Origin of the sequence: Marinimicrobium sp. ARAG 43.8 (assembly GCF_050113635.1) — a bacterium.
In the GTDB taxonomy this organism is placed as follows: domain Bacteria; phylum Pseudomonadota; class Gammaproteobacteria; order Pseudomonadales; family Cellvibrionaceae; genus Marinimicrobium.
In genome coordinates, this window is record NZ_JBNJLT010000003.1 from 1 (window position 1) to 57,671 (window position 57,671).

Annotated in this window: 47 protein-coding genes (1 of these 47 running past the window's edge); 27 read left to right on the forward strand and 20 right to left on the reverse strand. The window is 55.5% G+C overall.

Features of this window, described 5'->3' with window-relative positions; translation table 11 throughout:
* Positions 1 to 350 (forward strand): RHS repeat-associated core domain-containing protein (locus ACQCLF_RS07340; protein ID WP_426985786.1); only part of this gene is annotated, 350 nt, incomplete at its 5' end.
* Here ACQCLF_RS07340 and ACQCLF_RS07345 read toward each other — a convergent pair.
* From ACQCLF_RS07345 to ACQCLF_RS07360, 4 genes are all read right to left on the reverse strand, one after another.
* A complete protein-coding gene (locus ACQCLF_RS07345; RefSeq protein ID WP_426985788.1) occupies positions 261 to 1,052 on the reverse strand; it encodes a gluconate 5-dehydrogenase in 792 nt (263 codons plus the stop codon). The two genes, ACQCLF_RS07340 and ACQCLF_RS07345, sit on opposite strands and share 90 nt — an antisense overlap.
* 12 nt (positions 1,053 to 1,064) lie before the next feature.
* Positions 1,065 to 1,904 (reverse strand): 5-dehydro-4-deoxy-D-glucuronate isomerase, encoded by an 840-nt coding sequence (gene kduI / locus ACQCLF_RS07350; RefSeq protein WP_426985790.1) that lies wholly within the window; start codon positions 1,902 to 1,904, stop codon positions 1,065 to 1,067.
* A 31-nt stretch (positions 1,905 to 1,935) separates the two neighbouring features.
* Positions 1,936 to 4,467, reverse strand: coding sequence for a DUF4861 family protein (locus tag ACQCLF_RS07355; RefSeq protein WP_426985792.1), 2,532 nt, complete (start codon positions 4,465 to 4,467; stop codon positions 1,936 to 1,938).
* A 114-nt stretch (positions 4,468 to 4,581) separates the two neighbouring features.
* Positions 4,582 to 7,296, reverse strand: coding sequence for a TonB-dependent receptor (locus tag ACQCLF_RS07360; protein ID WP_426985794.1), 2,715 nt, complete (start codon positions 7,294 to 7,296; stop codon positions 4,582 to 4,584).
* 1,259 nt (positions 7,297 to 8,555) lie between these two features.
* Between ACQCLF_RS07360 and ACQCLF_RS07365 the strand changes: the two genes are divergently transcribed.
* The 7 genes from ACQCLF_RS07365 (at position 8,556) to ACQCLF_RS07395 (ending at position 16,212) form a co-directional block, all read left to right on the forward strand.
* Positions 8,556 to 10,076 (forward strand): UxaA family hydrolase, encoded by a 1,521-nt coding sequence (locus ACQCLF_RS07365; protein ID WP_426985796.1) that lies wholly within the window; start codon positions 8,556 to 8,558, stop codon positions 10,074 to 10,076.
* 299 nt (positions 10,077 to 10,375) lie between these two features.
* Entirely contained in the window at positions 10,376 to 11,530 is a 1,155-nt protein-coding gene (locus ACQCLF_RS07370) for a Re/Si-specific NAD(P)(+) transhydrogenase subunit alpha (RefSeq protein WP_426985798.1), read from the forward strand.
* Between the two features lie 11 nt (positions 11,531 to 11,541).
* Complete coding sequence (locus tag ACQCLF_RS07375; RefSeq protein WP_426985800.1) at positions 11,542 to 11,826, forward strand: proton-translocating transhydrogenase family protein; 285 nt, start codon at positions 11,542 to 11,544, stop codon at positions 11,824 to 11,826.
* Positions 11,827 to 11,838: 12 nt separating this feature from the next.
* Complete coding sequence (locus ACQCLF_RS07380; RefSeq protein WP_426985801.1) at positions 11,839 to 13,245, forward strand: NAD(P)(+) transhydrogenase (Re/Si-specific) subunit beta; 1,407 nt, start codon at positions 11,839 to 11,841, stop codon at positions 13,243 to 13,245.
* A 230-nt stretch (positions 13,246 to 13,475) separates the two neighbouring features.
* Positions 13,476 to 14,384: a TRAP transporter substrate-binding protein gene (locus ACQCLF_RS07385; RefSeq protein ID WP_426986471.1), complete on the forward strand. Its 909-nt coding sequence runs from the start codon at positions 13,476 to 13,478 to the stop codon at positions 14,382 to 14,384.
* Positions 14,381 to 14,878, forward strand: a complete 498-nt coding sequence (locus tag ACQCLF_RS07390; protein ID WP_426985803.1) for a TRAP transporter small permease — start codon at positions 14,381 to 14,383, stop codon at positions 14,876 to 14,878. Before ACQCLF_RS07385 ends, ACQCLF_RS07390 begins: the two co-directional genes overlap by 4 nt.
* Before the next feature lie 32 nt (positions 14,879 to 14,910).
* Positions 14,911 to 16,212: a TRAP transporter large permease gene (locus tag ACQCLF_RS07395; RefSeq protein ID WP_426985805.1), complete on the forward strand. Its 1,302-nt coding sequence runs from the start codon at positions 14,911 to 14,913 to the stop codon at positions 16,210 to 16,212.
* Between the two features lie 47 nt (positions 16,213 to 16,259).
* Here ACQCLF_RS07395 and ACQCLF_RS07400 read toward each other — a convergent pair whose 3' ends face one another.
* On the reverse strand, positions 16,260 to 17,195 hold the full coding sequence (locus ACQCLF_RS07400) for a sugar kinase (RefSeq protein WP_426985807.1): 936 nt from the start codon (positions 17,193 to 17,195) through the stop codon (positions 16,260 to 16,262).
* A 222-nt stretch (positions 17,196 to 17,417) separates the two neighbouring features.
* Here ACQCLF_RS07400 and ACQCLF_RS07405 point away from each other — a divergent pair, with 222 nt between their 5' ends.
* Positions 17,418 to 18,896 carry a mannitol dehydrogenase family protein gene (locus ACQCLF_RS07405; protein WP_426985809.1) on the forward strand — a complete coding sequence of 493 codons (1,479 nt, stop codon included), beginning with the start codon at positions 17,418 to 17,420 and terminating at the stop codon, positions 18,894 to 18,896.
* A 72-nt stretch (positions 18,897 to 18,968) separates the two neighbouring features.
* Here the strand turns inward: ACQCLF_RS07405 and ACQCLF_RS07410 are convergent, their stop codons facing one another.
* The 6 genes from ACQCLF_RS07410 to glnA form a co-directional block, all read right to left on the reverse strand.
* Positions 18,969 to 20,021: a class I fructose-bisphosphate aldolase gene (locus ACQCLF_RS07410; protein WP_426985811.1), complete on the reverse strand. Its 1,053-nt coding sequence runs from the start codon at positions 20,019 to 20,021 to the stop codon at positions 18,969 to 18,971.
* Between the two features lie 200 nt (positions 20,022 to 20,221).
* Positions 20,222 to 21,481 carry a 6-phosphofructokinase gene (locus tag ACQCLF_RS07415; RefSeq protein ID WP_426985813.1) on the reverse strand — a complete coding sequence of 420 codons (1,260 nt, stop codon included), beginning with the start codon at positions 21,479 to 21,481 and terminating at the stop codon, positions 20,222 to 20,224.
* A gap of 287 nt (positions 21,482 to 21,768) precedes the next feature.
* On the reverse strand, positions 21,769 to 23,199 hold the full coding sequence (gene glnG / locus ACQCLF_RS07420) for a nitrogen regulation protein NR(I) (RefSeq protein ID WP_426985815.1): 1,431 nt from the start codon (positions 23,197 to 23,199) through the stop codon (positions 21,769 to 21,771).
* Entirely contained in the window at positions 23,186 to 24,259 is a 1,074-nt protein-coding gene (gene glnL / locus ACQCLF_RS07425) for a nitrogen regulation protein NR(II) (protein ID WP_426985817.1), read from the reverse strand. Before glnL ends, glnG begins: the two co-directional genes overlap by 14 nt.
* Positions 24,260 to 24,469: 210 nt before the next feature.
* Positions 24,470 to 24,997 carry a DUF4124 domain-containing protein gene (locus ACQCLF_RS07430; protein ID WP_426985819.1) on the reverse strand — a complete coding sequence of 176 codons (528 nt, stop codon included), beginning with the start codon at positions 24,995 to 24,997 and terminating at the stop codon, positions 24,470 to 24,472.
* Between the two features lie 154 nt (positions 24,998 to 25,151).
* Positions 25,152 to 26,558, reverse strand: a complete 1,407-nt coding sequence (gene glnA, locus ACQCLF_RS07435; protein WP_426985821.1) for a glutamate--ammonia ligase — start codon at positions 26,556 to 26,558, stop codon at positions 25,152 to 25,154.
* 334 nt (positions 26,559 to 26,892) lie between these two features.
* Between glnA and thiI the strand changes: the two genes are divergently transcribed.
* The 12 genes from thiI (at position 26,893) to ACQCLF_RS07495 (ending at position 40,329) form a co-directional block, all read left to right on the forward strand.
* Positions 26,893 to 28,350 carry a tRNA uracil 4-sulfurtransferase ThiI gene (gene thiI, locus ACQCLF_RS07440; protein ID WP_426985822.1) on the forward strand — a complete coding sequence of 486 codons (1,458 nt, stop codon included), beginning with the start codon at positions 26,893 to 26,895 and terminating at the stop codon, positions 28,348 to 28,350.
* Between the two features lie 27 nt (positions 28,351 to 28,377).
* On the forward strand, positions 28,378 to 28,836 hold the full coding sequence (locus ACQCLF_RS07445; protein ID WP_426985824.1) for a hypothetical protein: 459 nt from the start codon (positions 28,378 to 28,380) through the stop codon (positions 28,834 to 28,836).
* Between the two features lie 110 nt (positions 28,837 to 28,946).
* Entirely contained in the window at positions 28,947 to 30,770 is a 1,824-nt protein-coding gene (gene typA, locus ACQCLF_RS07450) for a translational GTPase TypA (RefSeq protein WP_426985826.1), read from the forward strand.
* 469 nt (positions 30,771 to 31,239) lie between these two features.
* Positions 31,240 to 32,256 carry a sulfate ABC transporter substrate-binding protein gene (locus tag ACQCLF_RS07455; protein WP_426985828.1) on the forward strand — a complete coding sequence of 339 codons (1,017 nt, stop codon included), beginning with the start codon at positions 31,240 to 31,242 and terminating at the stop codon, positions 32,254 to 32,256.
* 190 nt (positions 32,257 to 32,446) lie between these two features.
* Positions 32,447 to 33,109 (forward strand): RBBP9/YdeN family alpha/beta hydrolase, encoded by a 663-nt coding sequence (locus tag ACQCLF_RS07460; protein ID WP_426985830.1) that lies wholly within the window; start codon positions 32,447 to 32,449, stop codon positions 33,107 to 33,109.
* Between the two features lie 278 nt (positions 33,110 to 33,387).
* The gene (locus ACQCLF_RS07465) at positions 33,388 to 34,449 is read left to right on the forward strand and encodes a porin (protein ID WP_426985832.1); all 1,062 of its coding nucleotides are present in this window, start codon (positions 33,388 to 33,390) and stop codon (positions 34,447 to 34,449) included.
* 207 nt (positions 34,450 to 34,656) lie between these two features.
* On the forward strand, positions 34,657 to 35,667 hold the full coding sequence (locus tag ACQCLF_RS07470) for a sulfate ABC transporter substrate-binding protein (protein ID WP_426985834.1): 1,011 nt from the start codon (positions 34,657 to 34,659) through the stop codon (positions 35,665 to 35,667).
* Positions 35,667 to 36,512 carry a sulfate ABC transporter permease subunit CysT gene (gene cysT / locus ACQCLF_RS07475; protein ID WP_426985836.1) on the forward strand — a complete coding sequence of 282 codons (846 nt, stop codon included), beginning with the start codon at positions 35,667 to 35,669 and terminating at the stop codon, positions 36,510 to 36,512. Before ACQCLF_RS07470 ends, cysT begins: the two co-directional genes overlap by 1 nt.
* Positions 36,512 to 37,399: a sulfate ABC transporter permease subunit CysW gene (gene cysW, locus ACQCLF_RS07480; protein WP_426985838.1), complete on the forward strand. Its 888-nt coding sequence runs from the start codon at positions 36,512 to 36,514 to the stop codon at positions 37,397 to 37,399. The genes cysT and cysW overlap by 1 nt, the downstream gene beginning before the upstream one ends.
* A 19-nt stretch (positions 37,400 to 37,418) precedes the next feature.
* Complete coding sequence (locus tag ACQCLF_RS07485; protein WP_426985839.1) at positions 37,419 to 38,513, forward strand: sulfate/molybdate ABC transporter ATP-binding protein; 1,095 nt, start codon at positions 37,419 to 37,421, stop codon at positions 38,511 to 38,513.
* Positions 38,510 to 39,439: a CysB family HTH-type transcriptional regulator gene (locus tag ACQCLF_RS07490; RefSeq protein ID WP_426985841.1), complete on the forward strand. Its 930-nt coding sequence runs from the start codon at positions 38,510 to 38,512 to the stop codon at positions 39,437 to 39,439. Before ACQCLF_RS07485 ends, ACQCLF_RS07490 begins: the two co-directional genes overlap by 4 nt.
* A gap of 107 nt (positions 39,440 to 39,546) precedes the next feature.
* Positions 39,547 to 40,329 carry a sulfite exporter TauE/SafE family protein gene (locus ACQCLF_RS07495; protein WP_426985843.1) on the forward strand — a complete coding sequence of 261 codons (783 nt, stop codon included), beginning with the start codon at positions 39,547 to 39,549 and terminating at the stop codon, positions 40,327 to 40,329.
* 28 nt (positions 40,330 to 40,357) lie between these two features.
* Here ACQCLF_RS07495 and ACQCLF_RS07500 read toward each other — a convergent pair whose 3' ends face one another.
* Positions 40,358 to 41,038, reverse strand: coding sequence for a TrmH family RNA methyltransferase (locus ACQCLF_RS07500; RefSeq protein ID WP_426985845.1), 681 nt, complete (start codon positions 41,036 to 41,038; stop codon positions 40,358 to 40,360).
* 204 nt (positions 41,039 to 41,242) lie between these two features.
* Here ACQCLF_RS07500 and ACQCLF_RS07505 point away from each other — a divergent pair, with 204 nt between their 5' ends.
* A complete protein-coding gene (locus ACQCLF_RS07505; RefSeq protein WP_426985847.1) occupies positions 41,243 to 42,109 on the forward strand; it encodes an AraC family transcriptional regulator in 867 nt (288 codons plus the stop codon).
* 155 nt (positions 42,110 to 42,264) lie between these two features.
* Positions 42,265 to 43,518, forward strand: a complete 1,254-nt coding sequence (locus ACQCLF_RS07510) for a glycoside hydrolase family 5 protein (RefSeq protein ID WP_426985849.1) — start codon at positions 42,265 to 42,267, stop codon at positions 43,516 to 43,518.
* A 60-nt stretch (positions 43,519 to 43,578) separates the two neighbouring features.
* Here ACQCLF_RS07510 and hemH read toward each other — a convergent pair whose 3' ends face one another.
* Complete coding sequence (hemH, locus tag ACQCLF_RS07515) at positions 43,579 to 44,628, reverse strand: ferrochelatase (protein WP_426985851.1); 1,050 nt, start codon at positions 44,626 to 44,628, stop codon at positions 43,579 to 43,581.
* A 136-nt stretch (positions 44,629 to 44,764) separates the two neighbouring features.
* On the opposite strand from hemH, the gene ACQCLF_RS07520 reads away from it, so the two are divergent.
* Entirely contained in the window at positions 44,765 to 45,214 is a 450-nt protein-coding gene (locus ACQCLF_RS07520) for a thiol-disulfide oxidoreductase DCC family protein (RefSeq protein ID WP_426985853.1), read from the forward strand.
* Positions 45,215 to 45,286: 72 nt separating this feature from the next.
* Here the strand turns inward: ACQCLF_RS07520 and ACQCLF_RS07525 are convergent, their stop codons facing one another.
* Together ACQCLF_RS07525 and ACQCLF_RS07530 are read right to left on the reverse strand one after the other, a co-directional pair.
* Positions 45,287 to 46,447, reverse strand: coding sequence for a PQQ-dependent sugar dehydrogenase (locus ACQCLF_RS07525; protein ID WP_426985855.1), 1,161 nt, complete (start codon positions 46,445 to 46,447; stop codon positions 45,287 to 45,289).
* 233 nt (positions 46,448 to 46,680) lie between these two features.
* On the reverse strand, positions 46,681 to 47,823 hold the full coding sequence (locus ACQCLF_RS07530; protein ID WP_426985857.1) for an endo-1,4-beta-xylanase: 1,143 nt from the start codon (positions 47,821 to 47,823) through the stop codon (positions 46,681 to 46,683).
* 121 nt (positions 47,824 to 47,944) lie between these two features.
* Here ACQCLF_RS07530 and ACQCLF_RS07535 point away from each other — a divergent pair, with 121 nt between their 5' ends.
* Positions 47,945 to 48,817 carry a copper resistance protein NlpE N-terminal domain-containing protein gene (locus tag ACQCLF_RS07535; protein WP_426985859.1) on the forward strand — a complete coding sequence of 291 codons (873 nt, stop codon included), beginning with the start codon at positions 47,945 to 47,947 and terminating at the stop codon, positions 48,815 to 48,817.
* Here the strand turns inward: ACQCLF_RS07535 and ACQCLF_RS07540 are convergent.
* On the reverse strand, positions 48,795 to 49,394 hold the full coding sequence (locus ACQCLF_RS07540) for a DNA-3-methyladenine glycosylase I (RefSeq protein WP_426985861.1): 600 nt from the start codon (positions 49,392 to 49,394) through the stop codon (positions 48,795 to 48,797). The two genes, ACQCLF_RS07535 and ACQCLF_RS07540, sit on opposite strands and share 23 nt — an antisense overlap.
* A gap of 121 nt (positions 49,395 to 49,515) precedes the next feature.
* On the opposite strand from ACQCLF_RS07540, the gene pip reads away from it, so the two are divergent.
* Both pip and dtd read left to right on the forward strand, forming a co-directional pair.
* On the forward strand, positions 49,516 to 50,487 hold the full coding sequence (gene pip / locus ACQCLF_RS07545; RefSeq protein WP_426985863.1) for a prolyl aminopeptidase: 972 nt from the start codon (positions 49,516 to 49,518) through the stop codon (positions 50,485 to 50,487).
* Between the two features lie 33 nt (positions 50,488 to 50,520).
* The gene (gene dtd, locus ACQCLF_RS07550; protein ID WP_426985865.1) at positions 50,521 to 50,961 is read left to right on the forward strand and encodes a D-aminoacyl-tRNA deacylase; all 441 of its coding nucleotides are present in this window, start codon (positions 50,521 to 50,523) and stop codon (positions 50,959 to 50,961) included.
* A gap of 45 nt (positions 50,962 to 51,006) precedes the next feature.
* On the opposite strand, the gene ACQCLF_RS07555 is transcribed toward dtd, so the two are convergent.
* The 4 genes in view from ACQCLF_RS07555 to ACQCLF_RS07570 are tightly spaced (at most 36 nt apart) and all read right to left on the reverse strand, a layout consistent with a single transcriptional unit that may run on beyond the window.
* Entirely contained in the window at positions 51,007 to 53,997 is a 2,991-nt protein-coding gene (locus tag ACQCLF_RS07555) for a DEAD/DEAH box helicase family protein (RefSeq protein WP_426985867.1), read from the reverse strand.
* A gap of 12 nt (positions 53,998 to 54,009) precedes the next feature.
* A complete protein-coding gene (locus ACQCLF_RS07560; RefSeq protein ID WP_426985869.1) occupies positions 54,010 to 55,953 on the reverse strand; it encodes a site-specific DNA-methyltransferase in 1,944 nt (647 codons plus the stop codon).
* 36 nt (positions 55,954 to 55,989) lie between these two features.
* Positions 55,990 to 57,240, reverse strand: coding sequence for an ATP-binding protein (locus ACQCLF_RS07565; protein WP_426985871.1), 1,251 nt, complete (start codon positions 57,238 to 57,240; stop codon positions 55,990 to 55,992).
* A 15-nt stretch (positions 57,241 to 57,255) separates the two neighbouring features.
* Positions 57,256 to 57,671, reverse strand: partial view of an SNF2-related protein gene (locus ACQCLF_RS07570; RefSeq protein WP_426985873.1) — the 3' end only. It continues 2,422 nt past the right edge of the window; the window shows 416 of its 2,838 coding nt (coding positions 2,423-2,838); its start codon lies off the right edge, out of view; it ends in the stop codon at positions 57,256 to 57,258.

The following is a 57,671-nucleotide window of genomic DNA, read 5'->3' on the forward strand; positions in this document are numbered from 1 at the left end:
CCTTCGCCACCACCCAGGGCTACACCGGACACCAGCAACTGGACGACCACGACTTGATCCACATGGGCGGTCGTGTATACGATCCTACTCTGGGCCGGTTCCTGAGTGCGGACCTGTACGTTCAGTCACCGTACAACAGCCAAAGCTTCAACCGTTACTCGTACCGGCCGTTCCGCATCGGGTGGTTAGACGTTTACATTCAGGGAATAAAAAAGCAGCGCCGAAGCGCTGCCAACAAAACCGCCGAAAGGGGATGGCGATTACTCGCCGGCGGGTTTTCCGATGGTGGCGAGAATGCCGCCGTCGACATACACGATTTGTCCGGTCACAAAATCGCTGGCTTTGGATGACAGGAAAATAGCCGCGCCCTGGAGGTCGTCGGGGTCGCCCCATTTCCCGGCGGGTGTGCGGCTGATGATAAAGTCATTCAACGGGTTCCCCGCTACGCGAATCGGCGCGGTTTGGCTGGTGGCAAAATAGCCCGGGCCAATACCATTTACCTGGACGTTATGGCGCGCCCATTCGGTGGCCATATTGCGGGTCAGCATTTTCAGGCCGCCTTTGGCCGCCGCGTAAGCCCCCACGGAGTCGCGCCCGAGTTCGCTCATCATGGAACAGATGTTAATAATCTTCCCTTGCTGGCGCTCGACCATTTTCCGGGCAACCGGCCGGGTCATGGTAAACACGCCGACCAAATCGGTATCGATCACCTGCTGAAAGTCCGCTACGTCCATATCCAGCATGGGAACGCGTTTGATAATGCCGGCGTTATTCACCAGGATATCGATGGGACCCACGTCTTTTTCAATGGCGTCCACCGATTCCGTTACTTGCTGTTCATCGGTTACGTCAAACTTGTAGCCGAACGCGTTATAGCCTTCGGCCTTGTATTCGGCCACGGCCTTGTCAATTTTTTCCTGCGACGAATGGCCATTGACCACAATGGTGGCACCGGCGCTGCCCAGGCCCTTGGCCATGGCCATACCGATGCCGTGAGTGGCGCCGGTGACCAGCGCCACTTTTCCCTCGAGATTGAACAGGGGATGTGTCATAGCGTCAGCTCCTTACTTCAGTTCGTTTGGCTGATGGAAATCCATATCGGTATAGTCGAGGTTTTCCCCGGCCATTCCCCAGATAAACGTGTAGTTGGCGGTCCCGACTCCTGAGTGCATGGACCAGGGCGGGGAAACCACCGCTTGCTCGTTGTGAATCCACAGGTGACGGGTTTCCTCTTTGGGGCCCATGAAATGGCAAACGGCCTGCTCTTCCGGTACGTTGAAATAAAAATAGGCTTCCATGCGGCGGCTGTGGGTGTGTACCGGCATGGTGTTCCAGATACTACCGGGTTGCAGTTCGGTCATGCCCATTTGCAACTGGCAGGTCTCGACCACACCGTTGATCAACAGCTGGTTAATCCGGCGTTCATTGCAGGTTTCCGAGGAACCCAGTTCCAGTACCTTGGCGTCTTCCATGCCCACTTTTTTGGTGGGGTAGGCGTGATGCGCGGGCGCGGAATTCATATAGAACTTGGCCGGATTTTCTGGATCGGCACTGCGGAAGGTGACTTCTTTGGCGCCGCGCCCGATGTACAGGGCATTTTTGAATGCCAGCTCGTACTCGGTACCATCGACGGTGATAAACCCTTTGCCGCCGACATTGATAGCGCCGAGTTCGCGGCGGTCGAGAAAGTAATCCGCTTTTTGTTGATAGACCGGTTCGAGAGCAATGGTTTGCTTCACGGGTTTGGCACCACCCACCATGATGCGCTCATAGTGGGTGTAAACAAACAGTACCTCGTCGTCAGCAAAAATTTTCTCGATCAAAAAGTGCTTACGCAACTTTTCGGTGTCGTAGTGTTTGAAATCGTCCTGATGAACGGCAAAGCGCTCTTCAATAATATTCATGGTTACCTCAATGTCGTTGCAGTCGCACCGCTTATTCGCTCAGCAGTCGGTGCATTTCGATACCGGCCAGAATGAAAGGGCCAGTACCTTTGGGATCATTTTCCCATACCGGCTCGCTCATGTAGTAGTGGTAGCTTCCGTCCCGACCAAAGCCAAGCCCGGCGACCAGGCAGATATTGGTCAGGCTGACGCTGCCGTCCGCGTGAACCAGCATGAACTCGTCGATCAGGCCGTCGTAGGCTTTCTGGGCAACGCTGCGATAGCGGTCATCCAGATAACCATTGCGGATGGCTTTGGCATAAAAGTAGGTGAACATGGACGAAGCACTGGACTCGCGATAATTGCCCGCCGCACCGGGACGGTCCATGATCTGCCACCAGGTACCGGTTTCCGGGTCTTGCCAGCGCTTCAGGTCGGCGGCGATCTCCTGAATCATATCCAGTAATGGCTGACGCAGTTCGGTTTCTTCTTCGGGGATGAAATCCAGTACGTCCACAATGGCCATCGTCAGCCAGCCAAAGCCGCGCCCCCAAAAGTGCTCGGACAGCCCGGTGTCGGGGTCGGCCCAGTCCTGCTGATGCTTTTCATCCCAGGCGTGGTAATACAGACCGGTTTCCGAATCGCGCAATTGCTCGCGGGTAATCTGGAACTCTTTGACCACCTCGCGCCAGCTTTCGTGCTGCTGTTCGCCTTCTTCAAACAGGGCGGCATACTGGGCCAGGAAAGGCATGCCCATGTAAACGCCATCCAGCCACAGCTGCCAGGGGTAACGCTGCTTGTGCCAGAAGGCGCCGCCGCTGGTGCGGGGGTGTTCTTCCAGATGGTGACGCAAGCGCTCAGCCGCCAGTTTGTAACGCTCCTCGCCCGTATTTTCCCACAATCGCAAGACACCCACGCCCGGGGCAATATTGTCGATATTGAAATTGCTCATTTTGTAGCGGGCGATTTCGCCATCTTCGGCGATAAAGCTGCCGGTAACATGGGGTAACACGTCGGCATAGCGCGAGGCCGGTGCGGCTTTGTTCAGTTCATCGTACGACACCGGCAGCAGGCCGATAATGTCGTACTCAAACTTGGGATCGCGTTCGCGATTGGTGTCCCAGCCGTCCACATGGTACAGCAGGGTTTTGCGATCCAGCTCGGAATCCGCCAGGCGCTTGCTCCAGTTCAGTGCTGCCCGTGCGTCAGCCGCAGGATGCTTTTCAGACTGGCTATGTGCGGTTTTGATTCGTTCGCGCGGTGCCAGCGTCAGGCGCTCGGCTTGTTGCTCCAGGTATTCGACAAATTCCTCGCGGTTGCTGATGCCATCCAGCTCGCGCTCCCAGGCGGCCAGGAAGTAGTAGTCTACATCCTCCCCGGAAACATCGAGTACGCTGACGTAATTCTGGTCGTCTTCGGTTTGTTGCGAGCGGTCGGATTTGCGGAACAGTAAGGCCATACCCAATGTGTCATCGCCGTTGAGTGTCTGTTCGCCCCAACTGGCCACATAGGTGTAAGCCTTCCCGGTGATATCCACTTCACCTTCGATCAATTCGGTGCCCGGGTGCTTGACGATCCCGGCGGCGATATTGTCCAGAGGTTCGCTCAGCTCCAGGTTCACATGCACAAGGCGACTGCCGCCGGTCATGGACAAAATAGCGTTGACGTCGACGTCGGTATCGGCCACCTGCCACCCGGTATAATCGATGCGGAAAGCAGAGTACAAATCGCCATTGTCGAGAATGCGCGCATCCAGACGTTCGGTATCGGAGATGCGAACGACTTTGTCGCCATCCCAGTAGCCGTAGCCACCCATGCCGAGCGATTCGTTGACTTTCAGAATATCCATGCCCCAGTCGGACAGTTCATGGTAGGAATCGTACCCATCCTGGCCCACATGCTGCAGCACCATGTCGTGGGTGGACTTGCCGAAAATGTCGAAGCCATTGCGCCAGTCCAGATAGACCCGGTAGCCGACCTGATCGGATTCGATCCCCGGTCCTTCGTAGCGAATATAAAAAGAGTGGTCCGTGTGTTGCTCCGGCGGTGAAACATGCTCCACGTTTTCGAACTGGCCACCGCGATATTCTGACTTGCCGTAATAGTGAGAACTTGCATCGCCTTTATCACGCGAGTGCGGCTGCCACTCTCCGCCTGCGCGTCGGGATATTTCCGCCTGGGTGCGCTTGACGGCTTCTGGCGCCTTGGCCGCCAGGCCGTGGTCAATCACCAGCTCCGCGCTGGCTTCTGAGGGAAGGTTGAGCAATGCGAACACACCGTCCTGTTCGCCGTCACCGTTGCGATCAATCAGTTGGATGGCGATGGGGCTACCGTCCAGTGTCGCGCCGAGTTGAGCATCGAGGGCGGCGTCCCGGTCCAGCCCAAGATCGCTGAAGCTGATGTAGTAAGGCTCGTCGATCAGCGGCCGATCAATGGCATTGGACAGCTGAATGCGTGCCACCGGCATTTCACCGGCGTGGGACTGCTGGGTCGGCTCGGGTCCCGGGGCTCGTTCCTGCACACACGCGGTCAGGCTGGCGGCGATGAGGAGCGCGGCTCCGGGATACCATCGGTTGTTTCGCATAGTTCACACCTTTCATAAAGTTCTTGTGCACAAAAGGGGCACCGGCGAACCGGCACCCCTCCGTGTATTGCCTGCTACCCAGGCCCGCTCCGGTAAACCCCGGAGCGGTGAACATCAGTATTTATACTGAACGCCCAAGTAGAACTGGCGACCGGTTGAGTGGTAATAAGACAGGCGGTTGCCATTGGCATCAACCCACTTGTCGTCCACCTCGTCGGTCAGGTTCAGGCCTTCAAGGCTGATTTCCACGTTATCGTTGATTTGATAAGCGATGGAAGCATCAACATTGACGGTGCCATTGGTGCCTTCACGGTCGTTATTGTTACGCCCCACCGCGTTATCCAGATAGCCGGACCGATCCACCATGGAGACTCGAGCACTCAGCTTGTCGTCCTCATAGTACAAGGTGGTGCTGGTGGTATCTTCAGACAAACCGAGCAAATCCCTAGTGGCCTGAATTTCGCCATCAGCGTTCAAGTAGTCCATTTGTGCCTTCACGTAGGTGAAGTTACCAATAAAGCCGAAATTGCTCCAAAAACCAGGCAAGAAAGTGAACGGCTGTTGATAGCTGACTTCGAAACCGTACAGCGGGCCGCCGGGACCATTCAGAGGAGAGGTAATATCCCACTCAACATTTTCGTTACAACCGGAAGCATCGCCGTAACCGGGCCCGGCTTCACAGGCGGCAACGGCAGCATCAACAGGATAGTCAGTCTCGGTGAAGACACGGGTTTCGCGCAGCGTTTGTACATGGCTATCGATATCCTTGCGGAACACAGCAAAGCTCAGCATGGATTCATCATCGAAATACATTTCAACGCCGAGGTCATAGTTCTTCGCACGAGTTGGTTCCAACTGCGGGTTGCCGGAGCTGATGGTTCTGTTACCACCTGAGGCCGAGATGGAAACGTTAGGGCGAATGCTGCCCAGGCCGGCACGTGCCATGACCTCGGCGTAACTTGCGCGAATCAATACGTCTTCAATCGGTTCGAAAACCAAATTGATCGCTGGCAGAGTTTCACTGTAGTCGTGATCAACTGTACGCAGTACCGGATCGCCTTCGAGCGTGAACCAAGCTGAGGACGACTGATCTGTTTTCACATGACGCACACCGAGATCACCACGTACCGGCATGTCGCCCCACTGAGTGTCAAAAATCATTTGGGCGAATATGCCAGTGCTTTCCTCTTCCGCAGAGTAGTTATCGGCGAGGCGGTTTTCGAAACTGACTGCGAAGTCACCGGAGTTACTGTAGATATCGTATTCTTCGTTGATACGGTCTTGATTCGGAATCGCCCAGGGGTTGTTGCTGCCGAGGCCGGAATCGTAGGCCATCATGGTGTCGGAGTTGAGAACTACGTTAGCACCGTCTTCAGAGGATCGACGGGCTTCAAACGTTTCAAACTCATATTTTTTGAAATTCACGCCACCTTTCAGGGTGATGCTGTCGGTCAGGTCGAATTCCAGATCCAGGTTGACGTTATCGAACGTATTGTCCGCACCCAGGGGGCGCAGGCGAACACTGTTGGTACTCCACCCTTCCAGTTCAGATACCGCCGGATCGAAAACCAGTGAGGGATTCTCGCGGTTGCCACCGCTGTAGTCATAGGCGAAGTTAAGCCCGGTCTTCTCGGCCACAATTGTCGTCTGAACCGGGTTGTCGAACTCGGATTCAGCATGACCAATCATACCGTTCAACCGCAGGCGGTCGGTAAACTCGTGAGTACCGCTCAGGGTGATCTGTGTGAACTCGGTAGTGAGTTCATCGTGACGGTATTCAGAACGTACCACGGCATCTTCAAAAGAGGCGGCGGTCACGGTGTTGGTATTATCCAGCGTGTAATCCAGAACATTCATGCCTTCGGCAATGGACGTGTTGTTCAAGATGCCCTGCATAAACCGCTCGTCGCGCTTGGCGTCGAGCTTGGCATATAACATATCGATGTTGATTTCGGTCCGGTCAGAGGGCATGAACTGCAAGGCCCCGGCGATGCCAGTGCGCTCCAGCGTGTGGTCATAGGCATCGTAACGCGGCAGCCGAGGACGGAAGCCGTCGTTCAGCGCATCCAGTTCGGGAGCACCCTCCACGCCCTGGTAACGAATAAAGTCGTTGCTGTTGTCCCAGCGTACGGTGCTGGCCCCTTCATCGCGAATGCTCCGCTCGGAATAGGAAACGGACAACAGTGCACCGATGGTGCCATCGGCAAAGGTGTTGGCGATCAAGGCCGAGATTTTCGGATCGGTTTCTTCGGAGAGATCGTTATAACCCATCTGGCCGGAAGCCGCGAAGGTGAACTCATCGTAGTCAAAGGGTCGAGCGGTTTGCATATCTACCGTGGCGCCCAGTGAACCCTCTTCTACATCGGCGGACGCCGTTTTGCGAACGGTCAGGTTATTGAACAACTCGGAAGCAAAGGTGTTGAAGTCGAAACCGCGACCGCGGTTGGCACCGCCGATGGCATCAGTGCCGCCGCCGGTGGCCATGGCTTCCATCCCGTTAATGCGTACCCGGGTGAATTCCGGGCCGAGGCCGCGCACGGAAATGTTACGTCCTTCACCCGCCGCGCGGGTAATGGCGACACCGGGAATGCGCTGTAGTGATTCCGCGAGGTTCAGGTCGGGAAAGCTGGCGATGTCGTCAGCAACAATAGAATCTACGCTGCCGATGGCGTTGCGTTTTTGGTCCAGCGCGGTCGCCAGGCTGTCACGGAAGCTGCCGGTAACGACAATTTCTTCCAACTGGTCCTGACCGGCGGCTTGCGCCTGAACGCCCATAGGAGCGGCCATAGCCATGGCCATAATCAATGGCTTGTACTTAAAGTGGATCATTGGTGAGCTCTCCAGCAATCAGTTGTTATATCGTTGGGTTGATTGAAGGCCGTAGCCTTGTTTTGTACCGGACCCGTCACGACGCCGGGTCCTCTCATGGCACAAACCTTGGTGAATGCCGTTGTAAACGTCATTCCATATCTCGTTAGCAATGTCTTTTGTTTTTGTGGCGACTTATATACAGCAACGACGAATCGAAATTACCGGTCAGTATTCCGATGGAGGCCAAACGCCTTGGCCGGTTCCCACAGTTGTGTTGTGGGTTGCTTGGGAGAGGGGCTCGACAGAAACGCCTTCTGCCTTCCTTTTGGTAAGTCCGTACTGGCCGGCGACACACGCCGCCGGCCAAAGCACGGTTACAGTGGTTGATGGTGACGCAATCTTTTAATCGGATGGGTTTGCGGCGTTAATGATTGATCGCCGCTCGTTGTTGTACCCGCCCAAGGACTGCGTTCTCTCTCACCTGTTTCTCCCTCTTGCCTTCGCAATTCCGATCAGGGGTGGGCCGGTATTTAGTCGTTGGTATGGCCCGGGGTCTTCTCCCGTTGTCTGCACGGTGTTGTCAAGACCCGAAGTTATTGTGGTCCGCCATTCTCAGAAAATCAACCTTTTTTAGGTAAGAATTTTCCAAAAAAACCATGATTATTAGTTTCATTCTTTCGAATTATGTTATGTAAACGGTTACATATAATTATATAAAAGATTGTAACCGTTTACAGTTTGCGCCATAAATCGCTTTTGCCGCTGCTGTAGCAAAAAAAGTGCGGTAGAAAGCCTTTTTTTTAGGATGACTGTTCTCCTAAGCCCGTATATTTGACAGCGATGTCAATGCAGGGGATTTTTCCAAACACGCAAATGACAACGCTGTCAGTTGTGGGTTTTTGTAATTTCTCTCATGGAGAGGTGGCATTTGTGTGTTGACGCAGGTGTTGCGAGCACGGTGATGAGGGTGCTAAATTTGTTCGCGGTATTGACCGAATACCATTGCCGATTTTTCAGGCGCCGCAAGGCGCCTGTTTTTTTCTCTGAAAGAAAAGGTTTCCTTTTCGTAAAAGCCATAGCGTTTTGCCCGACGGTAATATTTTACAAAAGCTTATTTACAAGAGCTTAAAGGCGAGAGCTGCAAACATGGCGATCGAAAAAGGGAGCGTCGGCAGCCCACCCCGGCAACGCGGGTGGGGTATGTTGTTCCACCAAAGCGGTTTTCGAGGGACAGGTGAGAGTGGCCCCGGAGACTCCAACCTTGGGTGATCTTTATTTTGACAACGATTATTCATTTGCACGAACGCGATAACGTTGGTGTGTGTAAGGCCGCCCTGCCTGCGGGAACCTCCTTGTTGCAGCCGGAATTGACGCTGGTTGATAACATTCCGGCGATGCACAAAGTGGCGCTGGTTTCGATTGAGCAGGATCAACCGATTCTTAAATATGGCCAGGTCATTGGCTTTGCCTCCAAGCCGATCAGCGCCGGTGAGCATGTGCACAGTCACAATTGCAAAATGGGTGAAGCGGAGAAAGATTACGGCTTTTGCCGCAATGCCCGCCCCACGGAGTACGTGGCGGAAAATGAGCGCGCGACGTTCGAGGGGTATCGGCGAGCCAATGGCAAAGTGGGTACGCGCAACTACATTGGTATCCTGACTACCGTTAATTGCTCGGCGACCGTAGCCAAGGCTATCGCGCAGCACTTCACCTTTTCCGGAGAGCTGGAGGCTTATCCAAACATTGACGGTGTGGTGGCGTTTACCCACGAAACCGGCTGTGGAATGCGCTCCGACGGCGAAGGGTATGAGACCCTGCGGCGCACGTTCGATGGCTACGCCCGCCACCCCAATTTTGGCGGCGTTCTGATGGTGGGCCTCGGCTGCGAGACAATGCAGGTGCGTCGCGTTATGGAAGAAAGCGGGCTGGCGGATAGCAATACGTTTCAGGCCTACACCATTCAGGATGTGGGCGGCACGCGCAAAGCGGTGGCGCGAGGTATCGAGGTGTTGCGGGGCATGTTGGCTGACGTCAACCGGCACGCACGGGAAACAGTACCCGCCAGCGAGCTGACGCTGGCCGTGCAATGCGGCGGTTCCGATGCCTTCTCCGGCATTACTGCCAATCCGGCGCTGGGCGCGGCCGGCGATATCCTGATTCGCCATGGAGGCACGGTCATTTACTCGGAAACCCCTGAAATTTTTGGGGCGGAACACTTGCTGACTCAGCGGTCAAAAACGCCGGAAGTTGCCCGGAAGTTGCTCGATCGCATTGAGTGGTGGCAGGATTACACCGCCCGCAACGATTTTGAGCTGGACAATAACCCCTCGCCGGGCAACAAAGCGGGCGGCCTGACCACTATTATGGAAAAGTCGCTCGGCGCCCAGGCCAAAAGTGGTTCCACCGAAATGGTGGGTGTGTACCTCTACGGTGAAGAAGTTCAGGAGAAAGGGCTGGTGTTTGTGGACAGCCCAGGATTCGATCCGGTGTCGGTCACTGGGCAGGTTGCCTCCGGTGCCAACGTGGTATGCTTTACCACCGGTCGGGGATCGGCCTTCGGTTTTAAACCGGTGCCCAGCCTGAAGCTGGCCAGCAATTCGGAGTTGTACGCTCGAATGCAGGAAGATATCGACATTAATTGTGGCGGTATTCTGGATGGTGAACTGACCATGCAGGAGTGCGCCGAGCTGATTTTTCGCCAGATCCTGGCCACCGCCTCGGGAGAGGCGACCCAGAGCGAGCAGCTTGGCTATGGTGACAATGAGTTCAATCCCTGGAAAATCGGGGCGGTGGTGTAAACAGCGCTGCTGGCCCAGGCACAAAAAGGTCGTGACATGAAGTAACGGGGCCTAAAAAGCCCAGCGTAAGACGGACAAGCCAGTGGCGCGTCCGCGGGAGGTGAGAGACCCGTGGATGCCCGCGCCGAATCAGAGCGGTTATCGCCGGTCGGCAACTGAGTGGACTCCGAACAACAAAAAGTGGGGTCCCGGTATCACCGGGCGCCCCGCCCTGTAGGACACTACTCCGCAAAATGCCGACGATAAACGGAAAAAGCGGCTATGTTTAAGTGGTGTCCACCAATTGAGGGAGACATTTCATGAAAATTGCCATACCCAAAGAGCGCCGCGAACATGAGCGGCGCGTGGCGGCAACGCCCGAGACGGTAAAAAAACTGATCGCCCTGGGCGCGACGGTGGCCGTTGAGTGCGGAGCTGGCCTTTCCAGCCGTATCACCGATGAGGCCTATGCAGCCGCTGGCGCCACATTGGTCGATGACTTGAACACACTGCTCGGCGATGCCGATGTCGTGTTCAAAGTCCAGCGTCCCCTGCTGGGCGACAACGGCCAGCCCGATGAACTGGCGCCGATGAAAAAGGGCGCCTTGTTGATTGCTGGCCTTTCCCCCTACGCGGACTCCGAAGCCGTAAAGCGCTATGCGGAAGCGGGTATTACCGCGATCGCCATGGAGTTTGTTCCTCGTATTACCCGTGCCCAGAGCATGGATATCCTCAGCTCCCAGAGTAATCTGGCCGGCTATCGCTCGGTGCTGGAAGCGGCGTATCTGTACGATCGAGCCATGCCCATGATGATGACGGCGGCCGGCACCGTGGCTCCGGCTCGCGTCATGGTTCTGGGCGCTGGCGTCGCGGGCCTGCAGGCCATTGCGACGGCCAAGCGGCTCGGCGCCATTGTCTCGGCCACCGATGTCCGGCCAGTGGCCAAAGAGCAGGTCGAGAGTCTGGGCGGAAAATTTGTGATGGTGGAGAGTGAGGAAACCGCCCAGGCGGAAACCTCAGGCGGCTACGCCAGGGAAATGAGTGATGACTACAAGAGACGCCAGGCCGAGTTGGTGGCGGAAACGCTGAAGAAGCAGGATATCGCGATCTGCACGGCACTGATTCCCGGCCGCAAGGCGCCGACCCTGATCAACGATGAGATGGTGCACAGCATGCGTCCCGGTTCGGTGATTGTGGATCTCGCGGCGGAGCAGGGCGGCAACTGTACGCTGTCCAGGCCCGGTGAGGTGGTCGATGTTAACGGCGTCACGATCATTGGGCACTTCAATATTCCCAGCCGGTTATCCGCTGATGCCAGCGCCCTGTTCGCCAAGAACCTGCTGAATTACCTGACGCCTCTGGTCGATACCGACAGCAAGGCGCTTCATGTGAACTGGGACGATGAAATCGTCGCCGCTTCGGTGCTGACGCGCGATGGTCAGGTCGTGCATTCCGCTTTCCAGGCAGAACAATAAAGGGGGTCATCATGGAAGCCAATTTTATTCAACAACTGTCGATCTTTGTGCTCGCGATTTTCGTCGGTTACTACGTCGTATGGAGTGTCACCCCGGCACTTCACACACCGTTGATGGCGGTTACCAACGCCATTTCCAGTGTGATCATTGTCGGTGCGCTGATTGCCGCCGGACCGGACAGCATGAGCCTCTCAAAAATGCTGGGATTTGTGGCCATGATGTTGGCAGCAATCAACATTTTTGGTGGCTTTACCGTCACGCAGCGCATGCTGGCCATGTACAAAAAGAAAAAATAACCGGGGGACGTTATGAGTGAATTACAGGCAAACCTCACCGCACTGGCTTATCTGGTCGCCGCGGTGCTATTCATCATGGCCCTGCGGGGTCTTTCTTCACCGGAGACGTCACGCTCCGGGAACGTATTCGGCATGATCGGCATGCTGATCGCCGTGGTGACCACGGTATTCAGCCCGGAGGTACAGTCCTACGAATGGATTGTGGCAGCGCTGGTCATCGGGGCGGTCATCGGTATCACCATCGCCAAACGCATTGCCATGACGGCCATGCCGCAACTGGTGGCGGCGTTTCACAGCTTGGTCGGCCTGGCGGCGGTACTGGTTGCCGGCGCCGCATTCACCAATCCGGGCGCCTTCGGCCTGCTCGGTGGCGATGGCACCATTCATGTGGGCAGCCGCATTGAAATGGGACTGGGTGTGGTCATTGGTGCAATTACGTTTTCCGGCTCCGTCATTGCCTTTACCAAGCTGCAAGGCTTGGTATCCGGCAAACCGGTATCGTTCGGTGGCCAGCATTGGTTAAATGCGTTGATTGGACTCGTTATTTTCGGTTTGATCGCCTATTTCTGTTTTGACCAGCAGCCCTGGATCTTCTGGACCATGACCGCTCTGGCATTCCTGATCGGGGTGTTGCTGATTATCCCCATTGGCGGTGCCGATATGCCGGTGGTGGTCTCCATGCTCAACTCCTACTCCGGCTGGGCGGCTGCGGGTATTGGTTTTACCCTGAAAAACGACGCACTGATTGTGACCGGCGCTCTGGTGGGGTCATCCGGCGCGATCCTGTCATACATTATGTGTAAAGGCATGAACCGCTCGTTCTTCAATGTAATCCTGGGTGGTTTCGGGGGTGACAGCGAAGCGGGCGCATCAGCCGCTGGTGCGGATGATCGTCCGGTGAAGCAGGGCAGTGCGGAAGATGCGGGCTTTATTATGAAGAACGCCGGTTCGGTTATTATCGTTCCCGGTTATGGTATGGCCGTGGCGCAGGCGCAACATGCGCTGCGCGAAATGGGTGATGCGCTGAAAGACGCCGGTGTTACCGTCAAGTACGCCATTCATCCGGTGGCTGGCCGCATGCCCGGCCATATGAACGTACTGTTGGCCGAAGCCAATGTGCCTTACGATGAAGTGTTTGAACTGGAAGATATCAACAGCGAATTCCAGACCACGGATGTGGCTTTTGTTATCGGCGCCAATGACGTAACCAACCCGGCGGCGAAAAGCGATCCGGCCAGCCCGATTTTTGGCATGCCCATTCTGGACGTGGAAAAAGCCAAAACGGTGCTGTTTGTGAAACGCAGTATGGCGTCTGGCTACGCGGGTGTGCAAAATGAACTGTTCTATAAGGACAACACCATGATGTTGTTTGGTGATGCCAAGAAAATGGTGGAGACCATACTGCGCAACCTGGAATGATACGCAACCGGGGTGTGTTGCGTTGAGGGAGCGCAGCACACCCTGTATCATTGTCAGGTCGACAATAAGCGCCAACAAGAAGTGCCAAAATAAGTGAGAGAGTCATTATGCGATGTACAGAACAACAAGACCGTTGTCTCCCCCGCCTATTCGATCTTCGATGGTTGAGTGGTGTGTTGCTCGCGCTGGTGCTCGCGGGCTGTGATGCGGTGGAGAGCGATACCGTCCACATGAAAATGGGGCATGACCTGGACCGGACTACGCCGGTGCACAAAGCCATGGTCTATATGGCCGAGCGTCTGGACGAGCTGTCCGGCGGCAGTATGGAACTAGAGGTTTACTCTAACGGTCAGCTCGGCTCCGAGCGTGAGTTGATCGAGCTGCTGCAAATCGGCAGCCTGGCCATGACCAAAGTGTCCGCCAGCCCCATGGAAAGCTTCGTGCCGGACATGAAAGTGTTCAGTCTTCCCTACGTGTTTCGCAGCCACGAGCATTTCTGGCGGTTTCTCAACAGTGCGGATGGCCGGGCCATGTTGCAGGCCGGTGCCAGTGTCGGCTTGCGCGGTTTGGGGTATTACGACGCGGGCAGCCGCAGCTTCTATACGGTCGATCAGCCGGTTCGTACACCCGACGATCTCAGTGGGCTGAAAATTCGCGTCCAGGAAAGTCAGACCTCGATGTCGATGGTTCGCTCTCTGGGCGGCTCCCCCACGCCGGTTTCCTGGGGCGAGCTGTACACCGCGCTTTCCCAGGGCGTTGTGGACGGAGCGGAAAATAACCCGCCGAGCTTCTTTATCTCCAAGCACTATGAAGTCAGCAACTATTACACCTTGAATGAGCACACTTACGTGCCGGATGTCGTGCTGATCAGTAACTACGTTTGGAATACGCTGGACGACCAACAACAGGCCTGGTTGCAGCAGGCGATGGATGAGTCCGTAGAGTATCAGAAAGAACTCTGGGCTGAAGCGACACAGCATGCCCTGGAGGAGGTTGAAAAGGCGGGTGTGGAAATTATTCACCCGGACAAGGCGCCTTTCATGGAACGGGTGGAACCCATGCATGAGTCCTTTCGCGGTCAGCCGGTCTACGAACTGATTGAGCACATTAAGGCAATGCCCGAGGGAGGCCAGTCATGAACAGCCTGATGAAAATCATTGATCGAGTACTGGGCTGGGTGTTGATGGTGCTAATGGCCGTTATGGTACTTGATGTGACCTGGCAGGTGATTACCCGCTTTGTGCTGTCCGAGCCCAGCTCCATTACGGAAGAGCTGGCACGTTTTCTCCTGGTCTGGATCGGTCTGCTTGGCGCGGCCTATGCCTTCCGGGTTCGGGCTCACCTGGGGCTGGACATTGTCACGGCTAACCTTGAACCCAAGGCACAGTTGCGGGTGGAGATTCTGGTGAATGTTCTCTGTTTCCTTTTTGCGGCCGTGGTGATGGTTATCGGTGGTGCCAAGCTGATGCTGCTGACGCTGGAACTCAATCAGCTGTCCCCCGCGCTGCAAGTGCCTATGGGTTATATCTATAGCGTGGTGCCGTTGAGCGGCATCCTGATTTGTTTATTTGCCATCGACCATATTCGGTTGCGTGAGCTGCCCCTCGTTGATGACGACCTGCCGGTCGACTGATACGACGATAAAACGATAAGAGGCGAGAATTTATGGAACTTTCAATTATTGTTTTGGTGGTCAGCTTCGCAATCCTGCTGTTCCTGAATGTGCCAATTGCCATCAGTATCGGCATTTCCACGTTGTTAACGATGCTGTTTACCATTGATTTCACCCCGGCGGTGATGACCTTGGCGCAACGGATGGCCGGCGGTATCAATAGCTTTGCGTTGCTGGCTATTCCGTTTTTCATACTGTCGGGTATCTTGATGGGACAGGGGGGGATTGCGCACCGCCTGATTGAATTTGCCAAGGTATTCTTCGGGATGCTGCCCGGCGGGCTGGCGTTTGTGAACGTCATCAGTTGCACCTTGTTTGGCGCGATCTCAGGCTCAGCCGTGGCAGCGACGTCGGCGGTGGGTGGCTTTATGGTGCCGGCGATGACCAAAGAAGGGTACGACCGCGGCTTCAGTGGCGCCGTTACGGTCACCGCGTCAACAACCGGGTTGCTGATTCCTCCGAGTAACGTACTGATTGTCTACTCGCTGGCCAGCGGTGGGGTTTCTATCGCTGCGCTGTTTATTGCCGGTTATGTGCCAGGGCTTTTGATGATGGCCGGACTGATGGTGGTTTGTGGCATCTGGGCCAAAGTGAAAGGCTACCCGGTAGGAGAGCGGATTCCGCTTCGCGATGCGCTGAAGAAAACAGTGGATGCGCTGCCGAGCCTCTTGCTGATTCTGATTGTGATCGGCGGCATTGTGGCCGGGTTTTTTACGGCGACGGAGGCCAGCGTTATCGCTGTGTTATACGCCCTGGCGTTATCGGTACTCTTCTACCGTGAGGTCAAGCTTAATCAGCTGCCGGGTATTCTGATTAAATCGGTGGAAACCACGGCGATTGTGATGTTGTTGATCGGCACTTCCACGGCCATGTCCTGGGTAATGTCTTACGAGAATATCCCGCAGGCCATTAGCAATGGTTTGGTGGCACTCAGCGATAATCCTTATGTGATCCTGCTGACCATCAACCTGATTTTGTTGGTCGTGGGTATTTTTATGGATATGACGCCTGCGGTGCTGATCTTTACGCCCATATTTCTGCCAGTGGTCACAGAGCTTGGTATGTCGCCGCTGCACTTCGGCATCATGATTGTATTGAATCTATGTATTGGTCTGTGTACGCCTCCGGTGGGCAGCGTGCTGTTCGTGGGGTGTGGCATTGCCAAAACCAGCATTGCCAAAATGATCAGGCCGTTGTTGCCGCTGTATGCAGCGATGTTCGTGGTATTGATGCTGGTGACCTATATTCCGGCATTCAGTGAGGCGTTACCGCGGCTTTTTGGACTGTATGAGTAACCGTAACGGCGACCACCAGGGACGGTGGTCGCGCGTCGGTTTTACGTTCAGGCGTTGATCTCCGCCTCGAACAGGGATTTCTCAATAACGCCACCGCGGTGCTGAATAACGACTCGCGCGCAACGCGTGCCGTTTACAGCGGCCTCTTCCGGAGTATGCCCTTGAAGGCGGGCGGCCAGATAACCGGCATTGAACGTATCGCCCGCCCCGGTGGTATCGACAACGGTCTTCACTTTGGGAACCGGAACACGGGACTCTTTACCGTCGACGATCAGAATGGTTTCCTCGGCACCGCGTTTGAGGACCAGCTCGGGCACTGAGTCGTAACGACTTTTACAGCCCTCAACTGTGTCATCGCCCCACAGGAGGTGCTCGTCGTCCAGCGTCAGTAGGGCAATGTCGGTGTGCTCCATAATCGTCTGCATGGCGCGCTGGGCACTCTGGGCGTTGTTCCAGAGGCGGGGCCGGTAATTGCTGTCGAAAATCACTTTTATGTCTTTTTCACGCAATTTGCGTAAGGCATCAATCAGGCTGTTCCGGGCCGGTTCGGTCATAATAGCCAGGGTGATACCGCTGAGGTATACCGCATCAAAGGCTTGCAGTTGCTGATAGAGGCGAACGCTGTCGTTGGGGTCGGAGAACAGTTCGCGGGCGGGCGCCTCTCCGCGCCAGTAGCAAAATTCTCGTTCACCGTCGGGTGTGTTACGGATCATATACAAACCGGGGTTGCGTCCCGGCACACGGGCGATCATCGTGGTGCCGATGTTCTCGGAGTGCATTCGCTCAATGATCTGTTCACTATAAGGGTCATCACCCAGGCGAGTCACGTAATCGGTTTCCAGACCGAGGCGAGCCATGTACACGGATGTGTTGTAGGTATCACCCGCGTAGGAAAGCGCCATAATCTCGCGCGTTTCCTCCTGAGCGGTGGGGTAAGGTGACAGTTCGACCATGACTTCGCCGATCGCTGCTATACGTGCCATAAAAGAGGTGCCTGCTGGTTGATGAAGGGGGGTTGCACCGCCCTGTATTGAGCCGCACGTTATGAATCGATTATCGAGCGGACTTTGTGGGACAATGAAAAGAAAATGGTACACCGTGGGAAGGGGATTGCCAAGGCTGACACGCGCTACACAGAGCGTGAAGTACCTGGCCGGCTTTGCCCGGAGAGAAGTGAATATCAACCTGTAAGAAAGAGTGAAGTTATGAAACGTTTAAGCAATGAAACCCTGAGCCATGTGCCGGATCGGGTGCAGCCCCCGGCTTACGACCGCACGCAACTGAAAGCGGGAATTGTGCATCTGGGTATCGGTGCCTTCCATCGCGCTCACCAGGCGTTTTATACCGAGGCCGTGCTCAATCGGTTTGGGGGAGACTGGGGAATTATCGGTTGCAGTCTGCGGTCTGCTTCGGTTCGCGAGCAGCTTGCCCCGCAGGATGGCCTGTACACACTGGTAGAGCGGTCCAGCGATGAGGAAAAGCTGCAAATCATCGGTGCCGTCACCTCAGTGATGGTGGGTCCGGAAGATCCGGCGGCGCTGGTGCAGGTGATGGCTGATCCAGCGATCAAAATCGTATCGCTGACCGTGACCGAGAAAGGCTACTGTCATGATCCGGCCACGGGCGACTTGAATCTGGAAAACCCGGATATTCAGCATGACCTTCGCCATCTGTCCAACCCTAAAACCGCCATTGGCTATCTGGTAGCTTCGTTGAAGGCTCGAATGGAGACCGGTGTATCAAGCTTTACCGCCATGAGCTGCGACAATCTGCCAAACAATGGTGAGGTGTTGGAGAAGGCCGTGCATCAGTTTGCCGGGCAGGTGTCGCCGGAACTAGCCCAGTGGATTCGCGCAAATACCACCTTCCCCTGCACTATGATTGACCGGATTGTGCCAGCGACAACGGACGCAGATCGAGAGCATGTCGAATCCGTGTTGGGGTTGCGTGATGAGGGCACCGTGTTTACCGAGCCGTTCACTCAATGGGTGATTGAGGACAACTTTGCCAACGGTCGTCCCCAGTGGGAAGAGGTCGGGGCGCAATTGGTGGACGACGTAGAAATTTTTGAGAAAATCAAATTGCGGTTGCTCAACGGTGCGCATTCCACGTTGGCGTATTCCGGTTACCTGGCCGGTTTTGAATACGTCAGCGAAGTCATGAGCGAGCCGGCTTTTGTGCGCATGATCGAAACCTACCACGCGCGCGAAGCGGGCGAAACCGTCACCGCTCCGGAAGGGTTTGATATAGAGTCTTACAAGGCTCAGTTGCGCGATCGGTTCCGCAATACGTCATTGAAACACCGGACCTGGCAAATTGCCATGGACGGTTCCCAGAAGCTGCCGCAGCGGTTGCTGCATACGGTACGTGAGCAGCTTTCGGGGAAAGGGCATATTGATATTATTGCGCTGGGGGTGGCGGCCTGGATTCGCTATGTGACGGGTGTCGACGAGAACGGTGATCCGATCGAAGTGTCCGACCCGATGGCGCAAAAGTTGCGCGAAATCTGTGATCGCACCCAAGGCAACCCCGAAGCCATGGCCCGTGGTGTGATTGCCTTGCGTGAAGTATTTGGTACGGATTTGATCGACCACCCGGTATTTGTAGAAGCGGTGGTCTACTGGCTCACGGAGTTCTACCGAAAAGGCGTCAAGGCAACCGTCCAGGCTCACTTCACTGAGTGAAGCAGCATCAATGCCGGGTGCGCGTCCTGCGCCCCGGCTTTCTCAGACTTTTCCGGTTCAGGCAACGGCCACTCAGGCGATGGTCACATCGCGACTTAGATAGACGTCTTGGATGGCTTGCAGAATTTCCACGCCTTCCTTCATCGGTCGCTGAAACGCTTTGCGACCGGAAATCAACCCCATGCCTCCGGCTCGTTTGTTGATAACCGCCGTGCGAACCGCTTGCGCCAGATCTCCGGCACCGTTTGACGCGCCGCCGGAATTAATCAGCCCGATACGACCCATATAACAATTGGCCACCTGATAACGAACCAGGTCAATGGGGTGGTCGCTGGTCAGGTCGCTGTAGACTTTCGGGTGTGTTTTGCCCACCTTGACCGCATTGTAACCGCCGTTATTCTCCGCCATTTTTTGTTTGATGATGTCTGCCTTGATCGTGACGCCCAGATGGTTTGCCTGGCCAGTAAGGTCGGCGGCGGTATGGTAATCGACACCCTCTTTACTGAAATCACTGTTGCGCAAATAGGTCCACAGTATCGTGGTCATTCCCAACTCGTGAGCTTGCTCGAATGCGGCACTGATTTCCTGCAGCTGTCGGCGAGAGTTCTGCGAACCAAAGTAAATGGTCGCACCGATGGCGACCGCACCCATGTCGTACGCCTGCTTTACTTGCCCGAACAATGTCTGGTCGTATTGAGTGGGATAGACCAGTGCATCGTTGTGGTTCAGTTTTACCACAAAAGGAATTTTATGCGCGTACTGGCGAGCCACTGAACCGAGCGCGCCCAGTGTTGACGCCACCGCGTTACAACCCCCTTCAATAGCGAGTTCTACGATATTTTTGGGGTCGAAGTACAGCGGGTTCGGTGCAAAGGAGGCGCCCGCCGAATGCTCGATGCCCTGGTCGACGGGTAAAATGGAGAGATAGCCGCTGCCGCCAAGGCGACCGTGACTCAGCAGTTGCTGATAGGCGCGCAACACGGGTATCGGACGGTCTGTCTGTACGAAGGTGCGCTCGACGTAGTCCGGTCCCGGCAGAGTTAATTGTTGCGCGGTGATGCGTTCACAGCGATGGTTTAGCAGGCTGTCCGCCTCCTCGCCAAGCAAGGTGGTGATGTTGTTCATTGTGATGGTCTCTCATTGGTTGATGGCGTGCACTGGTTGTGCATCTGTGTCGTTTTGGTTCCGTGGCGGTTGCCTTTCGAGCCTTTTGGTGGCTCGTTATGAACAGTTTCGTCCGAAAACTGTTTGTCGGCGACAGTAGCCGCGGCGAAAAGCTCTCACCCTTTTCGCCGACAGTGAATGCCACTGTCGCGTACAAAATGTTACAGCTCGGTAAAATCAGGACATCGCTTGGCGACAATGGCCTTGTCCAGCACTTCGTAGGCGGGCAAGCCCTGCCGGTAGGGCGGGTAGGCCTCTCCTTCAATGAGCGGTGCCAGGTATCGTCTGGCTTGCCCGGTAATGTGAAAACCATCGTCGGTGATGTAATCCGCTGGCAGGCAACGCTCGACATTGGCCACCTCGCGCAGAGGCGCTTTGTCGATGTGCCATTGATACGGCTCGTCGGCATCGCGCACGATGATGGGCATAACGGCGTTATCACCGTGAACGGCATAACGCACGGCGGCGCGACCAAGCGCAAACGCCTGATCCACATCGGTTTGCGAGGCGATGTGCCGGGCGGAGCGTTGCAGGTAATCGCACACCGCCCAGTGGCATTTGTAACCGCTGTGGCGTTTGATCATGTCGACCACCACGGGCGCCGCGCCACCGAGTTGTGCATGGCCGAACGCATCGGTGTTGCCGGTGCTGGAGAGGAATTCACCCGCGGCGTTTTTCGCGCCTTCGGAAACCGCAATCATGCAGAAGCCGCGCTGGGTGACCGTTTCGTTAACTTTGGCCAGGAAGCGCTCTTCGTCCAGCGGCACTTCGGGGAAAAGAATGATATCCGGCCCCAGTCCGCGTTCGTCGCGCGCCAGCCCTGTAGCGGCGGCTACCCATCCAGCGTGGCGGCCCATGACTTCCATTACGAAAACTTTTGTGGATGTTCGTTGCATGGATGCGACATCCAGTGAGGCTTCGAGCATGGAAACCGCCGCGTATTTGGCAACAGACCCGAAACCCGGGCAGCAGTCCGTTAACGGCAGATCATTGTCCATGGTTTTGGGCACACCGACACAGGTAATGGGAAACCCCATGGCCTCGGATAACTGCGAGACTTTGTGAGCGGTGTCTTGCGAGTCTCCGCCGCCATTGTAAAAAAAGTAGCGAATGTCGTGTGCGCGGAAGACGTCAATCAGTCGTTCGTACTGTGCCCGATGTTGCTCCAGCGATTTCAGCTTATAGCGGCAGGAACCAAAAGCGCCGGCCGGGGTGTACCGCAAAGCGTCGAGTTGCGGATCGGTCAGTGCGTGAGTATCGATGAGTTCTTCGGTCAGCGCACCGAGAATGCCGTCGCGACCCGCGTAAAGGGTGCCAATGGCATCGGAATGAGCGCGGCACTCGGCGATAACGCCAGCGGCAGAGGCATTGATCACGGCGGTAACGCCACCGGACTGCGCATAAAAAGCATTGTGGGGCACGGGGGTGCTCCTCTGGTTGATATTCGATGTTTATTGCAGTATTGACGGGCACCCACGCCTTAGTGAAAGGTATGGGTCGAATTTGCCGATTGGAACGCTTTACGCGTTTCTAATGAAGAGTGCTTATTTATAGGGGGGAGCGATTCTACCACAGTCCATAGGCGACGCAATGGATTTAGCGGTGCAAGAGACAAGGTAATCGTTTGCGCAACACGCCCCGATAACGGTCAGGGTGATTGCGCAACGATTACACGTCAGCATTGAGTGAACGGCGCTGGTGGTATGTTCTATTCAACGTCACTGTCGTGATCGCTGCCGTTCATATTCAACTCTTTCAATTTTCGGGTCAGCGTGTTGCGCCCCCAGCCGAGCAGGTTGGCGGCGTCGCGTTTCCGACCTGCGGTGTATTTCAGGGCGGTTTCGATCAGCGCGCGTTCGAACGTGGGCACTGCTTCGCTTAGTAATTGATGGTGGCCGCGAGCCAGGGCCTGATCGGCCCAGTGGCGCAGTGCTTTTTCCCAGTCATCGGCCGGTGCGTTGTCCTCTTTGTCGCTGAGCAGCTCCGGCGGAAGATCCTCCACGTGGACCTCGCGGCCCGACGCCATCACGGTGATCCACCGGCAGGTGTTTTCCAGCTGCCGCACGTTACCTGGCCAGGCGAGAGAACAAAAGAATTCTTCAGTTTCCGGCAGCAGGGTTTTGGTGTCCACGTCCAGTTCGCTGGCAGCCTTTTGCAGAAAAAAGCGAGCCAGTTTGGGAATGTCTTCGCGTCGGTCGGCCAGTTTGGGAATGTGGATGCGGATTACATTGAGGCGGTGAAACAGGTCTTCGCGAAAACGGCCATCGGCCACGAGGGTTTCCAGGTTTTGGTGCGTGGCGGCAATAATACGGACGTCCACTTTTACGGGTGTGTGTCCTCCCACGCGGTAAAACTCACCGTCGGCCAGAACTCGCAGCAGGCGAGTCTGTGTTTCGGCGGGCATATCACCAATTTCGTCCAGAAACAGTGTGCCGCCGTTGGCTTGCTCGAAACGGCCCTGACGTTGTGCCGCCGCGCCGGTAAACGCCCCTTTTTCATGACCGAACAGTTCGGACTCCATCAGGTCTTTGGGAATGGCCGCCATATTCAGCGCAATGAACGGTTCATCGCGGCGCGGGCTGTGGCGATGCAGTGCGTGTGCGACCAGCTCTTTACCGGTACCGGATTGACCGTTGATCAATACCGTAATGTTCGATTGCGACAACCGCCCAATGGCTCGAAAGACTTCTTGCATCGCCGGGGCTTCGCCGATAATTTCAGTGTTGACCTCAACCGCTTCCGCGCCACTGCCCTCGGATTTCTGCTCCTGGGCGTGAGCCAGGGCGCGCTGGGTAACCGCGACGGCTTCGTCAACATCGAAGGGTTTGGGTAAATATTCAAAAGCACCGCCCTGGTAGGCCGCCACGGCGCTGTCGAGGTCGGAATGGGCGGTCATGATGATAATAGGAATGTCCGGGTGCTGGGCGTGCAGATCTTTGAGCAGCGCCAGCCCATCGATACCGGGCATGCGAATATCACTGATAATGGCATCGGGTACATCGCGGCCCAACTGGCTGATGGCGCTGTCGCCGGAGTCAAAGGCGCGTGGTTCGATACCGGCTCCCTGCAGGGCCTTTTCCAGCACCCAGCGGATGGATCGGTCGTCGTCGATAATCCAGACTCGGTTAGACTTCTGCATGTTGAGCTTCCATTGGTAGATAGAGTGAAAAGCGGGTTTCGCCCGGCTCACTGTGACATTCGATCAGCCCCTGATGTTGGTGAATCAGGTGCTGGGAGATGGTCAGCCCCAGACCGGTGCCCTCGGCGCGACCGGAGATCATGGGGTAGAAAATATTCTTGACGATGTCCTCGGGAATGCCGGGCCCGTTGTCGACAATATCGAGCCGGCACACTAATGGATGATGGTGGCGGCCAATGGTGTAACGCCGCTGGATGCGTGTGACCAACCGTATTTCGGGTGAGGGGACGCCGTGCTCCTGTAAGGCCTGCATGGCGTTGCGGACGATGTTGAGGACGGCCTGAATTAACTGTTCCTTGTCGGCTTCCAGATCGGGAATGCTGGGGTCGTAATCTCGGAGCAACCGGATACTGCCATTGCTCTCGGCTTTGATAATGGTGGCCACCCGCTCAAGCACTTCATGAACGTTGAGCGTTTGACGCTGTGGGAGCTGGTTCGGACCGAGCATGCGATCAACCAGGTTACGCAGGCGGTCGGCCTCATCAATAATCACACCGGTGTATTCCAGCAAATCGCTGCCGGGCAGTTCGCGGGCGAGCAGTTGGGCCGCGCCACGGATACCGCCCAAGGGGTTTTTAATCTCGTGGGCCATGCCACGCACCAGATTCCGAGTGGTTTCCTGGGAAGACGTCAGCATTTCCTCGCGGCTGATACGCAGCAGCCGATCAATGGGCTGTACCTCAATCACCAGCCCGGGATCTTCGCCCAGCGGGGTCACGGTATAGTCTACGGTAATCTGCCCGCCGCCTAGCAGCTGCCATTCGGCGTGGCGTTTTGTGTAATGGTTGGATTGATCGGCGGCCGCCAGCAGCTGTTTGGGGGTTTCGGCGGATTCATAAAAAAATTGGGTGATCGGCTCTCCCAGTGTACGTTCGCAACTGACGGCCAGCAGGGCTTCGGCGGAAGGGTTCATGTGGCGCAGACGCAGTTCGTCGTCCACCAGAATGATGGCGGTGCTGAGGCTATCGAGCAGCGGTTTGTGCAAATCTCCGGTGTTCACTCGGTATGACTCCTGGTGTCGGCAAACCGGAGCCGTGTTTTAAAGGCGCCGGTGTTGGGTGGTGTATGCAAAAAGCAATCCAACTAGCTGGTGCGTGCAGTGCCCATTTTTGGGCGTTCCACCGGAGGAGTGTAGGCGAGAAATATGAGTTTCGCACCATTTTGGTGCTTATGGCGTCAGGCTTCGCAGAGAGTGCGTTGAAGCGGTGCGTTAGCGACGGTTCGGATTCAGAAGACTGGGGCGGTGAACATGTACGGAGATGGTCTCTGAACTGCCAAGTACCTGGCCTTCAGCGTCGATAACATCCGCGACAATTTGATGCGTGCCACGAAAAATTTCCTGCACAACAAACTGGCGTTCGCTGGTTTCGGCCAATAATTCGTCGTCCATGTAATAAGCAATCACATGACCTGGGGCGAGAGGCGGATCGGTTTGCACCGATATGGGGAGGTTGCGTTGACCGGGCGGCACACTGCTCTCCGGTGCAGGGCTGACAAGTTGTACACGGTATTCAATGCGTGCCTCCTCGGGCGACTGTTCAGTCTCTGCCGGGGCGCGACGCTCCTCGGCGGGAACGGTGTTGACGGGGGGCAGTTGCGCCGCTTCTCCTCGCCCTTCGCGGGGCGGCTTGTCGGAATAGGTGACGCGGCCATGCTCATCCACGCTTTTGTAGACAGGCTGCGCGAGCGAAGGCAGGCTGATCAGGCACAGAAGAAGCAAAGGCAGCAAAGTTCGCATGATAGGGCGCCCGCAGGTTTCATGAGTAGAGTTATCATAAACCTTTGACCCTGAAACACAAAAGCCCGTTCAACGCATTGAACGGGCTTTTGGTCACCACCGTTGCCGGTGGCAATGGTGCACGAGGTTTACGTGCCGTAGTTATGCGTTGTAGTTACGCACTGTAGTACAGCTCGAACTCAACCGGGTGCGGAGTCATGTTCAGACGCTCGATCTCCTCGCGCTTGAGGTCGATGTAGGAGTCGATGAAGTCGTCGCTGAACACACCGCCCGCCTTCAGGAAGTCGCGGTCCGCGTCCAGTGCTTCCAGTGCCTGTTCGAGGCTGGAGGCAACAGTCGGGATGGACTTGCCTTCTTCCGGCGGCAGGTCGTACAGGTTCTTGTCCGCGGCGTCGCCGGGGTGAATTTTGTTTTGTACGCCGTCCAGGCCAGCCATCAGCAGAGAAGCAAAGGCCAGGTAGGGGTTGGCCGTCGGGTCGGGGAAGCGGGTCTCGATACGACGGGCCTTGTCGCTGGTCACGTACGGAATCCGGATGGAGGCCGAACGGTTGCGGGCGGAGTAAGCCAGCATGACCGGAGCTTCAAAGCCGGGTACCAGACGCTTGTAGGAGTTGGTAGAGGCGTTACAGAAGGCGTTCAGCGCGCGAGCGTGCTTGATGATACCGCCGATGTAGTACAGAGCGGTTTCGCTCATGCCGGCATAGCCGTCGCCAGCGAACTGGTTCTTGCCGTCTTTGGAGAACGACTGGTGCACGTGCATACCAGAGCCATTATCACCGATCAGCGGCTTGGGCATGAAGGTGGCGGTCTGGCCGAAGGCGTGCGCCACGTTGTGTACGCAGTACTTCAGGATCTGCACTTCGTCGGCTTTTTTCACCAGGGTGTTGGCGCCAACGCCGATTTCACACTGACCGGCTGTCGCCACTTCGTGGTGATGCACTTCAATAACCAAGCCCATCGCTTCCATGGCGTCACACATGGCGCCACGCAAGTCGTTCAGGGAATCGACGGGAGGGACAGGGAAGTAACCGCCTTTAACACCCGGACGGTGACCGGTGTTGCTGCCATCAAAAGCGTCACCGGAAGACCAGGCGGCTTCTTCAGAGTTAATCTTGTAGAAAGCGCCACCCATGGTGGAGGCCCACTGAACGCTGTCGAACACGAAGAATTCGGGTTCCGGACCGAACAGAGCGGTATCGCCCAGACCGGTGGATTTCAGGTATTCCTCGGCGCGCAGGCCGATGGAGCGCGGGTCGCGGTCGTAGCCTTGCATGGTGGAAGGCTCGACAATGTTACAGCGCACGATGATGGTCGGGCTGTCGGCAAACGGGTCCAGAACGGCGGTTTCGTCGTCCGGCATCAGGATCATGTCGGATTCCTGAATGCCCTTCCAACCGTTGATGGAAGAGCCATCGAACATCTTGCCGTCTTCAAAGAAATCGTCGTCGATATCGCCAGCCGGGATGGTAACGTGCTGTTCCTTACCACGAGTGTCGGTAAAGCGCATGTCGACCCAGCGAGCTTCGTTTTCTTTGATCAGTTCCAGGGTTTTTTTAGACATTGAATGCCTCCAATTGAGAATAGCCTTTCCGGCTACGGATAAGAAAACCTGTGCATTAAACCGTGTTTTTGCGCTGAGGGCCACCGTTGGATCACTTGAGGGATCAGCGCGTGTGGGCAATAACAGGGCAAGATGTGTGCCATACCGTGCACTGGCGCCTCCCCGCCCGCTTTTTGAGCGGCGCGCACCATTTTGGCCTTTTTTCTGCTCATCTTTGGTGCGTTTTGGGGTGGGTGTGCTCTTCTTTGGTGCATCCTGCTTTTTGTTTACGCGCGGGCCTTCCCTTATAATAGCCGCCCTTTTGCAAGCCATATCGGCCATACAGTAGGCGTTCATGCATTTTATCGTCAAGGTCTTTCCCGAAATCATCATCAAGAGCCCGCCGGTGCGCAAACGCTTTATCCGGCAGCTGCGCGATAACCTGCGTCGGCTGCTGGCCCCGCTGTCCGAGGACATACGGATCAAGCGCGACTGGGAAAAAATAGAAATCGAAGCACCCGGGGCTGATGAGCAACTGACGCTTCAGGTAGCGGATGTTCTTGGTCGTACCCCCGGAGTCGACTCGTTCTCCCTGGTGCACGCCTATCCGCTCGGCGATTTCGACGATATTCTCGCGCTCACCCGGCGACACTGGGAAGCGGCGCTGAAAGACAACACCTTTTGTGTGCGGGTTAAGCGCAGCGGGCAACACGACTTCAGTTCAACCGATGTCGAGCGGTATGTCGGCGGTGGCCTTCTAAAATATTCTCAGGCATCGGGCGTGCGGCTGCGTGATCCGGATATCACGGTTCGCCTGGAGATTCGCCGGGATACGCTGTACGTGGTCGCCAACCAGAATGCGGGCCTGGGCGGGTATCCGCTGGGTGCCCAGAAGGATGCGGTCCTCTCGCTGGTTTCCGGTGGGTTCGATTCCGTGGTAGCCAGCTACATGACCATGAAGCGGGGTATGCGTACCCATTTTTGCTTTTTCAATCTTGGCGGTCATGCGCATGAAGTCGCCGTAAAGGAAATCTCCTACTATCTGTGGCAGAAGTACGGCGGCTCCCACTATGTGAAGTTTGTGTCTGTCCCGTTTGAAGGGGTGGTGGCAGAGATTCTGGAAAAAGTGGATAACGCCTACATGGGGGTGATCCTAAAGCGCATGATGCTGCGAGCGGCGACACGGGTTTCGGAGGAGCTGGGTTTGCAGGCGCTGGTGACCGGTGAGAGCGTAGCCCAGGTGTCCAGCCAGACCCTGCCCAATCTCAGCGCAATTGACCGGGTGACAGACGCGCTGGTTCTGCGCCCGCTCATTACGATGGACAAGCGCGATATTATCGATCTCTCCCGCCGCATCGGCACCGAGACCTATTCCGCCAATGTGCCGGAGTACTGTGGTGTTATTTCGGTGCGCCCCACAACGGCGGCGAAACTGGATAAAGTGGAACACGTGGAGGCCAACTTCGATTTCGAGGTGCTCGAGCAGGCGCTGGCCCAGAGAGTGGTGACGCCGGTGGATCATTTGGCGGATTCGTCCGAAGCGATGATTGACGTCAACATTGAAACCCGCGTGCCGGACAAGGCGGTGGTGATTGATATCCGCCATCCCGATGAGTCGGCCTTGAAACCACTGGCGCTGGCCGCTGGGAATCTGCTACAAATACCGTTTTTCAAGCTCAACACCGAATTTGCGCGTTTGGACCCGCAGCAGCATTATCTGCTCTATTGTGAAAAAGGGGTGATGAGCCAGCTCCACGCGGCCCACTTGAGTGACGCCGGGCACGCGAACGTGAGTGTTTACCGACCCGAATAATTGGCCTGCCCAAGTAAGGAGCCCGCCATGTCTCAAGATGCATCCACGGGTCAGAAGTGGAGCGTATTGCTGCTAGCTGTGATACTGATCTGCCTGTCGGTAGGGACCACCCTGCACTTCAGCGGGTTTCCGTTGGATTTCTGGAGCGATCACGCCGCTGCCGGTGAGCCGCGCTATCGGCATATTACGCTCACCGATGCGGAGCTGGCGTGCACCGCCCGGGCGGAGGAGGCGTTTGGTGATCGGTTGAGTAACCTGCGGGTGGATCGTTTCTCCAGCCGGCTGGATCGTGCCAGTGAGCAGTTCAAGGTGTTTATGGAAGCCGATATTTACACCAACAGCGCCCGCAGCGGCGTGGCTCGGGATACCTTTATCAACTGCTTTACCGCGACGGACGCGCCCGATATCCAGCTCTTCCAATATGCCAAAGACGGAACGCAGTTCATCGCTCCTGGCGAAGAAGGGCGCGGGATGTTTGGTTTATAGGCCAGTTTTCCGTAAAAATCGCGCATTTTTTACACTTCGGTCATTTCTGTGTCGCCGTGGGACAGGTATAATGCCGCCCTTTTCCCAGCGACCACCTCCCGAGAGTGTCCATGACCGATTCCCCCGCTATTCAGAATTTGCGCAATATTGCCATCATCGCCCACGTTGACCACGGTAAAACCACCTTGGTGGACAAACTGCTGTCGCAGTCCGGAACTTTGGACCGACGTAGCGAGGGTGCCGAGCGCATCATGGACTCCAATGACCAGGAGCGCGAGCGCGGGATTACGATCCTCGCTAAAAACACCGCCATTCGCTGGAACGACTACCGCATCAATATCGTGGATACCCCCGGACACGCCGACTTCGGTGGTGAGGTTGAGCGGGTGCTGTCCATGGTGGACTCGGTACTGCTGCTGGTGGATGCCGTAGATGGCCCCATGCCGCAAACCCGTTTTGTGACCAGCAAGGCGTTCGAAAAAGGCCTGAACCCGATCGTGGTGATCAACAAAGTGGATCGCCCCGGCGCACGCCCGGACTGGGTGGTCGATCAGGTGTTTGATTTGTTTGATACCCTCGGTGCTACCGACGAGCAGTTGGACTTCCCCATTATTTACGCCTCAGCGTTGAACGGCATTGCGGGCATGGACCCGGAAGAGATGGCCGAGGACATGACGCCGTTGTTCCAGATGATTGTGGACAACGTCAAGGCGCCGGCTGTCGATGTGGACGCGCCCTTCCAGATGCAGATATCCGCCCTGGATTACAACAGCTATGTGGGCGTTATCGGTGTGGGCCGAATTACCCGTGGCAGCCTGTCGCCCAATCAGCAAGTGGTGGTGGCCAAGGCCGACGGCGGCACTCGCAAAGCGAAAGTGTTGCAGGTGATGGGCTATCACGGCCTTGAGCGGGTGGATACGGATAAGGCGACCGCGGGGGATATCGTGTGTATCACCGGCATTGATGGTCTGGATATTTCCGACACCCTGTGTAACCCGGACCACGTTGAAGCCCTGCCCGCACTGACAGTAGACGAACCCACGGTTAGCATGACCTTCCAAGTGAACGATTCGCCGTTCGCGGGCAAAGAAGGCAAGTTCGTCACCTCGCGGAATATCCGGGAGCGTCTGGAGCAGGAGCTGATCCACAACGTGGCCCTGCGCGTGCGTCAGGGCGACAGCCCGGACAAATTCGTGGTGTCCGGTCGCGGTGAGCTGCATTTGTCCGTATTGATTGAAAACATGCGCCGCGAAGGTTTCGAGCTGGGTGTTTCCCGTCCCGAAGTTATCCAGAAAGAGGTGGATGGTGAAATCCATGAGCCTTATGAAATCGTGGTGATTGACGTCGAAGAGCAGCACCAGGGTTCGGTGATGGAAGAGCTGGGGCTGCGCCGCGCGGAAATGACGAACATGGAGCCGGACGGCAAGGGTCGTGTAAAACTGGAATTCATGGTGCCCTCCCGCGGCCTGATCGGTTTCCGTGGTATGTTCCTGACGCTGACGTCAGGCTCGGGCATTATGACCAGTATTTTTGACCATTACGGCCCGGTGAAAACTGGTGAGATGGCCAAGCGCCCCAACGGTGTTCTGGTGTCCATGGTGAAAGGTAAGACGCTGGCTTACGCGCTGTACGCATTGCAGGATCGCGGTCGCTTGTTCCTCGGTCACGGTGTGGATGTGTATGAAGGTCAGATTATTGGTCTGCACTCGCGCAATAATGATCTGGTGGTAAATCCGACCAAGGCGAAGCAATTGACCAACGTGCGTGCGGCGGGTACGGATGAGGCGCTGACTTTGACGCCGCCGGTGCGTCATACGCTGGAGCAGGCGCTGGAGTTTATTGAGGATGATGAGCTGGTGGAGGTGACGCCGGAGAGCATCCGTTTGCGCAAGAAGCTGTTGACGGAGAATGAGCGGAAGCGCGCTAAGAAATAAGCCAGGTCTGTAATAGTTATACGGAAAGTACAGTAGCGGTGGGGGCTACCCTGTGTAGACCCGCCGTAAACCCATCCTTGGGGGCTTCACGTCGGCATCCATGCCTCCGAGAGTCTACACAGGGTAGCCCCCACCGCCACCTACCGCCCCCGGCCTTTGATCTCACTTCCTCATCGCAACCTATCAACGGTAGGTGGCGCTTCGCTTGCCAGCCCTGCATTTCCGCTACCCTTTGCATTAAAGTGCTTCGCCGCAGCCGCCCCGGTGCTTCGGCTGGTTATGTGCTTATGCATCACCGCCTCATAAGCAAAGCATAATTTATTCGTTCGTTGCGTTCGCAGGCATTGTTAGAGTGATCGCCATGGCTGGATCAGAAGCCATTTCCTGCGGGAAAGGTCTGCTGTTTCCGACCCACGACAACGACGTAATACAAAACGACTATTTCGCTTTACTTGTAAGGAGTGATTACATGATTAAGAAGATCTTCGCGCTGGGTGCTTTGGGCCTTGCCGCATCCCTGTCTTCCGGTGGTGCGGTGGCGCAATCCTCCGTGGAACTGCTCAATGTCTCCTATGACCCAACGCGGGAGCTTTACAAAGAGTACAACCCGGAGTTCGCCCGTTACTGGAAAGAAAACACCGGGCAAAACGTGACGATAAAACAGTCCCATGGTGGTGCGGGGAAACAGGCTCGAGCTGTGATCGATGGCCTGGAGGCGGATGTGGTTACGCTGGCGCTGGCCTACGATATTTCTGCCATTGGTGAGCGTACCGGCCATATTCCGGGAGACTGGCAATCCCGCCTGCCGAACAACAGCGCTCCCTACACCTCGACTATTGTGTTTTTGGTGCGCAAAGGCAACCCCAAGAATATCGAAGACTGGGATGATATTGCCCGCTCTGGTGTCGAGGTGATTACCCCAAACCCGAAAACCTCCGGAGGTGCTCGCTGGAACTATCTGGCAGCCTGGGGATACGCGCTTGAAGAAAGTGATGGCGATGAAAACGCCGCTCGTGATTTTGTGACCAAAATTTACAAGAACGTGCCGGTCCTGGACTCCGGTGCCCGGGGTTCTACCAACACTTTTGTTCAGCGCGGTATCGGGGATGTGCTGCTGGCGTGGGAAAACGAAGCGTTCCTTGCGGTTAACGAACTGGGGCCTGAGAAATTCGAAATTGTGGTTCCCTCTATTTCCATTCTGGCTGAGCCTCCCGTCACATTGGTGGATGGTATTGCCGAAAAGCATGGCGTAACCAAAGTGGCCGACGCCTACTTGGCTTACCTGTACTCTCCGGTGGGTCAGAGGCTGGCCGCCAAGCACTATTATCGTCCGGTGCTGCCCGCGCTGGCTGACGAGGATGATGTAAAGCGCTTTCCGGATGTCAAACGCTTTACTGTGGATGAAGTGTTCGGTGGTTGGCAAAACGCACAGAAAACTCATTTTAATGACGGTGGTGTTTTCGACGAAATTTACACGGTTCAATAACAGGACGGTAATGTTTTCCACCCAGGGATGGGTCACCCAACATCAACGAATTGGCAGGAAGCGCAGTATGACAATTAAAGCCATTAACGCCCGCAATCAATTCAAGGGCGTGGTCAAGTCTACGGAAGTTGACCTGGCGCGTTTTTCGCCAGCATAGCGCAAATAGAAAACCTGAGAGGAAGAGTTAACCATGCCTTATGATGTGATAGTAGTTCCGGGTTTCCGCGGCAGTGAACCGGAACACTGGCAGAGCTGGTTGCAGGAGGAGCTGCCAGGCGCACGGCGTGTGTCGAGAGTCGACTGGCACAACCCGACGCTTTACCACTGGACCACACAGGTGGTTCGGGCTATTGATGAAAGCGAAAATCCGGTCATTCTCGTCGCTCACAGCTTTGGTTCGCTGGTATCAACGCTGGCGATCAGGAATCGTCGCCAGCGCGTGGCCGGAGCGTTCCTGGTCGCTCCCGCAGACCCCGAGCGGTTTGGTTTGTTCGGTGTCCGCAGTGCAAACCGCGAGTTGGAGGCGAGCATTGCACGATATTTGCCCGACAGTGCCCTGGGCGTTCCTGGAACGGTGATTGCCAGTGAAAATGATCCCTGGATGAAATTACCTCACGCCTACGCCTGGGCGCGCCGCTGGGGATTGAATTTCCACAATGCGGGCAAAGTGGGACACATCAACGTTGACTCTGGCCACGGTCCTTGGCCTCTGATTAAAGAGCTGGTAGAGCAGTTTATTGGCAGCCTCGGTCATCAGATACCGGAGGAGCAGGGTAACCTGTATTCCCGACTGGCGTTCTCGGGGACCGAAGGGTTTGCCCGTTTGCACGACTATCGTTTGCTCTACGCTTAGTGAAGCTATATTTACATCTGCACAGTATGCCCAGTGGTGTGGTGCCGATGTGCCAGTTGCTTGCGTTGGTTAGCACAGCTTGTAGTTCCCCTCCCCTTCAATACTCCGCAGCGATGATCAGCATAAAGTTCCCTAAATCCTAATAAAGGAGCTTTCAAAAAAATAACGAATTTTAGAAAATATATAAAAAGCAAATCATAATTTCTTTGTTCTCCTGGCTAGGGCTGATTGTTAAATTTCGCTCTTGTCAGATTCACAATTTTCAGGAGAACGGTTAGGTGAGTATTAAAAAATCATTTGTTGGTGAAGCGAAACGTTTACCGATTAAGGTAGCGGCAATTGGGGTTGCTGTTCCTTTGTTGTCTTTCTTATCAACTCAGGCAGTCTTTGCTGAGAACACGATCTACGGTCAGGCGCATGTCTCCCTGGACTTTCTGGACAATGGAGCGGAGTACTCCGAGCTTAATATATCCAGCAACGCTTCCAACATCGGATTTCGTGGGGAAACTCAGTTTGAAGGAATAACAGCGTATTATCAGATTGAGCAGCAGGTTGATTTCAACAACAGCAATGGGGAGACATTCTCTACGCGCGATACCTTTGTTGGACTGAGAGGCCAGTTTGGTTCTGTGCAAATTGGTCGTTTCGATTCTCCCTTCAAGCAGGCGCGTAATCCGGCTAATCTTTTTGGAAACCAGGTAGGTGATATTCGCAACGTGACCCGGGTCGGGGACGCACGGGTTGATGAGCGGTTGCCAAATACCATCGCCTATCAAACACCGGGTTACCGTGGTCTGGTGGGCGCGGTATCGTACTCCGTGAGTGAGCAAAATGTGAATCCAGAAGGTGCCGATGCCGACGCACTCAGTGCTTCGGTAATCTATACCGATGAGGCCTGGGATCTGGCACTGGCTTACGAAACCCATGGTGAGGATACCGAGCGTGGTGAGCGTGATGGTTTGCGGCTTGCTGGCTCCTACCGCATTAACGATGCGGTCCGGGTAGTTGGCTTCTGGCAGCACCTGGACCACGTGAATGACACACTGGATAGCGAGGTAATCGGAGCTGGTTTTGATTGGTCGTTAACAACGAAAACCCGTCTGAAAGCATACTATCTAGTCCGTGATGTAGACGTGGTCGACGCGAATTCGGAGCTTCTGGCGGTGGGAGTCGAACACCGGTTGCATCGTAACCTGCGTTTCTATCTTAACTATGCCTCAGTCGCTAATGACGATAACGCGGCGCTGACTCCTTGGACACAAGCCCGTACGGCGACAGCGCCCGGAGCCTTGGGCGAAACCACCAGCGGTCTGTCTGGGGGGTTGAGGTACTATTTTTAGCAGGCCTCTGATGAGATTAATGGCATGACTTCCGGCTGCGGAGCCTCAGGCCCGCAGCCGTTTTTTTTCAGGTACTTCCTGGCGCTGGTCCGGGCATGTCACTGTTGGCTTTGCAACATTCTGCATAAGTTAGCAATAAATAATTATTTCTGCTTAATGCGTCACCTCTCTAGACTGCGCCTATCAATCAGTTATGGAGAGATGGTTATGCTATTCCTTTTTGTTATTAAGTTATTGCGAAAAGCCATAGGGGTTCTGGCGTTTGCTGCTCTTTCGGCAACAGCGCTGGCGGATACGACGCTGCTGAATGTGTCGTACGACGTCTCCCGTGAGCTGTATAAGGATATCAACCCGGAGTTCGAGGCATTTTGGCGCGAGAGCGAAGGCGAGGCAATTAAAGTCAATCAGTCTCATGGCGGTTCCAGTAAACAGGCACTGTCTGTGGCCTCCGGTCTGGAAGGTGATGTCATTACCATGAATCAGGCCCCGGACATTGACATGCTGGCGGAGCGTGGGCTGGTAGCGAAGGGCTGGCGTTCACAGTATCCGCACAACGCGACTCCCTACACCACCACCTCGGTTTTTCTGGTGCGCAAGGGTAACCCGAAGAACATTCAAGACTGGGATGACCTGGTGAACCCAGAGGTGGCGGTGATTGTGCCCAACCCGAAAACCTCCGGTAATGGTCGCTACACCTATCTTGCAGCCTGGGGCTATGCCCTGAACCAGCAGGGCTCGGAAGAAGCTGCACAGGATTTTGTCACACGCCTTTTCGCCAATGTACCAGTCCTGGATGGTGGTGGCCGGGGGGCGACGACCTCTTTCACCCAGCGTGCCATTGGTGACGTTCTAGTGACTTTTGAAAATGAAGCGATCCTGATCGCAAAGGAGTTGGGCGCTGATCAGTTCGATGTGGTTTACCCCTCGCGCTCTATTGACGCATCTGCTCCGGTAGCTGTTATCCGCTCTGTGACCGAAAAGCGCGGTACTACTAAGGAGGCGGAGGGTTACCTGAATTTCCTGTTCAGTGAAACCGGTCAGGAAATCATTGCTCGGCACAATTTCCGGCCGCGCTCCGAGGCCGTGCTCAAGCGCTATCAATCTCAGTATCCCGCCATTGATATTTTCTCCGTCGAGTCGCTCGGAGGATGGGCGAAGGTACGGGAGAAACACTTTGTCGATGGTGCGCTGTTTGATCAGATTATGGTGAATCGCTAATGGCTCGTTTGAAAACACGTTCGTTTAGCGTGTTGCCCGGGTTTGGATTGTCTTTGGGTTACACGCTGGTGTATTTGTCAATTATCGTGCTGCTGCCTCTGTCGGCCGTATTTTTCAAAACCGCAGAGATGTCATGGGCAGATTTCTGGAGCACGGTGTCCGCACCGCGTGTTGTGGAAACCTACAAGCTCTCGTTCGGTGCCTCGCTGCTGGCGGCATCGATTAATTCGGTGTTTGGTGTGGGGCTGGCGTGGATGCTGGTGCGTTACTCTTTTCCCGGGAAGAAGCTGGTGGACGCATTGATCGACTTACCGTTCGCTTTGCCAACCGCCGTAGCGGGCATTGCGCTCACGGCGATTTATGCCCCCAATGGGTGGCTGGGCCAGTACATCGAAGGTGTCTTCGGCTTCAAGGTGGCATTTGCGCCGCCGGGGATTCTGATTGCCCTGGTGTTTATCGGACTGCCGTTTATCGTACGCACCGTCCAGCCCATACTGGAAGACCTCGATACCGAACTCGAAGAAGCCGCAGCGAGCCTGGGCGCATCGCGCTGGCACACGTTTCGCCGAATCATCTTCCCAGTATTGTTGCCGGCCATCCTGACCGGGTTCGCACTGGCATTTGCCCGGGCGGTTGGAGAGTATGGGTCAGTGATTTTTATCGCCGGCAATATTCCGATGGTGTCGGAAATCACACCGCTGATTATTATCACTAAGCTGGAGCAGTACGATTACGCCGGTGCCACGGCCATTGCCGCCGTGATGTTAATCGTCTCTTTCATCCTGTTGCTGATTATCAATGGATTACAGGCCTGGGCGGCCAGAAGAACCGGGAGGGCGGCGTAATGTCGGGAGAAAGCATCAGTTCTCGTTTACCCAAGACGGCCGTTAAGGGCAACCGTTATGAAAGCAATCTGGCCACACGGGAGCACCCGGGCCTGCGTTTGACCATCATTGTGGTTTCGTTGGCATTCTTCGGTATCTTTTTGCTCTTACCGTTGATTGCCGTATTTGTTGAAGCATTGCGGCGTGGTGTCGAGGTTTACTGGGAAGCATTGCGCGAGCCCGATGCATTAGCGGCGGTTAGGTTAACTTTGTTGGTCGCTGCCATCTCGGTGCCTCTGAATCTTGTCTTCGGGGTGGCTGCCGCCTGGGCGATTGCCAAATTCGAGTTCCCGGGGAAACACTTGTTGATTACCTTGATCGATTTGCCGTTCTCGGTCTCCCCGGTGATTGCTGGCCTGATTTACATACTGCTTTTTGGCGCTCACGGCTGGTTGGGCCCCTGGTTGATTGAGCATGACATAAAGATCGTGTTCGCCGTTCCGGGAATTGTGTTGGCCACGGTATTTGTGACGTTCCCGTTTGTTGCGAGGGAGCTGATCCCGTTAATGCAGGCGCAGGGCAAGGAGGAAGAAGAGGCCGCCGTTGTGCTGGGAGCCAATGGTTGGCGTACGTTCTGGCACGTCACTTTGCCGAATATCAAGTGGGGGCTGCTGTACGGTGTCATTCTCTGTAATGCACGAGCCATGGGTGAGTTTGGCGCGGTTTCGGTGGTGTCGGGCCATATTCGCGGGGTTACCAACACCATGCCATTGCATGTGGAAATTCTGTACAACGAATACAATTTTGCGGCGGCTTTTGCTGTGGCGTCTTTGTTGGCGCTGCTGGCTCTGGTGACGCTGACACTGAAAACATGGGTAGAGAAGCGCGCGGAACACTCGCGGCGATAACGGATCAAGGTAAAAGGTTATGAGTATTCAAGTAAACGGTATTCAAAAACGGTTTGGCAACTTTGTTGCTCTGAATAATGTCTCCCTGGATTTCCCCCCTGGAGAGCTGGTGGCACTGCTGGGGCCTTCCGGCTGCGGGAAAACCACACTGCTGCGCATCATCGCTGGCCTGGAGCAGTCCGACTCGGGTACTGTGGTGCTGGAGGGGGAGGATGCCTCTGGTGCTCACGTGCGTGAGCGGCAGGTCGGTTTTGTCTTCCAGCACTATGCGTTGTTCAAGCACATGACGGTATTCGATAATGTGGCGTTTGGTATGCGCATGAAGCCCAAGTCCGAGCGGCTTTCCAAGGACCAGATTAAGAAAAAGGTGCATCAGCTTTTGGAGCTGGTACAGCTCGACTGGCTGGCCGACCGGTTTCCCTCACAACTGTCCGGTGGTCAAAGGCAGCGTATTGCCCTGGCCCGTGCCTTGGCGGTAGAACCGCGGGTGTTGTTGCTGGATGAACCTTTTGGAGCCCTGGATGCCAAGGTGCGCAAGGAGTTGCGACGCTGGTTGAGGCGCTTGCACGATGAACTGCATATCACCTCGATATTCGTGACTCATGACCAGGAAGAGGCTTTGGAAGTAGCCGATAAAGTTGTGCTGATGAATGAGGGACGGGTAGAGCAGGTGGGATCTCCAGAGGAAGTCTATAATAATCCCCAAACGCCGTTTGTTTATGGCTTTTTGGGATCAGTGAATTTATTTCACGGACGCCTCGAAGATCAGCACGTGTACATTGGCGAGGATCGGGTACACCATGGTGAACCGGGAGATATTCCCGCAGGCGCTCAGGTATATGCCTTTGCCCGTCCGCACGAGTTGGAGATTGCGACGGACCCATTCGATCTGACCGGTATCCCGGCGCGTGTCAGTCGAATTTTGTCCCTGGGTAGTCAGTCCCGTATTGAACTCGATGGCCAGAAGGGGGCGAAGGGGCGTTACTATGAAGTGGAACTGCCGCGCCAGCGAGCCGAAGAGCTTGCGTTGCGGGAGGGCCAGGACGTCCGGCTCAAACCGACCCGACTGCGGCTGTTCGAGCAAACGCCCTCTGTGCAGGAAAAGCCGTTATGAACTTCCAACAACTGAGAATCGTTCGGGAAACCGTACGTCGAAACTTTAATCTCACCGATGTGGCTGCCAACCTGTACACCTCCCAGTCCGGGGTGTCCAAGCACATTCGCGACCTCGAAGAGGAGCTGGGGCTGGAGCTCTATGTCCGCAAGGGCAAGCGCTTGCTGGGGTTGACCGAGCCGGGTAAGGAACTGGTGAAGGTGGTTGAGCGCTTGTTGCTTGAGGCAGAGAATATTCGGAACCTTTCCGAGCAGTACACTGGGCGCGATGTCGGCCAGTTGACGCTGGCTACGACACATACCCAGGCACGTTACTCGCTGCCGCCGGTGGTCACCGCTTTCAAGCAACAGTACCCCAAGGTCAAGCTGCGACTTCACCAAGGCAGCCCGGGTGAGATTTTGCGTATGCTTAGAGAGGGGGAGGCGGATATTGGTGTGGCCACGGAAGCCCTCAGTAACGTGTCGGACCTGGTCACCTTTCCTTACTACCGCTGGCACCACGGTGTCATAGTCCCCGAGGGACACCCGTTAAGCGAATTGCCCGCACTGACTTTGGAGGCGATCGCAGAGTACCCCGTGATCACTTACCACGAAGGCTTTACGGGGCGGGACAAAGTGGACAGGGCCTTCAGCGAAGCGGGGCTTACCCCGGACATCGCGATGTCCGCCCTGGACGCGGATGTGATCAAGTCCTACGTCGAACTGGGGCAAGGCGTGGGGATTATCGCGTCCATGGCCTTCAACCCGGAACGTGAGCCGGGCCTGCGCCTGTTGGACGCCTCGGCATTATTCGAGGAGAATACCACCAGTCTGGCGGTTCGGCGCGGCCACCTTTTGCGCCAGTATGCCATCGACTTTCTGCGCTACTGCTCACCGGAGCTGACGGCCGAAGCCGTCAACGACAAATTGTTGATCTCTGGCAAATAGAACGCTGTATATGGTCTTCGTAGCGCTGGCTGTCCAAATAATATTAACAGGCCCTGGGGCCTGGGTTTGCTGGTGGGAGAACGAAGCGTTTGGATTGGGTAAACATAGTGCAATTCTTGGCCCTGGGGGCTGTAACCGGGCTTGTCGCGGGTTTGTTCGGCATTGGCGGCGGTGGCTTGATGGTGCCGGTGCTGATGCTGCTGTTTACCGCCGCTGACCTGGGCGGGGAGCACCGGGTTCATCTCGCGCTTGGGACCTCCATGGCGGCCATTGTGCCCACAGCGCTGGCGAGCCTGCGCGTTCACCATCGGCACGGCGCGGTGCTCTGGCCCGTTGTGGCACGCATGGCCCCTGGTGTGTTGATGGGCACGTTTGTGGCGACTTTTGTGGCCGCGTCGCTGCCTCCGGAGCCGCTGGCCGTTATTTTTTCCGTTTTCATGGCTTATGTTTCCCTGCAAATGATCGTCAATCGCAAGCCGGTACCCAGTCGGCAATTGCCGGGCACCGGTGGGCTGGTGTTGGCAGGATCGGGAATCGGGGGCCTCTCTGCACTGGTGGCCATCGGTGGCGGGTCTCTGACCGTGCCGTTTCTTTCCTGGTGTAATGTGCGCCTGCCGGTCGCCATCGGCACGTCCGCGGCGGTGGGCCTGCCCATTGCGGTGGCCGGTGCGCTCGGCTACATGCTGAATGGTTGGGGGACGGACGGTTTGCCAGCGCATACGCTGGGGTTTGTGTACTGGCCGGCGGCGTTATCGATCGTATGTTTCAGTGCGTTGACGGCACCGCTCGGGGCGCGTCTGGCGCACCGTTTGCCAGTGACCTGGCTGAAACGTTTGTTCGCGTTGATGTTAATGGCGCTGTCGATTGAAATGCTTCGCACCGTGTTTTGACGATAAAGGGCGAGGCGCAATAAGAGGGTTAGCGCGGGCTTCGATAGGCCGGGTCCTGAGGGGGAATGATGTCGCCGTCCTCATCCAGTTCCGGAAACGGCAAATTGAATCGCTCACAGTATCGGACCATTTTCGGGTGCATCCAGCGGAACAGCGTGTCTTTTACTTCTGGGTTGTTTTCATCCAGTGATTGATCATACCGGCCGACCCGGATTCGCTGGTGCATGGCTTCTTGCAAAATAATAGCCGCCGCCACGCTCACATTGTAGCTTTCCACCATTCCAATAATGGGAATGGTCAGGTGCTCATCCGCGTGTTCGGCTGCGTAATCGCTCAGCCCCTCTTTTTCCGCTCCCATCACCAGCGCAAACGGTTGCGTGAAATCCGCTTCGCGGTAGTGGATGGCGCGGTCTGACCAGTGGGCGGCGTAGAGTTTGAGCCCTTTCTGCCGCAGCGCCTGCATCCCTGTTTGAATATCCGGGTGAACCACGGTTCCGGTAAAACGCCCGCTGCCGCCAGCGGTATGGTGATAAACGAGTCGGCCCCGGTGAGGTTGCACCATGTGAATAGTCGGCATACCCACGGCATCGGCGGTGCGCAACATGGCGGAGATATTTTGTGCCTTGTGGACCTGATCGGTCAGCAACGTCATATCGGTCTGACGTTGACGCAGCACTTGCTTGAATTTTTCGTAGCGTTCGCGGGACATATCAAGGAGCGGTTCTTAAAAGGCGGCGATTATAGCACTGTCGGGGCAGCCGCTATTGAACGTATACGGATCAATCATATACTGATACTTTTATAGCATCCACGCCAAAGGCCACTGTTGAGCCGTAGGCCGTGTTGGTAGGCTTTCCGGGGTAAGCGCTGGCGGCGGTCAGGTAGAAGAAAAACAACGGGTCGGGTGTCGACTATGAAGCCCATGTTCGAAAAAATTTTACCGAGGCCGGATTGCTCATGGCGGTTCTGGCTGTATGAGACGGATGAAGTTGAGTTCGAGTGGCATCACCATCCCGAATATGAAATCGCGTTGATACTGAATAGCAAGGGTCACCGCTACGTGGGCGACAGTGTTGAGGCGTACGACGGGGCTGACATGGCTCTTATAGGGCCAGATCTGCCGCATAGTTGGTGCTCGCAGCCGGTACACTCAGGTGGGTCGGTACAAACCTATGTGGCTCAGTTACCGGCGCCGTGGTTGCATTCAATGATGTCACAGGCCCCGGAGCTGGAAGGGTTGAGAGCGCTGATGCAGGAGTCTGAGCGGGGCATCCTGTTTAGCCGTTCTGTCACTCAGAAAGCGGCACGCATTTTTGCTGCTCTGGCGACGGCTTCGCCTCTGGAGCGTTTTATTGGGCTGTTGCAGATTCTGACATTGCAGGCGGGTGATAAAAATGCTCGAACGCTGGCCAGCGCCGGGTATACCTTTACCGCCCAACGTGACAGTTATTGCGAACGGATCGATCGCGTTGTGGGTTATATCTACGAAAATTATTGTCAGCCCCTGCGGGCCGATGAACTCGCCGACCTGGCGAATATGAGCACTAACCATTTCCACCGCTTCTTTAAGCAGCGCACCGAACAAACCTTCACGGAGCTGGTCAATCAATTGCGGATCGGCAAAGCGTGTTCGCTGCTGATCAACTCGGATCAGCCCATCTCAGCCATCAGTGATTTATGCGGCTTTAACAACCTGTCCAACTTCAATCGTCGGTTTCGTTACCTGAAGAATATGACGCCATCGCAATTCCGTGCCCGCCTTCGTCAAACCAAGCTCTAATGTGAACGAGTAAACAGAATGGACCAGGTGAGCGGAAAAGTACCGACTTTTGCGAGAAAAGTGCACCATTCCTGACAAGGTCCTTTCAAACTGATTTTTCTGATGAATCAGTGCCGGACTGGTTTTCGGCGATTGTTAACCGAACAGGTGATGTTATGAAACAAGTGTTGTTAATGGCCGGGAGTGGCCTGCTCTCCCTGTTGCTGGCTGTCAAATCCTACGCCTATGACTGTACGACGATTCCCGCCTATCAGGACGGCGCATCGTTCTTGGCCGGTGACTGGGTATCTAATGGCGGTGTTGTTTACCGCTGCGAGGTGGGGGGCTGGTGCTCTATTGGCGGGCCTTATGCGCCGGGCAGTGGCTGGGCCTGGGAGGAAGCCTGGGAGGCTCTGGGCAGTTGTGATGGGTCCGGTTCCAGTTCTTCCAGCTCCAGTTCGTCGAGCTCTTCTAGCTCCTCTTCCAGCAGTCCGTCGCCAGGTAACACGCCGATTGAACAGCACGGCCAGTTGCATGTGTGTGGTAACGGTCTGTGTGATACCCACAATAATCCGGTGCAACTGCGTGGTATGAGCACTCACGGGCTGCAATGGTATGGTTGGGGGGACTGCATTACCGACAATTCTCTCGATGCGCTGGCTTACGATTGGCAGGCCGATATTCTGCGGGTATCGCTGTATGTTCAGGAAGGGGGCTACGAGACCGATCCAGCTGGCTACACGGCGCAGGTCAGTCAAATTATTGATGAAGTCACCGAGCGTGGGATGTACGTACTGGTAGATTGGCATCAGCTCACCCCGGGCGACCCCAATGCCAACCTCAGTAACGCCCAACAGTTCTTTTCTGACATTGTGCAGGCACATGGTCACCAAACGAACATCATTTACGATGTGGCCAATGAGCCCAATAACGTCAGTTGGGATGATATTCAGAGCTACGCGATGCAAATTATTCCAGTGATTCGCCAGCACGCGCCAGACGCTGTGGTCCTGGTCGGTACGCATGGCTGGGCATCATTGGGGGTGTCTGACGGTGATTCGGCGCAGGATATTTTTGATAACCCGGTCACGATCAGCAACATCATGTATACCTTCCATTTCTATGCGGCATCTCATGGACAGGTTTATCGCGATGAGCTGCAATCGGCACTCGATGGTGGAATGCCGGTGTTTGTCACTGAGTGGGGATCGCAAACTTATACTGGGGATGGTGCCAATGATTTCGTCAGTACCCAGGCGTATATTGATTTAATGGATCAATATCAAATTAGCTGGACCAGTTGGAATTACTCCGATGATTTCAGAAGCGGTGCGGTATGGAACACAGGCACATGCAGCTTGGACAGCTGGGGTGTCGACAATCTGAAGGAGGCGGGTCTCTGGGTGAGGGATAAGATCCTCAATCCCTGAGAGGACCACCGCTTGACTTTACTGTGAGTTAATCCCCCGGCCCCTTCATGATTGTACCGACTATGAAGGGGCTTTTATTTCACCGCGAAGCACATCCACCAGCGCCGCAATGTGGTCGTCCCGGTCATTCAGGGCTGGAATGTAATGATAAGTCTCGCCACCGGCTTCCATAAAATACGCCCGATTCTCGACTTCCAGCTCCTCCAGAGTTTCCAGGCAGTCGGCGCTGAACGCCGGAGAGAGGATGGCGATATGCTTTGCGCCTTCGCCAGGTAACCGCTTGAGGGTGTCGTCGGTGTAGGGTTTTAGCCATTCTTCCCGGCCGAAACGGGATTGAAAGGTGGTCAGGCAGCGCTCTTGATCAAGGCCGAGTTTTTCGCGCACCAATCTGGTGGTTTTCCGGCACAAACAATAGTAAGGGTCGCCGTTGTCCAGGTAGCGCTTGGGCATGCCATGGTAGGAAAACAGAATCCGGTCGGGCTGCCCGTGAGCGTTGATGTGGTCTTGCACGCTTTGGGCGAGCGCGCTGATGTACAGCGGGTTGTCCACGTAACCGTTGATAAAACTCACGCTGGGTACCCAGCGCCAGGATTTTAATTCATCGGCCAGGGCGTCGAAGGTGGAACCTGTGGTCGGGGCGGCGTACTGCGGGTACAGCGGCAGGACGACAATACGGCGAATCCCCAGGGCCTGGAATTCCCGCAGAGCGCTGGCGATGGAAGGGTTGCCGTAGCGCATGCCGAGCTTGACCACCGCTTGCTCACCCAGGGCCCGCTGCACGGCGTCGCACTGGCTTTTGCTGATGCGCAACAGCGGAGAGCCTTCGTCGGTCCACACCGACGCATAGGCCTCGGCGGATTTACGGGGCCGCACACGCAGGATAATGCCGTGCAAAATTAGCTTCCAGAGCAGGCGGGGCAATTCGATGACGCGGGGGTCGGATAAGAATTCCGCCAGGTAGCGCCGCAACGCGGATGTCGTTGGAGCATCCGGGGTGCCGAGGTTGGTGAGAAGCACGCCGGTCTTGTGGGTTTCCGCTCGTGTTTCTGCATCGGGTCGATGGAAGCGTGTCTCGACGTCGTCGATGGCGGCCCGGTAGCCGTGAGTCATGGGTACTCCTGAAAAACGATGGTGCCAGTAAAGCTGTTCAACATACCCCGTCAATACGCAGAAATCCACTGCATAGATGCCTGATCCAGCCGATCCTGTTCACCGTATTTGGGTAAGAGTGAGAGAGGTATTGACCGTGTTTAGAGACAGGCATTCAAAATTCCCGGTGTGGGCACGACAAACCGGTGGACGCGAGGGGCGAAAGGAGACGACGGCGACGCTGTACTATGATGGCCGCAGCGCCTTGTGTCGTCGGGAGATGGCTCTTCTTTCCCGCTTTAAATCGGAAGGCCTGCTGTTATTGGATGTTCACCGTCAGTGGGACTTATCGCCGGCTCGTCGAGAAGCGATGTTGCGGCAGCTGCATTTGCGATTGCCGGGGGGGCAGTGGCTGACGGGCGTAGAGGCGAATGTCGCGGCCTGGAGCTTTACTCGGTTTGGGCGCTACTTGGCTCCCCTCCGCTGGCGTGGGGTGGCGCCGTTAGTGGATCAGTTGTACCGCCGCTGGGCCGAGCGGCGCTTTAATAAAGTCTACGCTCACGGAAAATTTGTATCACACCTGCCTGATGCCCAGAATGATCCCTGATGCCGAAACTAACCCCCGGGAACGCCATTTTAAAATGACGTTCCCGAAGATTGGGCGCTGGTGGAAAGTGCGCTATTTGGCCGGAGAAACTTTCAGAACAGCACCGTTGCGATCATCGGTGAGCAGGTAGAGGTTGCCGTCTGGCCCCTGCTCGATATCTCGCAACCGTTTCCCGATACTGTCGGCAAACAACCGCTCTTCATGCACGACTTTCTCGCCTTCCAGCTCCAGGCGCGATACCAGCTGGAATTTAAGGGCGGTGACTAACAGGTTGCCTTTCCACTGCGGAAATTGATCACCGGTATAGAAAATCATGCCAGCGTTGGCAATTGAGGGGTCCCAGTAATGCACGGGCTGCTCCATCCCTTCTTTTTCCGTGCCTTCTCCGATCTCTCCACCCCCGTACTGTTCGCCGTAGGTGATGATCGGCCAGCCGTAGTTGTGGTCCGCCCGGGTGATGTTGATCTCATCGCCGCCTTGAGGACCGTGTTCACCCGTCCACAGCTCGCGGGTTTCCGGGTGCAGCGCAGCACCTTGGACGTTGCGATGGCCGTAGGACCAGATTTCCGGCAGAGCGCCATCGCGATTCACAAACGGATTATCTTCGGGAACGCTGCCGTCCGGATTGATGCGCGCCACCGAACCGATGTGACTGTCGAGTTTTTGTGGGTAGTTGTCTTCGAAGTCCTGCTGACGGTCGCCCATGGTAATGAACAGGGTGCCGTCATCGCGGAACACCAGTCGGGAGCCAAAGTGACCATTACTGCGCACTTTGGGTTGCTGGCTGAAAATTACCTCCACCTCTCGCAGCTCGTCGAGGTGCTCGGCGAGCAGTTTGCCACGGGCGACCGCCGTACTGGTGCCGCCAGAGCCGGGTTCGGAGAAACTGAAATAGACCCACCGGTTTTCGCTAAAATCCGGATCGATATTGACGTCTAACAGGCCACCCTGGCCACGGCTGACGATTTCCGGCAAGCCCTTGAGCGGGGCGCTTTTCGTGCCGTCGGCGCTGACAATGCGCATATCACCGGAACGTTCGGTCACCAGCATATCGCCGTTGGGTAAAAAGGTCATGCCCCAGGGGTTGCTGAGTCCGTCGGTGATGGTCGTGACGGAAAGCTTGGCTTTCTCGGAATCGACGGTGATGGCGTCAGCGGCCAGCGGCGATGCCGCGGTAAAACTGAGTGCAGCGCAGGTCAGCAGTGGTGATAGCCGTTTTAGTAGTGCGGCCATGACAGGTCTCCTTTCGCTTCGACGGTGTAAGGTGAGTGGTGGTCCGGTATAGATGCTGGTTTTAATACGTAACTTTTAATACGTAAGGCCGAGGCGGTTGAATCATTGGGTGGTTGGGTGGCCAATGGTAGCGTTATGCTCGACCTCCATAGCCTACCACAGCCAGTGTGAAGAAAAGTCAGGGTTGGTTAAGGCTCCCGCCGAAGCGAGAGCTTGGTCAGGGAGAGCGGTTTTTACCGCTTGAGAGCCATTAACGCGAAGTAAGCGGGTTTGGGCTGCAACTCCCTGTCGAACAGCAGCGGGTAGTTGGTACGCCCGCGTACCGGAAAGTCATTTTTCCACGACTCGCCATCGTGGGTTCCCCAAAAGGTGACGCGGTCGATCTTGTCGCGATGTTTCAGGAACAGGCGGAATAATTGCACGTAGCGTTCCGTCAGGCGTTCTTGAATATCGGTGGGAAGCGCGTCGGCGTAGGGGTTCAGCTGGTCGGAATATTCAAAGTCGGTGGAGATCTCCGCGCCAGTAAACTCCCAGGCCACCGGCAACACATCCACCTCCAGTTCTGTGCAGTGAATGCGCATCCCTTGGGCCGCGTAGGCTTCGATACTGGCCTCAAATTCCTGCAAATCGGGATAATCGAGGCCGACATGGCTTTGCAGGCCGACGCCGTGGATAGGTACGCCACGCCGTTTGTAATCCTTTAGCACATCGACCAGGAAGGCGCGCTTGCCGGGGTTGTGCATATTGTAGTCGTTATAAATCAAGTGGGCGGAAGGGTCGAGTTCGTGGGCCAGCCGGAAGGCATGTTCCACATAATCGGCGTTGCCCATGGTGTTGAACCAGGCACTTTTGCGCCAGCCTTTATCTTCGTCAATGGCTTCGTTCACCACATCCCAGGTCTGGATCTTGCCTTTATAGCGGCCCATGAGGGTGCGAATGTGCGTCTCCATGCGCTGGATCAACTCATCCCGGTCGATGGGGCTGCCATCGGTATGCACAAAAAAGTCATCCGGCACTTGTGAGTGCCACACCAGCGCATGGCCGACGATGTGCATATCGTGTTGAGTACCAAAGTTTACGAAGCGGTCGGCCAGGCCCCAGTCCCACTGGCCCTGCCGGGGCTGTACCAGTGCTGATTTCATGCAGTTTTCCGCAGTAATGGCGTTGAAATCGCGGGCGATCAGGGTTTTCAGGTGCTGGTTGTCGTTGGCCAGGGTGTCATTACTGATGGCGGTGCCGACCAGGAAGTCATCGCCGTAGGCGCTGGCAAGCCCGGTGCGTTCGGCCGCCGAGTGAATGGCGCAGGCCTTGAGGTTGGCAAGAGCGGCCAGGGAGGCGCTGCCCATCAGAAACTGGCGGCGGGAAATAGAAGTCATAGCGTCAGCCTTTATGTTTATGGTCAAAGCCCGGAGCGCCGGGCGGTTACGGGAACCATATGCCTTATGTTCAGGTTGACCATTAAAGCACGAATGAGCGTTCTGGGGAAGGTGGCGCAAAGTGAACCTTCCTGATTCTGTTAAACTATTGGTACCCGTGGTACCCGTGGTACCCGTGGTGCACGGGCAGGCGCCCGTCAATTTCGTTACCCAACAGGTCAGTCTTATGAGCCTTCGCGTTGCTTTTCTGTTGTTCGCTTTCGCTACTACCCTGGTGATAACAGGCTGCCAAGGCATGAGTAGGGAAAATCCCGACCCGGCGCACAATGCCCGTAATGCGCTCGACTGGGCGGGGATCTACCGGGGTGTCCTGCCCTGTGCGGATTGCGAAGGCATTGAAACCGTTGTCGTTCTGAACAGCGATGGCCACTACCAGCTGCACGAGAAATACCGGGGTGAGGACAAGACCGTTTTCTCAAGGGAAGGTGCGTTCACCTGGGGTGAAGCAGGCACGGTGATTACCCTGGAAGGGGACCAGGCCGTGCAGCTGTTTGTGGGAGAGAACCACCTCGTCCGGCTGGCCAGTGATGGTTCGCGCATCACCGGGGCTCTGGCCGGGCATTACACGCTGGCCAAAACCACTGACAGCCTTGTTGAAAAATACTGGAAATTGGTGGAACTGAACGGGCGCCCTGTACCCAGCTTGAAGCGTGAACCTTATATGATTCTCAAGGCGGATGAAAACCGTGTGAATGGCTTCGGTGGCTGCAATGGGTTTGGAGGTGTCTACGAACTTGACGAAGCGACTTCTCGCATTAGTTTCAAACAGATTATGTCAACACTGATGGCCTGTGCAGAGGGCATGGAGGTTGAACAGCGTTTCCATGAAGCCCTGAAAAGTGCCGACAGCTATTCATTCGATGGCAATCACCTGACTTTGAATCGTGCGCGCATGGCACCATTAGCACGTTTTAAGGTCGTGTACCTTTATTGATTTTCTGGCCGCACTCTTTATATCGAAAGCAGTCGACGACGTGATCATTGACCATGCCCGTGGCCTGCATAAAAGCATAGCAGATGGTGGACCCTACAAAATTAAAACCGCGCTGCTTTAATGCTTTACTCATTGCATCGGACTCCGCTGTGCTGGCGGGTATGTCACTCAATTGACGCCAACGGTTCTGCCGTGGGGCGCCCCTGGTAAATTGCCACAAAAATTCACTGAAGTCGTCGCCGGCCTTTTCCATGGCCAGCAGGGCTTTGGCGTTGCGCACCGCACTGGCCACTTTCAAACGGTTGCGGATGATGCCGGGATTTTGCAGCAGCTTTTGCTGGCGTGCTTCGGTGTAGCGGGCGACTTTCTCCGGTATAAACCCATCGAACGCCTCACGGTAAGCCTCGCGTTTGCGCAGTACGGTAATCCAGGAGAGTCCGGCCTGAGCGCCTTCCAGGATGAGAAATTCAAACAATCGGTTGCGGTCGTACAGTGGCACGCCCCATTCATTGTCATGGTAAGCCTGGTAGAGCGGATCATCGCCGCACCACGCGCAGCGTTTGGGGGAAGAAGGCATGGGGCAAAAACTCCCTGGTGGTTCAACGAAAAGGGTCCGTAGACTGACAGGTGCGCAGAGAAGGCATCTACACTACACTAGGTTATAAAACCCGCTCTGACTATAGCCGTGAAGGGCCATTATGCTCACGTTTTATCCGGAAATTAAACCCTATCAACGCCACCAGGTGCCCGTGCCCGGTGGCCATGAGCTCTATGTGGATGAGTCCGGCAATCCGGATGGCATACCGGTGCTGTTCGTCCACGGCGGCCCCGGTGGCGGCTGTGGCAAGTATGACCGGCGTTATTTTGACCCGGAACTCTATCGCATTATCCTGTTCGACCAGCGTGGCTCGGGGCGGTCCACCCCTCACGCCAGCCTGGAGAATAACACCACACCGGACCTGGTGGCGGATATGGAGGTGATTCGCGCTCGGTTGGGGGTGGAAAAGTGGGCGCTATTTGGTGGCTCCTGGGGTTCAACGCTCAGCCTGGTGTATGCCGAAACCTATCCCGAGCGTGTGTTGGGGTTAATTCTGCGCGGTATTTTTTTGTGCCGTCCCAAAGACCTGCAATGGTTCTATCAGGGCGGCGCGGCGCAGGTTTTCCCGGATTACTGGCAGGATTTCCTGCAACCGATTGCCGAAGCGGACCGGGGCGATCTGATTCACGCCTACTATCGCCTGCTGACGGGTGACAACGATTTACTGAAAATGGGGGCGGCCAAAGCCTGGTCGCTTTGGGAGGGCCGTTGCGCGACCCTGCGCCCCAATCACGACGTGGTGGAGTCGTTTGCCAAACCCCATAAGGCGCTCTCCTTAGCGTGTATTGAAGCGCACTACTTCGTGAACCACGCGTTTCTGGAACCAGACCAAATCGTGAATCGTGCGCACCGGCTGTCTGGCCTTCCCGGTACGATTATTCATGGCCGTTACGATATGGTGTGCCCACTGGATAACGCGTTCGCTTTGCAGAAGGCGTGGCCGGAGGCGGAATTGCAAATCGTGCGCGAAGCCGGACACTCGTCGTCCGAACCGGGCATAGTGGATGCGTTGGTTCGGGCCACGGATGCGCTGGCGCGTCGGCTTCGCCACGATGAAGACCATCTGGCGTAACGGTACGGGATTTCGAATGAAGGGTAGTATTCTGTGAAAGGTTTGATTCAACGTGTGCGTCACGCCAGTGTGGACGTGGATAACCAGCGGGTGGGACAGATTGATCAAGGGCTGCTGTTATTGCTGGGGGTAGAGCGGAACGATACCCACGCCCAGGCCGACGCCTTGCTGAAGAAGGTGCTTGGCTACCGCGTTTTCGCGGATGAGGCGGGCAAGATGAATCTCAACGTGCAGCAGGCCGGAGGCGGTTTGCTGGTGGTCTCCCAGTTTACGTTGGCAGCCGACACGCGCAAGGGGTTGCGACCCGGTTTCTCGGAAGCCGGATCACCCGAGTGGGCGGAGACGCTTTACGATTACTTTGTGGAGCGTGCCCGCGCTTTGCATGATCCGGTGGCCACCGGCATTTTTGCGGCGGATATGCAGGTCAGTTTGCAGAACGACGGGCCAGTGACGTTTTTGTTGCAGGCCGGGTGAGCGCCTATTTACTGACCAGTGAGTACTTCCTCTTCATCGGAGGCTTTAGCTGTAAAGCACAACTTCCGATACCGATGTGGCGATATCGTAATCTATATCTCCAAGCGCATCAAAGTGAGCCTTCCCACATATAATTTTCAAGTTTTCTTCCATGCGACGTTTATCACTGTCGTGAGTAGTCTTGGTTTCGCGGATCAAATATACCTTTTGATCCTCCTGAAGGACTATCGCCCAGTCGGGGTTATAGTCACCCACCGGCGTGGGGATAGTGAACCAGCGGGGCAGCTTACAGAAGAATTTGACATTGTCGGCGCCGTCCAACGCATGGGCGGTTTGACGCTCAATATGCGAGTCACACTCGATATAGTCATAGGGCGTTTGCACCCTATCGCCGCCGTGTCCATATTGCACCTTGTAAGCTCGGTCCAGGTAAGTTTCCAGCTCGGGCTCGTCGAACAGCTCCATTCGATAGTTCTCCCCCGCCAACTTCTCGTAGCGGATACCATCCACCAGCAATTCATCCAAAGCCTTATGGATTTGCTTGCTGGCCTCGGTGATAAAGCCTTGGGGATTGGCCTTGAAATCACTCAGGCGGCCACACCGTTTAATAATGGTCAACAGAGTGCCGCGGGTTAGCTGCGTACGTGTCTGCAAGGTGCCCAGCAGGTCCGGCAAATGTTGATGCGAGCCTATATAACGTTCCTTCGGAGTCTGGATCTGACGGTCACTGCCGAATCCAGCGTCGGTCAGCTTTGCCTGAGTCAACCCCACCGTCAGGCTAACGGGTTTGATGGCAGGCATGAACTGGAGCTTATGGCTCGCCAGGTCGACCAGCTCCTTCGTACTAAAGCGAATAGCGTAGCGAGTTTTCTGACTGATTTTCTCCCACAGCGCCTGAAAATCAGGGTTCAGCTCCACTCGTTTGTTATAGCTTACTGAGGCGCGTTTTCGCGCATTCTGAACACGCCCTTCGAACATAAAGCTGCGCAGCTTGTCGATGATCTCGTGCTCCAGATGCTGATACTCGGGCGGAACCTGCAACTGGAAATGCAAGTCCTCCGGCTGGAACTTTTCGGTAATATCACCCTTGGCCGTCAAATAGCCCTCGGCTTTGAGCGCCTGCCACAAGTGACGCGAGCGCTCCTGACCCAAGGTCTCCGGTTCTCCTTCGGGCCCCTCTTCGCTCTCCGCAATCACCAACGGTGCGAAGGAGATTGCCGGTACGCGGCCGAACTTGAACCCTCCGCCAATGTCTTTTTCCATATCAGTCTGCAACTCTTTGGCGTACTGCTCGAAAGATTCACTGGCAATGACAGTTAGGCGGTTAACTTGTGGGCTGTAAACCCGGTCGCCATTGGCATCCACGGCCAGACGCAAGCCGCGCCCTAACGTTTGCCGGCGTTCCTTCTCGCTGCCGAACTCGCGCAGCGAGCAAATCTGAAAGACATTGGGGTTATCCCAGCCTTCCTTCAGCGCAGAGTGGCTGAAGATAAAGCGTAGCGGCTCGCTGTCGTCCAGCAGTCGCTCCTTGTTCTTCATAATCAACTCGTAGACTTCGGCATCCGTTGCCGTAGTGCCGCTGGTATCCTTCAACTCCACGACCTTTCCACGCTTTTTCAGCTCTGCAAAATAACCGTCATGCACCTGGCTCACATTCCGCTTCGGCAGGTCTTTAAACTGCGGCATTTGCGCCACTTCACGGTAAGCTTCTTCAAACCATTGAGCAAGCTTACCATTCTGGCGATTGCCCTGTTCATCGTAATACCGGTAATTAGCCACCTTATCCACAAAGAACAGCGACAGCACTTTTACGGGCATGGCTTGTTTGTGCAGGTTGCGCTCTTTTTTAAAGTGTTCCTCTACGGTCTGGCGAATCTGCTCTTTGAGCACATGGTCGTGAATGCCGTCTTTCTCCTGCTCCGGCTCCAGCACCACATTGTTGGCAAAACGCACATACTCCGAGCCCGGCTCGGCGTAAATTTCATCTACCACGTAGCCTTCGTAGCCCGAGCGATTGGTGTGGTCCGTAAGATCAGTGCCCTGCTTTAGCTTGACTGACTTCTCCCGAGTGCCATTGGGCGTATCTTCAAAAATAACCACCGTTGCGGAGGGTGTCTTTGCCTTGCCCTGGTAGCCAATTTTACTCAGCTTTAGGTAAGACTCATTGATATTGCTCTCGGACTCAATAGACGCCACCGCAATCTGCTTGACCAGCTTCATATCGTAAGCTTTGACCGGCCCAAGCTGGTAGACCACATTGTAGGGGTTGCGGTGGGTTGCAGAGTATCGTAGAGCGAACAGCGGCTGCAGGTGGTTAATAGCGCGCTTGGCCTTGGCCGTGTTATCCACAGACTGCGGCTCATCAATAATCAGTACAGGGCGCACGTCCTGGATAAACTCAATGGGTTTAACCCCGGACATCCGATCCTGTTCGCGGTGAATGACTGAAAGCTTTTTGATCTGCTCCGGCGTGAGGTTATCGTAGCTTTCTACGTCCCCAGCGTCGCGCTGAAAAGCCTGAATGTTAATCACCATGATTTGCAAGGTATTGGCGGTGGCAAACTGACGCACCTTGGACAAATCCTTGGCGCTGTACACATAGTGATCAAACGGCACCTTGTCGTACAGACCCTGAAAGTGGTCCTTCATCATCGCCAGCGAAGATAGCACGCCTTCGCGAATGGCCACCGAGGGCACCACAATAATAAACTTTCTCAGCCCCAAGCGCTTGTGTAACTCAAAAATGCTGCGTAAGTACACGTAGGTTTTACCCGTACCCGTTTCCATCTCCACGGAGAAGTTGGGAAAGGGGTAGATATCATCGTCCTCGAACAGACGGGCAGATTTTTCAATATGGTTTTGCTCCTGCACTTTGTGCAGGTTATCCAACACTTTCTCCGCGTCCAATGTGAGGGTATTGGCGATACCAAGCCGGCGATAAGGTTCGCCCGCGGTGGAAAGGCCCTCAAAGATGGATAGGGTGGACTCGAGGGCATCCTGCTGATAATCCAGGCTGGGGTTAAATTTCAATTTCATACCGGCAGCGCCCTAAACGGTTTTAAAGTCGATTTGATCGATTTTTTCTTTGCCCTGGTTGTGGGCTTCGAAGGTTTTGACCGCGTTGGTTTTAAGTTGGTCGTTGCCGTGAAAGGCCTTGTCCAGGCAGATAAACTGGCCGGGGGCTTTCTTCAAAACCGCATCAATCAGGGCCTGGTCGATAGTGTCTTCAAGGTGGACCAGAAGGACTCCATCGGCGACGGAGAACAGGGAGTGACCAGCCAGTTCAATGGTTTCAATGCGCTCGGAAGGCAATACCCCGGCCTTGATCAGCAGCTCGTACAATAGGTCTTCTTGAGTGGCATTGGGATCGATGTGGTCGACATTGAGCTCCATCTGCTGGAGGAGCTCTTCCTCGGAGATATCTTTGGCGGGCGCTTGCCAGAGCTTGAAGTTGCTTTGGTTGAGCTTTAACACCTTGAACCCGATGTCCAACTCCTCCTGCCCATTAAAGTCGAGCTGTCCTTCACTTTCCTCCCGAACCTTATTGCCTGCGCGGCGAATTCTTTCCTTAGCGATATCTGAGATTGTGGAGAGCCCCATCTTTTCAGCCTCACTACCGTCTTCGCAAGGTTCCGGCAATTGAACCAACAAAAATCTGGTTTGGAAACCTGAAAGATTTTCTCGGTAAACCGCCTCCGCTAAAGAGCCAGATCCTGAAAAAAAGTCCAATACGATCCCAGGATTGGACGATAGCTTTAACAGCGTTTGCAAAAGCTTAACGGGTTTCGGAGTTTCAAAAGCAGCGATGCCATCAAAAAGCTCCTTTATTTTATTCTTTGCCGCCTCTGTCGTTCCAACATCTTCGGCGAAAAATATACTTTCAGGAGTCAACCCTCTCTCCTTTGCCTCAAGGAAGGTTTTGACTCTAGGAACACCATTTCCGTCCTTTCCAAACCAAATGCGATTATCCTCAATGGCTTGATTCATTGCTTTTTCAGTATATAGCCAGCATCTACCGCTCTCTAGCTTATGCACTTTTCCGTTGGGCGCGGTCAAGTCATAAAATTGACTTTTAGTACCGTGCCCAGCCTGAGCAGTGGCCGGGTCAGATTTCCAGAGTCCGCGGGGATCGTTATCCGGATTTTTGTAGTTCGCCAGAGCCTTCTCGTTCATCGGAAGCTGAGATATTGGACGGTCACTTTCCCATGCGTTGCGTGAATAACAGAGAATATAGTCATGTCGTGTCGAGACAATCTTCCGATTCTCTCGGTTTGTTCTTTTCTCCCATATAAATTGAGCAATAAAATTCTCCTCCCCAAAAATCTCATCACACATCCGCCGAAGGTTCTCTACCTCATTATCATCGATTGAGATAAAGATCACGCCATCCTCCCGCAAGAGATTGCGGGCCAGGTAGAGGCGCGGATACATCATATTGAGCCACTTGGTGTGAAAGCGGCCCTCGTTGGCGGTGTTGGTGGAGAAGGTTCGGCCTTCGTTATCCTTCAGGCCCGCGTACTGCAAGTAGGTATCCAGGCTTTCGCTGAAGTTATCCGGGTAGATAAACTCCTTGCCGGTGTTGTAGGGCGGGTCGATGTAGATCATCTTGACCTTGCCGTAGTAGCTCTTTTGCAGGAGCTTGAGCACCTCCAAGTTGTCGCCTTCAATAAACAGGTTTTCGGTGGTGTCGAAGTCCACCGACTCCTCCCGGCAGGGCTTGAGGGTGGCACGGGAAGGCTCCTGAATTAGTCGGAGGCAATCGCGTTTTCCCGGCCAGTCCATGCCGTAGCGTTCGCGCCGGTTGTCATAGACCTCGCTTACGCTGCCCAGCTCGGCTTTCAGGCGCTCAAAGTCTATGGTTTCCACCAGCTCGCCTTTGTCGTTGCGCGTCTCGGTAAAGGCTCCGGGAAACAGCTGCTTGAGCTCCTTTTTGCGCTGCTCGGCAATATTCAGAGATTCGCCGTTCATTTGGGTCGTGTTGTCTTTGCTCATAAAAGGTTGTGGTCCGCAGTAAATCGTATTCTGTTATCAGCTTCGGTAAGGCTGAGCTTTGGCAGCGAAGATGGTGAGCTGTAGCTCTTCTCCCACCATTTGGTACTCGGGCCTCAGGCCCGACAGGGCGAGGGATTCGTTGAGGATCACCGGCACACCTTCGCCACGCTTGTCCATTACGTGAGAGCGATTGATAGCCCCGTGCTCAAAAGGGCAACGCGCCAGCAGGCTGGTAATCACCTGGTTGCGGGAGGCCTGCCGATCGGACAGTTCGTCCACCTCCATGGTATTCACGAGTGCCCCCGGCGAGCAGAGTACCAGCCTATCCGCGAACATATGCAGGCGGATATGCGCACCATAGATATCGTAATCCCGGTGGGCCACTGCGTTGACCAGCGCTTCGAACACCGCTGTAAGGCTGTATTGAGGTACGTCTTCCCGGCCGAGGAGCTTACGGGCCGCTACGCGCTGATTCTTTTCCACGAACGCAAGAGCCCCAGCCACTTGCTGGTCCAAAGGACCAGCAAAATCCATGGCATCGAGCTGCTCGTCCGAATCCCGCTCCTCCCCTCCATAGCAGACGGCCTGAATGTAAGCGTTGGGTAACCATTGAGATGGGTTAGGAGTGCCCAGTAACACGCCGGAGACGCTTAGCTTTTCTACGTCATCATCGTCTTTGACTAACATACGCAACTTGCGTAATTGCGTATGCTCCGGCTGAGCGGCTTCGCGCAGAAACTTGCGATAAAGCGTTGGGTCCAGATCATCCGCTTGTGTGCCAGGCACAGGCCGCTCGTCTAGCCAGATCATACGGGCTTGGCTGCGCTGCATCATCAATCGGGCCAAGTAGTCTTGGCGCATGGGCTGGCAAGATTCAGCCACCCGGTGCAGATAGCGGCCCTGGCTGCTGTGTACAAACAGGCTTTTGTCAATGGTTACATGAACGATGTTTTTCGGCTCGCCATGTGCGTCGGGCAGCTCCAACAGCTGGGTGGCAATCGGAAGTGGTGGCTCGACGGTATCGCTAGCGGCCGCCTTGAGGCGCTGCTGTACTGCATCCAGCATATCCGTGGGAATGCCGAAGACTGATCGAGTTTTGTCGTCCACACCCAGCACCAGGTAGCCGCCTTTCTGGTTGGCAAAGGCGGCCATTTCGTCGGCCAGTTCTTTCTGGGAGGGGCCCTTGATTTTGCTACCCTTAATTTCCACCCGCTTAAACTCGTAACGGGAGTCCTCGCCCAGACGAACTTGATAGAGCAGCTCTTTGAGCAATTTTTCTCTGTTCATGGGGGTAGCTCCGCTTTAGTGGTCGAGCGACCAGCTCAGGGTAAACAGTGTGTTGACTTTACAGGTAAGGTCGAGCTTCTGACTCACTTCGTCCAGCAGCTCATCTTCCTGCTCTTCAATGCGTTTTTTCGATTCGTGGTACTCCGCCAGGGCATCGTCCCGTTTGCGCTCTAGCTTGCGCAACGCTTTCTTGGCCTCAATTTTTTCGGCGGTAGACGCCAATTGCCGTGCTTCACGCTTGAACTGGCGAATTTCGCCATCCAGATCTTCCACGGTTTTCATCAGCGCATCGCGACGATCCTGGGCCCAGCGCTCCAGCTTGTCGGACTCTTGCTCGAGATATTCATCCAGTTCCGCTTCCGTTTGTCGGGTGGATTCTTCAAGCACTTCAGCCTGCCACTGATCAAAATAGCCCTCTGGAACAGGCCAAG

Excerpts from the sequence above, each read along its gene's own strand:
- cysT (WP_426985836.1), top strand. The coding sequence starts at position 35,667 with ATGGCTCGTTTGAAAACACGTTCGTTTAGCGTGTTGCCCGGGTTTGGA.
- ACQCLF_RS07390 (WP_426985803.1), top strand. The coding sequence starts at position 14,381 with ATGAACAGCCTGATGAAAATCATTGATCGAGTACTGGGCTGGGTGTTG.
- ACQCLF_RS07360 (WP_426985794.1), bottom strand. The coding sequence starts at position 7,296 with ATGATCCACTTTAAGTACAAGCCATTGATTATGGCCATGGCTATGGCC.
- ACQCLF_RS07405 (WP_426985809.1), top strand. The coding sequence starts at position 17,418 with ATGAAACGTTTAAGCAATGAAACCCTGAGCCATGTGCCGGATCGGGTG.
- hemH (WP_426985851.1), bottom strand. The coding sequence starts at position 44,628 with ATGACTCACGGCTACCGGGCCGCCATCGACGACGTCGAGACACGCTTC.
- ACQCLF_RS07555 (WP_426985867.1), bottom strand. The coding sequence starts at position 53,997 with ATGAAATTGAAATTTAACCCCAGCCTGGATTATCAGCAGGATGCCCTC.
- ACQCLF_RS07525 (WP_426985855.1), bottom strand. The coding sequence starts at position 46,447 with ATGGCCGCACTACTAAAACGGCTATCACCACTGCTGACCTGCGCTGCA.
- ACQCLF_RS07400 (WP_426985807.1), bottom strand. The coding sequence starts at position 17,195 with ATGGCACGTATAGCAGCGATCGGCGAAGTCATGGTCGAACTGTCACCT.
- ACQCLF_RS07565 (WP_426985871.1), bottom strand. The coding sequence starts at position 57,240 with ATGAACAGAGAAAAATTGCTCAAAGAGCTGCTCTATCAAGTTCGTCTG.
- glnG (WP_426985815.1), bottom strand. The coding sequence starts at position 23,199 with ATGCAGAAGTCTAACCGAGTCTGGATTATCGACGACGACCGATCCATC.
- ACQCLF_RS07370 (WP_426985798.1), top strand. The coding sequence starts at position 10,376 with ATGAAAATTGCCATACCCAAAGAGCGCCGCGAACATGAGCGGCGCGTG.
- ACQCLF_RS07395 (WP_426985805.1), top strand. The coding sequence starts at position 14,911 with ATGGAACTTTCAATTATTGTTTTGGTGGTCAGCTTCGCAATCCTGCTG.
- ACQCLF_RS07560 (WP_426985869.1), bottom strand. The coding sequence starts at position 55,953 with ATGAGCAAAGACAACACGACCCAAATGAACGGCGAATCTCTGAATATT.
- ACQCLF_RS07380 (WP_426985801.1), top strand. The coding sequence starts at position 11,839 with ATGAGTGAATTACAGGCAAACCTCACCGCACTGGCTTATCTGGTCGCC.
- ACQCLF_RS07470 (WP_426985834.1), top strand. The coding sequence starts at position 34,657 with ATGCTATTCCTTTTTGTTATTAAGTTATTGCGAAAAGCCATAGGGGTT.
- cysW (WP_426985838.1), top strand. The coding sequence starts at position 36,512 with ATGTCGGGAGAAAGCATCAGTTCTCGTTTACCCAAGACGGCCGTTAAG.
- ACQCLF_RS07445 (WP_426985824.1), top strand. The coding sequence starts at position 28,378 with ATGTCTCAAGATGCATCCACGGGTCAGAAGTGGAGCGTATTGCTGCTA.
- ACQCLF_RS07540 (WP_426985861.1), bottom strand. The coding sequence starts at position 49,394 with ATGCCTTCTTCCCCCAAACGCTGCGCGTGGTGCGGCGATGATCCGCTC.
- ACQCLF_RS07500 (WP_426985845.1), bottom strand. The coding sequence starts at position 41,038 with ATGTCCCGCGAACGCTACGAAAAATTCAAGCAAGTGCTGCGTCAACGT.
- ACQCLF_RS07510 (WP_426985849.1), top strand. The coding sequence starts at position 42,265 with ATGAAACAAGTGTTGTTAATGGCCGGGAGTGGCCTGCTCTCCCTGTTG.
- typA (WP_426985826.1), top strand. The coding sequence starts at position 28,947 with ATGACCGATTCCCCCGCTATTCAGAATTTGCGCAATATTGCCATCATC.
- ACQCLF_RS07345 (WP_426985788.1), bottom strand. The coding sequence starts at position 1,052 with ATGACACATCCCCTGTTCAATCTCGAGGGAAAAGTGGCGCTGGTCACC.
- kduI (WP_426985790.1), bottom strand. The coding sequence starts at position 1,904 with ATGAATATTATTGAAGAGCGCTTTGCCGTTCATCAGGACGATTTCAAA.
- ACQCLF_RS07490 (WP_426985841.1), top strand. The coding sequence starts at position 38,510 with ATGAACTTCCAACAACTGAGAATCGTTCGGGAAACCGTACGTCGAAAC.
- ACQCLF_RS07355 (WP_426985792.1), bottom strand. The coding sequence starts at position 4,467 with ATGCGAAACAACCGATGGTATCCCGGAGCCGCGCTCCTCATCGCCGCC.
- ACQCLF_RS07505 (WP_426985847.1), top strand. The coding sequence starts at position 41,243 with ATGAAGCCCATGTTCGAAAAAATTTTACCGAGGCCGGATTGCTCATGG.
- ACQCLF_RS07455 (WP_426985828.1), top strand. The coding sequence starts at position 31,240 with ATGATTAAGAAGATCTTCGCGCTGGGTGCTTTGGGCCTTGCCGCATCC.
- ACQCLF_RS07375 (WP_426985800.1), top strand. The coding sequence starts at position 11,542 with ATGGAAGCCAATTTTATTCAACAACTGTCGATCTTTGTGCTCGCGATT.
- ACQCLF_RS07410 (WP_426985811.1), bottom strand. The coding sequence starts at position 20,021 with ATGAACAACATCACCACCTTGCTTGGCGAGGAGGCGGACAGCCTGCTA.
- ACQCLF_RS07485 (WP_426985839.1), top strand. The coding sequence starts at position 37,419 with ATGAGTATTCAAGTAAACGGTATTCAAAAACGGTTTGGCAACTTTGTT.
- glnA (WP_426985821.1), bottom strand. The coding sequence starts at position 26,558 with ATGTCTAAAAAAACCCTGGAACTGATCAAAGAAAACGAAGCTCGCTGG.
- ACQCLF_RS07460 (WP_426985830.1), top strand. The coding sequence starts at position 32,447 with ATGCCTTATGATGTGATAGTAGTTCCGGGTTTCCGCGGCAGTGAACCG.
- ACQCLF_RS07385 (WP_426986471.1), top strand. The coding sequence starts at position 13,476 with ATGAAAATGGGGCATGACCTGGACCGGACTACGCCGGTGCACAAAGCC.
- ACQCLF_RS07430 (WP_426985819.1), bottom strand. The coding sequence starts at position 24,997 with ATGCGAACTTTGCTGCCTTTGCTTCTTCTGTGCCTGATCAGCCTGCCT.
- thiI (WP_426985822.1), top strand. The coding sequence starts at position 26,893 with ATGCATTTTATCGTCAAGGTCTTTCCCGAAATCATCATCAAGAGCCCG.
- ACQCLF_RS07530 (WP_426985857.1), bottom strand. The coding sequence starts at position 47,823 with ATGACTTCTATTTCCCGCCGCCAGTTTCTGATGGGCAGCGCCTCCCTG.
- pip (WP_426985863.1), top strand. The coding sequence starts at position 49,516 with ATGCTCACGTTTTATCCGGAAATTAAACCCTATCAACGCCACCAGGTG.